Here is a 57,671-nt window from a genome sequence, read left to right as displayed (position 1 = left end):
CTGATTGTATTTTGCCACACGATCCGTTCTGGAAGGGGCACCGGTCTTAATCTGTCCTGCATTAGTTGCTACTGCGATGTCTGCTAAAGTTACATCTTCTGTTTCTCCGGAACGATGGGATACAACCGCCGTCCAACGGTTATTCTTTGCCATTTCAATGGCATCCAAGGTTTCTGTAAGAGAACCGATTTGGTTGAACTTAATTAATACGGAGTTGGATACGCCCTGTTTAATTCCTTCTTTAATTCGGCTGGTATTCGTTACGAATAAGTCATCTCCTACTAATTGTACCTTATGGCCAATCCGTTCGGTTAAAAGCTTCCAGCCTTTCCAATCTTCCTCGTTAAGACCATCCTCAAGGCTGATCACCGGATATTTATTACAAATCTGATCCCAGAAATCTACCATCTCTTCAACGGTTTTATATTCACCGGATTTCCAGAATAGATAATCTCCCTCTCTTCCAGCTTTCTTTGCCTCATCATACATTTCTGTAGCTGCAGCATCGATTGCAATATAGAAATCTTCACCGGGACGGTAACCTGCTGCTTCAATCGCCTTTACAATATAATCAAGAGCCTGCGTATCGCTGTCGAATTTGGGAGCAAAGCCACCCTCGTCACCAACTGCTGTTACATATCCGTCTGTTTTAAGGAGTTTCTTTAAGGTATGGAATACCGTTGCACTATGCTCTAAAGCTTCTGAAAAGCTGGCTGCACCAACAGGCATAATCATGAATTCCTGAATATTTAAACTGGAGTCAGCATGTTTACCGCCGTTAATAATATTCATCATCGGGACCGGCAAGGTTTTTGCGTTAACTCCGCCTAGATAACGATATAACGGTAAGCCCAGAGAAGTCGCTGCTGCTTTCGCTGCTGCCAAAGATACCCCGAGTATTGCATTGGCTCCCAGTTTGCCTTTATTGGCTGTTCCGTCAAGCTGTAACATTTTAGCATCAATTTCAGCCTGTTCCGAAGCATCCATACCCTTAATTTCTGATGCGATTATGGTATTAATATTTTCAACCGCTTTTTTTACTCCATTACCCAAATATCTGCTCTTATCATTATCACGAAGCTCTACCGCTTCAAATGCTCCGGTAGATGCACCGGAGGGTACCGCTGCTCTTCCGACACTTCCATCTGCAAGAATAATCTCTGCTTCCACAGTCGGATTACCTCTGGAGTCTAAAATCTCTCTTCCGATTACCTTTTCAATCGTTAAATTCTTCATTTTTAATCCATCCTTCCTTAACTCTATTTGGTATCATTTATTATTATTATCTACATAAATATGGAAAATATTCGATTCCTACCAGTAACTTATCATTTTCAAACATTATAGGATGTGATTCAAATCACATTTTTAATCAAATAAAAAATTCCTAATCAGTAATTATCTGTAAGCTCATTTCTTATTTTATAAGATATTAAGCCTTCAATCAAGCCTTAATCTAATTTTCTTTCATTCTTAATTGATATAATTCATCATTCTCATCCATTTATTGGATTGATATGTCTATAAAATATTGATATACTATTTTAAGAATGTATTGTGAATCAACTCATTTAAAGACAAACACCAATTCCTACATCATAAATTACATGTTTTTCTGTTTGTATTTGTATATGGTAGTCTATTACACATGAAACAACTGATATCAGGAATAAGACCAAAAGAATATTTGGAAAGGAGAACGGGGCTAATACGATTAGTGTATCTAACTCAACATTTTATATCAGCCCCAGTTAAAAACATGAATAAGTATTTTGAGAAATTACAGCCATATCTAGATAAGGCAATGGCATTACAAACAGCCAGGAATCTCTTCGAGTGGGATGATCAGACTTTGGCCCCCTTCGAAGCGGCCGACTACACCTCCAAAGTTGTCGGTATTTTATCCGATGAATATATGAAAAGTTTAATCAATGACGATGTAAGAAAACTATTAAAAAAACTGCAGGATGAAAAGGAGCAGGAAGATTTAACCGATACACAAAAAGCCATCATTAAAGAACTGGGTAAAACATATGAGCAACTGGAAAGCATTCCTCCTGAGGAATATCGGGCCTTCAATGAATTAGCTTCTGTTTCCAGCAGAAAATGGGCCAAAGCAAAAAAAGATAATAAATTCGATGATTTTGCTCCCTACTTAAAACAGGTGATTGAATATAAAAAGAAATTTGCCGGTTACCGTGTAAAGGGTGATAAAAAACCTTACGAGGTGTTACTCTATGATTATGAAGAATGCTTCGGTATCAAAGAGCTTGATACCTTTTTTGACAAAATCAAAGAAGATATTATACCTTTATTAAAAGAAGTGACAAAGAAGGCTGAGACCATTGATAAGAGTTACAACTATAAAAATTATGATATCCAGAAACAGAAGGAATTCTGTCGTTTCTTAAGTGGTTATGTTGGCTTTGACTTTAACCGTGGTGTGATCGGAGAAAGTGCTCACCCCTTTACCATGCAGTTACACAATCATGATGTCAGAATCTCAGACCGCTATATGGAGGATAATCTTGAAAGTGCCATGTTCTCTATGATACACGAAAGCGGTCATGCAATTTATGAGATGAATATTGACGATTCTCTAACCCAAACCTTGGTTGGCACCGGTGCTTCCATGGGAATGCATGAAGCTCAGTCCCGTTTTTATGAAAACATCATTGGCCGTAGTACTGCTTTCTGGGAACCGATTTATGAAAAGCTGGTAGAAACCTACCCTGAAAACTTAAAGGATATTTCCCTGGATCATTTTATCCGCGGTATTAATAAAGCGGCCCCCAGTCTGATCAGAACAGAAGCTGACGAACTATCCTATCCGATACACATCATTATTCGATATGAAATTGAAAAGATGCTATTCTCGGAAGATGTAGCTGTGGAGGATCTTCCGCAGATCTGGAATAAAAAATATCAGGAATATATGGGCATCACTCCTTCTGATGATACCACCGGAATTTTACAGGATACCCATTGGTCCTGGGGTGAGTTCGGTTATTTCCCTTCCTATGCTGTCGGTACTGCAGTAGCTTCTCAGATCTATGCACAGATGCTAGAGGTTATGCCGATTGACGAATATTTAAAGCAGGGTAATCTAACCCCGATCAAAGAATACCTAAGGGATTATATCCATAAATACGGTGCAACAAAAAATACAAATCAGATATTAAAGGATGTAACCGGTGAAGAGTTTAATGCAGAACATTATATCAAATACTTAAAGGACAAATACAGCAGACTATATGATCTTTAACTATATATGCCACTAATTACCGAATGTAATGGATATGAGTAAAGAGTTTTTCTAAAGATGAATTCTTTACTCGTTTCTATATGTTCAATGACAAACATCGTAAATATATAAATATTTTTGCATAAATATTAATTATGTATTGCTTTTTTATTGAAAAAAGAGTAATATAATACCAACAAAACCACATGATAAGTTAGAATAAGTATATATATTTATAGAAACGGTTAAAATCTATAATATGTATAAAAATACTTGATCATCTGCATGGAATACAAGATAAAACATCGGATGAGAGATCAAAATAAATAACTTGAAAAGAAAAGAGGTTGATTTATATGAAGCTTTGGGGCGGACGTTTTACGAAAGAAACCAATCAACTGGTTCATAATTTTAATGCATCTATTTCCTTTGATCAAAAATTTTACAAGCAGGATATTGAAGGAAGTATTGCTCATGTAACTATGTTAGAAAAGCAGGGAATTATAAATCAAGAAGAAAAGGACCAGATTATAAGCGGCCTGTCAGGCATTCTTGAGGATATTATGAATGGAAGCCTTGTGATTAATGCTGAACACGAAGACATCCATTCTTTTGTTGAGGCACATTTAATTGAACGCATTGGAGAAGCAGGCAAGAAACTTCACACCGGAAGAAGCCGTAACGATCAGGTCGCTACTGACATGAAGCTATATACCCGGGATGAAATTTACGAAATCGATGCTCTGTTAAAAGATCTATTGCAATCTCTTCAGGAAATCATGAGGGACAATACCGATACCTTTATGCCCGGTTTTACCCATCTGCAAAAGGCGCAGCCGGTTACTTTGGCACATCATATCGGTGCTTACTTTGAGATGTTTAAACGAGATCGCCAAAGGCTTACTGATATTATAAAACGTATGAATTTATCACCCCTTGGTAGTGGAGCACTGGCCGGTACTACATATCCATTAGACCGAGAGTACACGGCAACGTTATTAGGCTTTGACGGTCCTACTTTAAATAGTATGGATAGTGTATCCGACCGAGATTATCTGATCGAGCTTCTTAGCGCATTATCAACTATCATGATGCACCTCAGCCGTTTTAGTGAAGAGATTATCATATGGAATAGTAATGAATATCGCTTTATCGAACTGGATGATGCCTATTCCACAGGCTCTTCCATTATGCCCCAGAAAAAAAATCCTGACATTGCAGAACTGGTAAGAGGAAAAACAGGCCGTGTTTATGGAGCATTAATATCCTTACTTACAACTATGAAGGGTCTACCCCTTGCGTATAACAAAGATATGCAGGAGGATAAAGAATTGACCTTTGATGCAATTGATACAGTAAAAGGATGTTTGGCTTTATTTACCGGAATGGTTTCAACCATGCAATTCAATAAAACAATTATGGCCGGCAGTGCGAAAAACGGTTTTACCAACGCAACGGATGCAGCCGATTATCTAGTGAATAAAGGGGTAGCATTTCGGGATGCCCATGGTATTGTAGGACAGCTGGTTCTCACCTGTATTGAAAAGAATATATCTCTTGATGAAATGAGTCTTGAAGACTATAAAAATATCAGTCCTGTATTCGAAGAAGATATCTATGAGGCTATCAGTCTGACCACCTGTGTGAATAAACGAAACACCATCGGAGCTCCGGGACTGGATGCAATGAATAAGATAATCCAATTAAATGACGCGTATTTAGAACAGTAACAAAGACACCGCTTTATCATATTCCTGTTAACAGATAAGACAGGACAAAGAAGGAAGTGCACCCAGGTGCACTTCCTTCTTTGTTCTAAACAGTTCATTTTACAAAGCCTACTCTTTAGTTCTAATTAATTTTCGTTGTAAACAAAAATATATAAATTTATAAACAAAGTAATATTTTCTTTAATTTGACATTGACATTTTTTTAACAATATTATATGCTTAAATCAATTATGAGCTTAAAGCACCATTATATTTCATATCAAAAATTGAAGGAGAGTCTATAATGAATGTTAATATTTGTGTCGGTAGTTCTTGTCACATAAAAGGATCCCATGATATTATCCAACTGGCAAAAGAAGCAATAACTAAGTATAACTTAGAAGATAAAATTAATTTATCTGCCGCCTTCTGTCTTGGAAAATGTACAGATGGAGTCTCTATCAAAGTTAATGATGAGATTATATGCGGTGTTTCAAAAGAAAATTTCCCGGATTTCTTTCAAAGTAATATTCTATCAAAATTACAGTAACAACTCATAATAATAACCTGATTTTTCGAACAAACTCTACCTATTAAATACTTGAGTTTATCCTATAGGAACCTAATGAACATTACATATTAGACTAGAAAAGAGTGTTTATCATGAATCATTACATCCAACTAAAAAAAGCCAACTGTAAAAATTGTTATAAATGTATTCGCCACTGCCCGGTGAAATCCATAAAATTTGCTGATCATCAGGCTCACATCGTTAAGGATCAGTGTATCCTCTGCGGTGAATGTTTTGTTGCCTGCCCACAAAATGCAAAGCAAATCAGAAATGACGTTGATGTTGCAAAGAGTTTAATTGCTTCTGGACATCCTGTGTTCGCCAGTATCGCACCCTCCTTTGTCGCTAATTACAAGGGATCTGACATCCATTCCTTAAGGAATACTTTAATAAAGTTAGGTTTTGCGGGAGCTGAGGAAACTGCTCTGGGTGCAACCGTAGTGAAAAAATTATATGAAGGAATGCTCCAGCAAAACGATGGAAGAGTCATTATCTCATCCTGCTGTCATACGGTTAACACCTTAATTCAAAAATACTATCCAAATGCACTCCCCTATCTTGCAGATGTTATTTCACCCATGCAGGCACACTGTATGAAAATAAAAAAAGAACATCCGGATGCACTTACCGTATTTATCGGTCCATGTATTTCAAAAAAAGAGGAAGCAGAACTTTATCCCGGCATTGTTGATTGCGCTCTTACCTTTGAAGAATTGTCCGGTTGGCTTACGGAAAATAATTTATCAATAGAGGAAAGCCATGAACAACTGATGGAAGTTGAAGGAAAAGCAAGACTTTTTCCGATTTCAGGAGGTATTCTACGGACAATGAATCTAAATGATACAGATTACGACGTTATCTCTGTTGACGGCGTAGATAATTGTATCCGTGCACTAAATGACATCATTCAAGGTAAATCATCCAATCTGTTTATTGAAATGTCAGCATGCACCGGCAGCTGCATTGGTGGTCCTGCTATGGACAAGCAACAGCTTCTGCCGATCACAGATTATATTGCCATACAAAAGTACGCGAAAAAGAATGATTTCCCTATCTCTGTTTCAGAAATGGCTCAATACAAGAAAACCTTTTCCTATATAGGTAACAAGAATCAGATGCCCGGAAGCTCTGCTATAGCAGAGATCCTCAAGAAAATGGGAAAAGCACAAGCTGATCAGGAGCTTAACTGTGGTAGCTGTGGATATAATACCTGTCGTGATAAAGCAATTGCAGTCTATCAAGGTAAGGCAGATTTAACGATGTGCCTACCGTTTTTAAAAGAAAAAGCTGAGAACTTTTCCGATAATATCATATACAATATGCCAAGCGGTGTTCTAGTTCTTAATGAAAACCTTGAGGTACAACAGATTAATAGAGCAGCCAGACAGATCTTTAATATAAAAAACAAACTGGATATCTTGGGCTCCCCTGTCATTCGTATATTAAACCCATCCGCTTATCTTAATGTTATGACCACCGGACGTAACATCCATGATAAGCTGACCTATCTGGCAGAATATCAAAGATACATAGAAGAGACCGTGATATATGATAAAACTTATCACATTATTATTAGTATCATGCGGGATATTACGACGGAAGAAAAATCAAGATTAATGAAGGAAGAAGTCAGTAAAAAAACGATTGAAATAACGGATAAGGTCATAGAAAAACAGATGCGTGTCGTACAAGAAATAGCTTCCTTGCTAGGTGAAACTGCAGCCGAAACAAAAATTGCGCTGACTAATCTAAAGGAGACCTTAAAGGATGAATAATCTATGTACGGATATCGGATACCTTAGCTTAAATAAATACAGTGAGCAATTATGCGGTGATCATGTTGAAATTGTTGAACAGAATGAAGGCTCTTTGGTCATGGTATTGGCAGATGGCCTTGGCAGCGGTGTGAAAGCTAATATCTTATCCACATTAACTGCTAAGATCATATCTACCATGATGGCAAATCACATGAGTTTAGAAAATTGTGTTACAACCGTTGCCTCTACTTTACCAGTATGTGAAAAACGCGGAATTGCATATTCAACCTTTACCATTATTCATGTCATCGATAGTAAAAAGGCCCAAATCATACAGTATGATAATCCATCGGTAATTTTATTAAGAAATGGTAAAAATCTTGAATATGATCAAATAAGTATGCAAATCGGAGACAAAACCATATATAAATCTGAAATAGAATTAATGCAGGATGATGTATTAATTGCCATGAGTGACGGTGCTGTCTATGCTGGTGTAGGAAAAGCCTTGAATTTTGGCTGGCAGAGACATCATATCATTGAATATATAGAGCAGATGTATGAGAAAGATTTTTCTGCAAAGATGGTCTCTACGGTAATACTTGATCAGTGTTCCTATCTTTATGGTGGTGTACCGGGGGATGATACTACAATTGCCTCTGTTAAAATCAGAGCGAGAAATCCCATCAATCTTTTAATTGGTCCACCGGCTAATCCGGAGGAAATAAGCAAAATGCTTACCCTGTTCTTCGCAAAAGAAGGAAAACATATTATATGTGGAGGGACTACTTCTTCTTTGGCGGCTAATTATCTGAAGAGAGAGCTCAAGACAGAACTGGAATATGTTGATCCCGATATCCCTCCCATTTCCTATATCGAGGGGGTTGATCTGGTAACTGAAGGAGTAATTACCATCAACCGGGTATTATATTACGCCAAAAACTATCTCGAAGATAATGTCTGCTATACCGAATGGAGTTTAAGGGACGATGCGGCTTCCTTAATATCTAGGTTATTATTTGAAGAAGCAACGGACATTAACTTTTATGTCGGTAGAGCCATTAATCCGGCTCATCAGAATCCGAGTCTCCCGATACATTTTAGCATCAAAATGAGATTAATTGACGAGCTTTCCGATTGCTTAAAAAAGATGGGAAAACGGGTCGTTGTAAGTTATTTTTAACTATACTATAAATACCGTTTGAAGAAAGGTATGAAGGTAAATTAATCTACGCTTTCTCAAACGGTATTTATTATGTATCATAACGATAATATAATGCTCACATCAAATTTAATAAAGAAACTTAAAATCCGGATATTTTAATATTGCTTTACCATGAATGTTTTCTCTGTTCACGTATTTATTCGTCCAATCTCGTGCATCCAGCGATATGCCTCGATTATCACCCATCATAAAATAAGAATCTTCCGGAATAGTATACGGTCCAAAATCACTATCTAACATTGCCGTTACATAGTTTTCTTCCAGGGGTTCATCATCGATATAAACCAAACCGTCCTTACCTTCTATCTTCTCGCCGGGAAGTCCAATAATTCTTTTAATATACTCAATTTCCTCATCGTCTTCTGCTTCATGACTAAAGACAACGATGTCTCCTCTTTCCGGTTTGTGAAACAGATACGCAAGCCGATAGGTATATACCTTATCCCCAATCATAATGGTGTTTTCCATAGATCCGGTGGGTGGACTTACTTTATACAGGACGAATTTATTAAGAAGGATTGCCAGTCCTAAAGCTACAACCATTACGATTAGCCAGCTTATTATTTCTTTTATCACTTTATTATTCATACACTGTACCTCATCTTCATGTTGCTAGGTTTATACCTATAATTCTGTTTGCCTTTTACTCTTTCATTAACAATATTTTGTCAAAGCCTTCTCAAGCGATAATTAATTACAATATAATTCTGACCCTTTCAGTCATTGGTATGATTACGGTAACCATTTTAAATCAGGATATTTTAAAATTGCTTTTCCTTTAATCTTACTGCGCTTAACAAACTTGTCATCCCAATACCTTGAATCCTCTGATATATTTCTGTTATCACCCATCATAAAATAAGAGTCTTCAGGTACTGTATAGGGTCCGAAGTCGTTATCTAACATTTCCTTTACATAGCTTTCTTTCAAGGGCTCGCCATTAATAAATACGATACCGTCCTTGCCTTCAATAACTTCTCCCGGAAGTCCGATAATTCTTTTAATATAATCATCTTCTTCATTATCCGGAAACGGAAATACTATGATATCGCCCCGCTTAGGTTCGCTAAAAAGATAAGCCAAACGAAAAGTAAATACTTTATCTCCCGTCATTATGGTATTCTCCATGGACCCTGAAGGAATATTCACCCTGAATATTATAACCTTATTTATGAATAATGCTAAGCCTAATGCTACAGCAAAAACGATAACCCAACTTACTATTTCTTTGATAACCCGTTTGCTCATTATCCACTCTCCTCAATCGGTATTATTGACTTTCATTCAATTATAACTTTTGGTAGCTCTTTTGTAAATAGATAGACTCCACTTCACATAGAAACTGTTTCACATAAAGAAAGGATGTTGAAAACCTTGTTATAAATTGATATTACAAGGTTTTGAACACCCAATCATATATCACTCACTATGAATTATTTATTGATCAACTTTTGCTTATTAATACGAATAGTTAGTAATTAGAATAAAATATAATATACATAAAAATTCGTTTTTTGCTTTGTGATTAACTTAGATTATTTAAAGCATTGAATAATCTTGGTTTAATATAACGGAATATCCGGACTTAATACCGCTGCCCAGAATGCCGGTTTTTGCAGAAGATATTTATCAAACAATAATGGATAACTGGGTTGATCCGGTTTATTTAGCCAAGATATATCATCAGAAAGTCCCCAGAAAGTTAAATTCGTTACGTTCACATTTCCGCTTTCCTTTAAATTTTTTAAGATGGCAAAGAACCGTTTATAGCGTTTTGCCTGACGAAGATATGCTTCCTCCGTATTCTCCGTTAAGCCCATATCTAACTCAGTGATTTGTATCTCCAATCCCAGTTCCGCATATTTGCGAATTGAGCTTTCCACATCGATTAACGAGGGATTCTCCATGGAAAAATGGCTCTGCAATCCAATACCGTCGATGAGTCCCTTTTCCTTTAATCCGGCAGCGATATCATAGATCGCAATCATCCTGGCGGAATCCTCTGTATTATAATCATTATAGAATAGTTTCACATTCTCATCGGCATATTTTCTAGCATATTCAAAGGCTTTCTCGACAAATTCCGGTCCAACCACCTGATACCATAAGCTATCTTTTGAACGATATCCATTCGGTGCACCGTCACTGGGATTCACTGCTTCGTTCACAACATCCCAGGCATAAATCAGATCAGGATAATTGGTTTGTGTATATTCTAAAACATTCTTAATATAGTTTTCCATACGCTTAAGCATCAAGTCTTTCGATACCAGAGGTGCGTTAGCATCATCGGAATATCCTTCGGCAAAGAACCATCTGGGTGTCTGGCTGTGCCAAACAAGGGTATGGCCTCTCACAGGAATGCCTGCCTCTTGCGCAAACTCTAAGATGGGTTCTACTCTGCTAAAATCAACTGCAGGATTGTCGTCATATTTTGGATCTGAGATACAGATAGCCCGATCAAGAACGCTATCAGGCTTTAGTTCATTGCCCGGTGTAAGACTGTTAAATTGCTGTTTGATAAGCTCCTGACGGTTTGCCGATATTTCATTTGCTGTTACGGCAACTCCAACACTATATAAATCTTTGTAAACCTCTTTTAGTGACGGAAGTTCTCCTCTATCCACAGTAGCAATCTCTTTCACAATTTTAATACCGTCTATGTAAAAGTCTATCAGTTCTCCCTCGGCATAACCGGTTTCAAAATAAACACTGGCCGTAGTCGTACCCTCAGGAATAATGATACTTCCTGTAATCGGTCCCCACTCCCCTTTTTTTGCTATGGAAGATGCAAAGCTAAGATATTCACTGCTGTTTTTTTCTAACTTACAATCAATCCCAACCGTATCCGGTCCCTCTTCATAGAGTACCATAGCTTCAATCAGGTAAGTTTCCCCTATTTTTAATTCCTCCGTAAGATTAACGGTAGCGCCATTCCAAAGGGAGGTTCTTTCAGTGACATATAAAGATTTTGTTCCTTCGCCTGCTTGATTATCAACAATTTGTACCTTCGCAGGTCCTCTTCCGGTGAACTGGGTTTGTCCATCTTCAAAGTCTTCCGAATAGATAATATCCTGTTGAACTTCCACCGTTCCGTAATGAGCTTTTATGACTTCCGGCTCGGTCTGAGTTCCTCCTTCTTCTGTATCAGTATCTGCATCCTCGTTTGTCTCATCTTCTTCCTGTTCCTGATTTCCGGTATCTGGTACAGGGGTCGGTGTAACAGTTTCCTGATTTGTTGTCTTATTGCATCCGCTAAACACAAAGACAGATACCAGTAAAACAATTAAGATAAGACTTATCTTATATGTATTTTTTTTCATCTCCTCTTTTCAGGCTCATCATCTCCAGTTATCTTATAAGTTATCTTAAATAAGATTATCGGATAAATGGCCCTACCTTCTCCTTTCTGACATAGGTATACGAATTACATTATACTAATATATTTTATCATAAACTTATATACCGCTCAAACCTTTTCCAAAACATGACTATTCGTGAGATAACATTTGCACTAAAATATACAATAAACAGGCTAAATGCATACTGTTCACAAGCAAATATCTTGTATAGTAATATGCAATAAAAACCTTATTATATGCACATTCACATTGCACACCATTGATTCATACAAACAAGATGAACCGGCAAACCGTTTCACATGTCATGAATAAAAAAGAATGCTGCCATATATCCTTGCTTCCTTTGAGATAATAAAGCATGTGAATATTAAAGGATGCAGCATCCTAATAACTATCTATTTTATGATCAAATTTTACTTCTAATAATTCTCTAATTGAATTTATATATTTTTTTCTTTTATTTACCATTATATAATTGTCATTTTCTATTACAATAAAATAATAAAAATTGGATGTGTGTTATGTGACTACATGAAACACATCCAATTTTATTTCACGATTTTATTTTGTCTGTTATTGACATATGCATTTTACCAAGTTTGTTATAAATCCTTTAGTACATCTATCTCATTTATATCTTTCGAACCGTAAACAACTGATTGACTACCAACCAAAGACCGGGGAAGAAGTTCATAATCTGCCATACCCCGGCGCCCTCAAGTCCATATTCCGGGATAAGACGCAATTTCGCGTTCATACTTCTTACATCATCAAACCATACTACATGAGCAATCCCTTGTGCATCGGTATAGTAATAAAAGGGAGCCTGTGCCTCTTCATCGAAGGAAATGCTAACATTATACTGCACTGCCCGCTCAATTGCTTCTTGATTAGAGATAGCTTCTGCCTGTGTTGTTCCACGGGTAAATGGCAGCGGCCAGTCATATGCATAATTGGGTATCCCTAACAGTATATTCTCCGGCGGGATCACTGAAACTCCATAATCAAGTACTCTTCTTACACTGGCTAAGGGAGCTGTTGCCATAGGAGGACCGAACATATAACCCCACTCATAGGTCATCAATAGCACATCATCTGCTACCGCGCCGATCGTCGGATAGTCATGAGCTTCATATAACAGACCGGTCATCTCACCTGATATTTTCGGTGCCAAGGCTACTGTGGTGAAAAATCCGGCCTCATTTAATCTTGATTCTGCCTCTGTGATAAACTGTAAAAACAGTTCTTTATCTTCCGGCAGTATAAATTCAAAATCAATATCTAATCCGACATAACCCTTTTCCTGCATGGTAGCTATAATATTGGTAATTAGCTGGCTCCTTCCTGCTTCATTTACAAACATATCATGAGCAATCTGGGAGTTAAACTCCAATTCTTCCGTCATCGGTGCCAATACCATAACCGGCCCTACCCCGAACTCCTGCGCCAGGGCAAGTAACTCCTCATCTTCCGGTGGAACCAAAGCCCCTTCCGGTGTAAATCCATAAGTAAATATGGAAAGATAGGTTAAAAACGGCAGGGTTTTTCTTAAAACTTCTCTGTCTATGAATGTGTATGCATATCCATTTACAACGATCTCTTCAATCAATCCCTGCTCTTCAAATGTTATTACTAAGGTTTCTCCCGGTATTAATGCTCCTTCGGCGGTTACCCATGGATTATTCTGAAAAATTCGGGTTACAGTCACATCATAAGCCTCTGCGATTGATAATATGGTATCCCCTTCTACGACGGTATGGACAACTTCCGGAAACCGAACCCCAAGACTTTGACCAACGACCAGGTTCTCAGGGTTAGGTAATTCATTATCTATTATCAACCGCTGTGGTGTCACATTGTACTGCGCCGCAATTGATTCTAAGGTATCTCCAGGCTCCACTACATGAATAATCATAGATGTAGTATCCTCCTACTATATAAACTTCATAATATATATATGCTCCTATCATGGTATTGTGAAATATGTGGTTGCGATTGACTTCCTGACATATGATATGATATTATTACTTTGATACAAAGCATTCACATTTCGCAGAAATATATCTGTAAAGTTCACAAAAAGGAGGTTTCGTACATAGAATGATTTGTGATCATATGTAACCGTTCACAAGATCAACCCAAGATCTGACTACAGAAATGTTGATTAGCGCCATGTACCTCTATTGGGTCGGAAATTTAGAGGTTAACGAGGTAGGGAGTTATCGAAGTATTCGGCGGATACTCTCTCATGTACTTGGACGTGTGATATGTCGTTAAAAGGGCAGGTAACTGCAGAACAACAACGATATAACCAAGACCAGTTGAATTAGGTACTATCCTGACTTCGGATTAGGATTGCAGGTAGGAATGTTCAGTTTTTAAAAAATGTCTGACTTTCTTTATTATTGTTATGCCTTCGAAGCTTTATAGTGCTGTGAATTCACTTTATTCGAACATTGAAAATTAAAAAGGAGTGGACATTATGTGTGGAATTATTGGTTTTACAGGGGAGCTTGCTGTAAAAAATGTACTTTTAGAGGGCTTACAAGCCCTAGAATATCGTGGTTATGACAGTGCAGGCATAGCATTTTTTGATAAGGATGGTATTAAGACCATCAAAACAACCGGTAAGGTAATGGATTTAAAGAATATGGTAGATCAGGCTTCTGTTTCAGAAGGTACCTGCGGCATCGGTCACACCCGTTGGGCAACCCATGGCGGTGTAACAAATACCAATTCCCATCCCCATACCTATGGTAAAGTAACGCTAATTCATAATGGAATTATAGAGAATTATCACGAACTGGAGACTGAATTGGCTGCTACCGGAAGATATCCGGTCTCCCAGACAGATACAGAAATCGTCTCCATGTTGCTTGACAGCCTCTATCAGGGCGATGCTTATGAAGCAATTAAAAAGGCAGTGGTACGTTTAGAGGGAGCCTATGCCTTCTGCATCTTATTTGCAGATGATCCTGATGTGATTTACTGCATAAGAAACGGCAGTCCATTGGTTGCCTGTCATTCACCGGAAGGTTCCGTGATAGCTTCCGATATGGTAGCTTTAATAAAGTATTCAAAAGACTATTTTGTACTACCCGAAGAACATATTGCTAAATTAACTAAGAACGGCATCGTGGTAACTAACTTTAATGAAGAAGTTGTTACACCGGATATGCTTCATGTAAACTGGGATGTTACAGCCGCACAAAAAGGCGGATATCCTCATTTTATGCTAAAAGAAATCCACGAGCAGCCGGAATCCATTCGGGCAACCATCCTGCCCCGAATTCGAAAAGGCGTGCCAGATTTTACAGCAGATAATATACCCGGTTCTATCTTTGATGGAGTCAACCGTATTATCATAACTGCCTGCGGTACTGCGATGCATGCCGGTTTAGTTGGTCGAATTATGATAGAACAGCTTCTTCGTATCCCGGTAACGGTTGAAATCGCCTCGGAATTTCGTTATCAAAATCCGATTATGGATAAGAACACTCTGGTTATCACAATCTCACAATCCGGTGAGACTGCGGATACGTTAGCAGCTCTTCGCCTTGCGAAGGAAAAGCATGCCACTACCCTATCCGTGGTAAATGTAAAAGGCTCCTCTATAGCAAGAGAAAGCGATTATGTATTATATACCCATGCCGGTCCTGAAATTGCAGTTGCCAGTACCAAGGCTTATACAGCACAGTTAGCCTGTCTTTATATGATAGCTTTCCAAGTTGCCTTATATAGAGGTACTATCACTGTAGAGCAAGGTGCACAATATATCAAAGAACTGCAGGCTGTCATCCCTGCAATTGAAGAGACTTTAACTTATGCAGATACCATGAATGATATATGTAAAAGTCTTGTGAATACAGAAGATCTGTTTTTTATCGGAAGAGGACTTGATTATGCCCTCTCCTGTGAAGGCTCCATCAAACTTAAGGAGATTAGCTATATCCATTCCGAAGCTTATGCTGCCGGTGAATTAAAACATGGTACTCTTTCACTAATCACAGAAGGTGTTCCTGTTGTAGCTTTGGTAACTCAGGAGAATGTATCCGCTAAAATGATCTCCAATATTCGTGAGGTTCGTGCCAGAGGAGCTATGGTAATTATGATAACGAATGGTATTGCTGATGCAGATGATACCATCTATGATTATAATATCAAATTACCTAAGACTTCGGATAGCTTTGCACCGTTTACAGCGGCTATCATACTACAGATGCTTGCATACTATACCTCCGTTCATCGCGGTCATAATGTTGATCAGCCCCGTAACCTGGCTAAATCTGTTACGGTTGAATAATACCATTCAATAATATAAATTTTGTAATTTCCTAAATTCTAAAACACTCTTAAGATATATAAATAATAAAAATTGTGAATAGAATGTAGTTTTAAGGCTACATCTGTTCACAATTTTTTTATCGGTAAAATCTATGAGTAACTGAAAAAAATAGATAAACGCTCTTATATCACCGTTAAGACAGGTGTACACTACGAATAAAGTTTACCTAGTAATAATTAAGTCCACCTAGAGCAAAAGTTAACCTAAAAATCATAGAATTGGATTTTAAAAACTGAATCTATTATGATTTTTATGGATTAAAAATGGAAAGATTATTGAAAATAATTGCTTTGTTGCAACCTTAAAAGATATAACGTATAATACAAATAATAGCAATCTAGGAAGGATGATGAAAATGAATGATTTTAAAGAGATATCTCCGGAAGCATTAAGAAAAAATCCATTTCAACTGATAGGGAAGGAATGGATGCTTGTAACTGCCGGGAATGAGGAAAAAGTAAATACCATGACTGCTTCCTGGGGCGGCCTTGGCGTGATGTATGGTAAAAATGTAGCCTTTATTGTAATTCGACCACAACGTTATACGAAAGAATTTGTAGACCGGGAGGAGACCTTCTCCCTAAGCTTTTTTGATAAGCAATATAAAAAAGTCTTAAATTATCTGGGTACCGTCTCAGGTAGAAATGAAGATAAAATAGCAAAGTCAGGATTAACCGTGGTAGATGCTCATGAAACTCCGTTTTTTGATGAGGCTAATCTGGTTATGATCTGTAAGAAATTATTTAAACAGCCTCTGATTACCGACGGGCTGTTAGATGAAAAGTTAAAAAATACCTGGTATGCCAACGGGGATAATCATACCCTTTATATTGCGGAAATCACACAGGTATTCAAAAGAAAACAGATATAAAAACATTTTATACTACCCTACTATAAATACAGGAATAAAAAATACATGCATAAATTATTTAAGTTATGCCATTTTTAATAAAGACCTCTGATATGAAGCCCATATAAATGTAAGTCTTAGAAAAGACTACGTTGAATATTCTTCATAAAAGAGGTCTTTTTTCAGCATGATATCCTATTTCACATCTGAATTCTTAAATGCTAAAATCCCAATTGCTAAAGTAACTACCAAGAAACAGATGCCGACCAGGATGGAACGAAGTATGTCCTCCATTGGCGGAGCCATAATTGCATTATATAACATGACATTGTTTCTAAGACTATACTTCGTAAACTCAATTCTATGGTCAAAGAAAAGCTCCAACAGCTGATAGATTACCGGACCGACAGTAACAATTGCGATAATATTAACTGCCATGGTACCTCCGCCGTTACGAATAATCATAGCCACCATTACTAGTATGGATGATAAGGCAGCATGTAACAAAAGCTCAATACCGACCATTCTTAAGGCATGAAGAGCAAAGCTTCCGGTAAAACTGCCTACTTCACCGGTGATTAATGTTCCAGATACCAAACCGGCAACAAACATAACAAGAATTAAAAAATATGAGGCCACACAAGCAGTAATGAATTTAGACAAATATATCATAATCTTAGAAAAACCCTTGGATACCGTATTTTTCATGGTACCATACGTAAATTCCGCAGTGACGAAGATCGATATAAAGATAGCCATAAACAGATGCACATCTCCTCCGTTAAACGCCATCAATCCATAGGAAAGACCATCTTTATATGAAAATACAATTTCTTCACTAACCCTACTTCCCCACTTCACCATATATGCACTTCCTATCATAAGAAGGCCTGCTACAAGAGCACAGATATATAACGATTTGCTTCGAAATAACCGATAAAAATCAGAACGTAATAATCTTAACATAATAATCCTCCGTCTAAATTAATCTTTACATCTATTTATTTATTCTCCATTAATTGCATGAAGTAATCCTCCAAATCCTGCCCAACCACAGAAGAAGACATGATTGTAATCCCATTCTTCGCCAACTCTGTGTTAATCATTCCTGCCTTATCCGGTTCATTCACAAATCGGATTGTATTATCATCAATCACCCTATAGTTGGGTACCTGCGAAAGCTTTGATAAAATCTCAATAGCTTTATTAACCAGATCTACTTTTACCTCTAATTCACCGACGCATCGATGAAGCAACTCTTCCTTGGTGAACTCATCTACCATAACACCATTATTGATAATACCATAACGGGTAGCAATCTTAGAAAGCTCTCCAAGAATATGACTGGAAATTAGTATCGTAATACTTTTCTCCTTGTTAAGCTTTAATACCAATTCTCTGATTTCTTTAATCCCGGTCGGATCAAGTCCGTTAATCGGCTCATCAAGCATTAAGAATTCCGGGTCATCCAGTAGGGCTATGGCTATTGCCAAACGCTGCTTCATGCCAAGAGAGAAGTTTTTCGCCTTTTTTCTTCCCGTATCCTCAAGCCCTACCAAGCGAAGCATCTCATCAATGGTAGTACTGGGATCAAGTCCTAACAATCGGCAATAATAATGAAGGTTTTGTTTCGCAGTAAGTCCGGGGAAAACTGCCGGATTCTCAATCATAGTTCCGGTCTTTCTTCTTTCATTATCAAGATTTTCACTTTCAAACAACTTAATACTACCTTCATTTGGTCTTGCCAGACCGGATACCAGACGTATCAGAGTTGTCTTTCCTGCACCATTCTTACCGATAAAACCATAGATGTCACCTTTTTTTACATTAAGATTGACATTATTAACCGCTGCCTTATTCCCAAATCTTTTCGTTAAACCTTTGGTCTGTAGTACATATTCCATACCCTGTTCCTCCTGTTTTTTAGTTACAACCTGTTTAAAAAACCATCAAACATATTTTACCAGTAATGTCTTAAAATTGCATTAGAAATGTGTTAAATATTTTAAAGAGTTGTTTTATCAAAGATAAATTGGAATTTTCTTGTAAACTATTATGACATATTGTAAACTAGATGTTGTTAATACTAGATCTCATATTAAGGATACTATAAGTCAATTCATTCATAAAGAAACAGTTGAGTAAAATGATCAACAAGTCAAACAAAAGATGGTATCCATTGCTTTAGGTGAAAATGTTAGGTCTAAAAAAATCTTATACATTTCATCTACGAGCTTCCATTCCAACTATAAATGTTAAATCATAAATTAACTTTATGCAGTTATGCAGTATAGTAATCGTAATCAGCTTATGAATAACCGTATATAACATGTGGTTTTTACAAGTAAAAGAAAGTAGTAATATAATCATAAAAGAAAGAGTAGGTAACCCAGACATGATAACATTTAAGGATATTAAACAAAATGAAGCAATCAAAACATACATCAAGAAAGCAGATGAAGCATTGGCTGCTCTTGGTTATACGGATCATAGCCTGGCTCATGTATCAAAGGTAGCTGAGATAGCCGGATATATTCTACAAACACTAAATTATTCTGATAGAGAAATTGAACTGGCTAAAATAGCCGGATATATGCATGATATCGGCAACGTTGTTAACCGTGACGATCATGCGCAAAGTGGGGCGGTTATGGCTTTTCGTCTACTGGATCAATTAGGTGTCTCCCCGGAAGAGATATCCACGATTATCTCCGCTATCGGAAATCATGATGAAGGTACTGCAGTGCCGGTTAATCCAATTGCCGCAGCTCTGATTCTTGCTGATAAAACCGATGTAAGGCGTAGCCGTGTTCGTAACCGTGATCTTGCCACTTTCGATATTCATGACAGAGTAAACTATGCCGTTGAAAAATCAGAGGTTGATATCAGCAGTGATAAAAAAGCCTTTCGATTAATCCTCACCATAGACACCTCTATCAGCCCGGTTATGGATTATTTTGAGATATTCATGGGCAGAATGTTGCTTTGTAAAAAAGCTGCGAATCGACTTGATATGAGATTTGAATTAATTATTAATAACCAAAAGGTATTATAAATTCTATACTTCGTTGGCAGGATTATGCTTCCTGCCAACCTTTGCAGACATCTATCCATCTCGTGCTATTTGAATACTCCTCCAGCTCCTCACAGGTCAGCTTTATCGCAGAATTGCTGCTACCGCATGCCGGGTAGACCGCATCAAATCTTTTTAAAGAGATATCTAAGTATATGGGAAGCTCTTGCTTTAATCCAAAGGGGCAGACACCCCCTATGGCATGTCCGGTATAAGACAATGTTTCCTCCGGCGTCAGCATTTTTGCCTTAGATTTAAATGTTTCCTTGAATTTTCCGTTATCAATCTTGGTATCCCCTGCTGCTACAATCAGCAAAGCTTCTTCTCCGTTTTTAAAGGATAGGGTCTTCGCTATTTTAGCAGGCTCCACGCCTAAAACCTCTGAAGCTTTCTCAACCGTTGCGCTGGAGGTATCAAATTCCATAATATCCTGGTCCCTATTCCATCTTCGCAAATAGTCTCTTACCTTATCAATTGCCATTATCCCGACATCCTCTCATGGTATTTTATTATCGTTATTATCTGTATTTTATTATGTACATTTCCATATTACTTTTTATGTTACTTTTTTAGATTACTTTTTTATGTATTTTTGCTTAATGTTTCTTCTGTAGCTTCTTCTATTTCATCTTATGTTTCAATCTTTTCATACTAAGTAGCTTTCTCATAAAACTATATTTTACTTATGGGAGAGACCTCTATAATATCACAATAACCCGTCTAACCTTTCTCTTCTAACTCATACATGATTGCATCATAGTATTTTTTAGATACCAGATGTGCATTTCCCTCTCTTATCATTGCCTTGCATTTCTCTAAAAGAATTGGATTTAAATCCTGATATCCTTTTACCTTCTCACGGTTTTTCGCTGTCATGTCCCGGTGATATTGTTCCATATCCCTCTCCTGCTTTTTCTGTTCCCGTAGATAGCGCTCTTTCTCTCTTTGAAGATTGTCCTTCTCCTTCTGATATTTTTCCTTTTCCTTTTGTATTAAGAATTCAGCCTTATGACACTCAGCTTCAAAATCACAATTCCAGCTGTAATTTGAATTGAGTGTTAATTCTATTATCGAATAAGTTCTGGTACAATTAATAAACCTTCGCATCTGTCCAAGCCTATAACTATAACTCTTCTTAAGTGTAAGCTTCTCCTTATGAGAGTCAAGAAAAACAAGATATCCCATCGACGTCTGCAGAAGATTCTGGTACCAATCAATCTGTTTTAAGCCCTTATCCTGCTTTATCCCCAGAACATAGACCGGCTTTATATTCATCTCTTTATAACAAGCATCACGAAGTTGGAATTTTGACAGACTGTCATTTAATAACCGATAATCAAATGCCAGCCCTTCATAACCGACCAATTTAACAAAAAGGGTACTATACATTCCGTTAGACATTCGGTATCTGGCGAATACATCTGCTTCCGGAAAACTACGCTTTAACACAGAGTATAAAAGTCGCTTTCCTTTCTTTAATTCCTCTGTTTCATTGCCGCTACTATAGTCACATTCCATCCGGTCATAGTGAGCGAAATAAGGTTCCTTTATAGGTCCGGCTGCCAGATAGACTGGGGCTTGGCATTCCTGGCATTTTAATTGTCGGTCAGCCGCTGCCTGTTTCCAATCAAGAACCAGATCCTCATAATAAAATCCACTCTCATCCTTAAGATCATAAGTGCATATAATTTTCCCTTGATAGATACAGTTTTCCACTACCGGACACCCCCTTACCTTCTTGAAGATTATCAGGCGAATTACATTTTCATAGATTATACCATTTTGCTTAAGATAAGTACAATAGAATTATAAACAATTACACATGTTAAATCCTGTTTTAACATATCTTGTTGCTTGTTAGATTATAAGAAACCCGTAAGAAAACGGGTTTCCTTACGGGTTATAAGCTTACTATTATATATTTTACTCCAATTAGATCTCTTTCCTTTTTGCTTCTAGGTAATCTCTTTGATTTTAACCAACGGCAATCTGCATCTTATTGGTATGACTATTATGAGCTGTTTCAAAAAATTGCAGAACGGCATCTACCACCTTATGGCATAATTCCACTATATAGCGTATATCTTCTTTGACTGCCTTTTTGGCTTTTAGATATTCCGTATGTATTTTTGTAATCATTTGAATGATTTCATCGACCGTAACGAAGACCGTTCCGGTTGTACGGCTTCTCCCTGCACTCGGACTTTTCACATATTCCTTAAGGGAATACTTCAAATCCTTTTCGTAATAGACATGATCCGTCATAGTACCCTGAAATATACTGTTATGAGGAAAGGTACAATAATCCGCCAGATAATGGGTTATTACTCCCAGATGTCTTGCAAAATATCTGTTAATACCTTTATTAACATCATAATCTATTGTGATTTTCTTGATTTCCTCAATCAAAATGTCAAAGGTTTCATCAATAGTATGCTTTTTTGTAAAAAAAGATGGTTTTAAATCCGGAAGTATACTTCCGATGTAAAATGCTTTTTTATGTTCATGTAAATCTCTTACCTTCATGTCATTTACAAGAAACTTAGCAAGTGAAATATGTGACTTCTTTCTCATTAATACCTCCAGCCCGTATGTACAAATATCCATAGGGCACACGCTAATCCACTAGAGTAAACTTGATGTTTTATATACCAATAAGGGATGTAATATCTTCATGTTCTAACAATGTTAATAACTTAAGACTACTTACCATTACCCTATCGCTGATAATACACTAAATTTCTCAGAGAAACAACAGGAAATATCGGTGATGAATCTAGCATATTTTTGTAATTATGTAATGTCTAAATAATATTAGTTCCATTCTAATAACAAAGATCTCCAGTTAAGTAAAAGAATATGCTACCTATGTAATTATATAGAAAATTATGCCTAAAACTTGACATTCGCACATACTTCCTGTAATATGTTAAATTAAGCAATATAGCTTTTTAACAATTAATTTTTTACCATTAGGAGATGATTTATTGGATTCCAGTGATGTCGCGCGACCGATTATATTGGCTTTCTTATTAATATCATCCGCATTTTTCTCAGGTTCCGAAACAGCGCTTACCACGGTGAATAAGCTGCGTATTCGTAGTCTTGCGGATGACGATGTAAAAGGTGCAAGGACAATACTTAAAATGATTGAAGAGCCGGGAAAGATGCTGAGTGCTATCTTAATCGGTAATAATATCGTTAATTTATATGCATCCTCCTTAGCCACGCAGATGGCTTACGATGCATTCGGTAGCAAATGGATTAGCTTGGTAACCGGTCTTCTTACCTTGTTTATCCTTATCTTTGGTGAAATTACACCAAAATCAATGTCTACAATTTATGCAGAAAAAATATCTTTAAAAATTGCCGGTTTTATTTATTTTCTGACTGTATTACTGACACCATTTATTTTTATCATAAATAACATCTGCATCGGAATTATGAAGTTACTTCGCATTGATCCCAAAGCTAAGACCTCTGCTATTACAGAAAATGAATTAAGAACTATACTTGATTACAGTCATGAAGAGGGTGTTATAGAAAGCGAAGAACGCAGAATGATAACTAACGTGGTTGATTTCGGAGATGCCCTAGCAAAAGATGTCATGGTACCCAGAATTGATATGGCATTCGCCAGTGTTGATTTAACCTATGACGAACTGGTACAGGCTTTTGCAGAAGATAAATATACCCGAATGCCCGTATATTCCGATACCAGGGATAATGTCATCGGTATCGTTAATCTAAAAGATGTTTTCTTTTATAGCGGGGAAAAGGAAGATTTTAATATTGTTGACATTCTTAGGGACCCCTACTTTACCTATGAATTCAAGAAAACCTCGGAGCTCCTAATTGAGATGAGACGAAATTCTATATCACTTGCTATCGTGTTGGATGAGTACGGCGCTACTGCGGGACTTATTACCATTGAAGATTTATTAGAAGAAATCGTCGGAGAAATTCGTGATGAATATGACGATGATGAGGAAGACAGTATCCGTGTGGTGAATGAGTATGAGTATATCGTGGATGGAAACACAAAGTTAGATGATATCAATGAAGGTCTTGGCTTAAATCTGGAGTCTGATGATTATGATTCGATCGCCGGACATATTATATATCTCTTAGACCATCTTCCCGAGGAGGGTGAGACGGTTACGGATAATAATGTAGTGTTTACTGTTGCAGCCGTGGATAAGAACCGGATTGATAAGGTCCATATTCTCTTAAAAAAAGAGGATGAGGAGGATGAGGATGAGGATTAAAAAGCATACTGTGTGCTTAAACTTGTCTCTTATTCCAGCTACCAGACTGCTTTTATCGTTTGTTTTTATATGAAAACTAAATACATGATAAGATACGAACACTCTGCTTTATAAGCAGGGTGTTTTTTAATGAAATACCAAAATACCTGTTGACAAAGCATTTTAAATTGTATACAATATAATTGTATAAATACTAATAATATTCATTAATATAAGTTAAATATTCAATTTTTATAACGAAATGAAAGAAATATAATGCTAACATAGACAAGGAGGATTTTTGAATGAATATTTATGATTTTAAAGCGAAAGACCGTAGCGGAAATGAAGTATCCTTATCCGAGTATGAAGGTAATGTTGTGTTAATTGTCAATTCAGCAACGCAGTGTGGTTTTACCCCACAGTACGATGATCTACAGGATTTATATGAAAAGTATGCCAATGACGGCTTTGTAATACTTGATTTTCCCTGTAATCAGTTCGGTAACCAGGCTCCCGGAAGTATTGATGAAATCTATAGCTTCTGTGATTCGAATTATGGGGTAACTTTCCCTATTTTTTCAAAAATTGAGGTTAACGGAGAAAATGCGCATCCTCTTTATAAATATCTTGTGAATGCGAAAGGTTTTTCCGGCTTTCATGAAGAACACCCTCTCACTTCCGTACTTGATAAGATGTTGTCTGAAGCTGATTCAGATTATAAAAGCAAACCGGATATCAAATGGAATTTTACAAAATTCTTGATTGATCGAAACGGTAATCTGGTAGAACGGTTTGAGCCTACGGAAGACATGTATGTGGTAGAAGAAAAAATCAAAGAGTTACTATAATAAAAACATCTTTATTATAAGCTTCCAAATGTGTTGTTGGTTTACACTATTGCTCACATATACCCTTAGACAAATAATAGATAAGTCGATGATTACAATGTATAAAAGTTATATAGATCCACTCCCATCATAGTAACTTAGCTAGTAAGTAAAAATGTATATTATACTTTTCCTGAAAAAGTGCTACTCGGATGTTAATATTTTATCCTAGTAGCACTTTTTATATTAATTCACTTTTTTATTATTTCTTATATTATTTCACTTTTTATTTTATTTCACTCTTTGCATTAAATCAGAATATAATTGATCGGTCTTTTGCTTATCCAGATGATTCAGGATGAGATATCTATTCTCAAATTTAATATATAGATAAGGACCTTCGTTATGGAGAACATGCATCCTGGTTAACCCCAGTTCCTCCATATCAAAATCACCTTTTTTTACTCCTCCCAGGGCAATTCCCAGATGCTTTTTTTCTATCTCAGGGAGCGTATCCTTCATTTCAATCTCTTCAATATCGGCATAATTATAGCTCTCCCCATACAGTCCTTTTATCTCAAAGGAAGTCTCGCTTAATATGATCTCATTCTCAACATCCGCATTATTTTTAAGATGATTTACAAAGAATATCATTCCGGCAATGATCAATCCGCTAATAAGTAAACTAGCGATGGTTACGCCTTTCCTCTTCTTATAGCCAACCCTCATATATTAACCCTCCAATAGATACATTTGTGTTAATAATATTATAGTAATCTATAAAAATCCTAAAAACAAGCCCAGATACTTATAATTTCAAAGCGCTTAAAAGCGCTTTGAATGTCTTTTTCTTCGCTTTAATGGAATTATGATTCAAACACATTTTATTATCCCTATAAAAAACAATCTGCTTCCACCAACTGTAATTTACATTGTGTTAACATCTGATTGTTTCTGCCCAACACCATACATCCTTACCTGTTCAACCATATGTCCGATATTACCTTCACCGGCAAATCGATTGCAATCAAAATAATTTTCCTCTACAGATAACCACTCAAGAGGATGATCTTCTTCATATAATGAGGTTTCTTCACTCAATCTTCCAGCATATACCTCAACATAGCAATTTTGATTATAATATATGAAATCCATCATATGATGAAGTTCTATCTTTTTCGAATCAATCCCCGTCTCTTCTCTAAGTTCTCGATAAGCCGCTTCATATCCATCTTCATCCTTTTCAATCTTTCCACCCACCAGATTATATAATCCCTTGTAAGGATCCTTCGTCCTCTTACAAAACAGTAACTTCTTATCATCAGGGCTAAATACCAAAATGCAGTTATATCCTTGCATAAATCCTCCACATGTATATTTTATTATTTAAATCTATTACGACCCCAAATTCAGGTCACTCATAGCAACGCCCTTACATCTTACTTTATATTTACCTTGTGAGCTGTAATAATAGTAAAGCTATGAGCATTGATCGTTAATACAAAATCATTCCCATGTACATACCAATTCTTTCCTCTTCTGAATATGTTATCTGTAATCTCTACTTTGTGTATGCACCATGAAACAACGTCATCGATATCCAAGTTTAAATTCTTCTTGATTCGCTCAACTCCTAATTTCGTTGTATGAATTTTATCTAGATTACTTAATAAATCCAAATTCATATATAATACTCCTACTCCTTCATTTAATAGCTTGCTTTACTGAAGTCGCTTGGAAGGATAACTTATATCATCACCCCAGCTATCTAATTCTTTCGCAAATTCCTCAATATAAAACAAACCTGCAGCCCACAGATAAGCTCGATCACGCTCGCAAAGTTTATCTAAAGTTCTCCAATCTACCCCTACAAGAATTGGATTATCCATGCATTCCGGATCTTCCCCTAGCATTGGTTCTTGAGCCCCTATATTAGCATGAAAAGTATAATTATAATGGTTGTCATGTATCACAGTACTTATTAATCTTAGATTGGTACCCCTTACAAGACATTCTTCTTGAAGTTCTCTAAAGGCAGTATCTTCGGGTGTTTCTCCATCCTCAATACCACCCCCGGGTAAACAATAATACTCTAATCCATATTGCTTATGCTTTACCATTAGAATCTTATTACCCCTTGTAACAAGACACTGTGCTCTACCTTTATTCATCGTTTACCTCTCCCATTTATAGACACTTTCATACTTAATGGTAGCCCTCATCGAATATTCCTAACATCAAATAAATCTTCTTATCCTTATGGATTCCATGTGATAGTTAATGATATCTACTCATTTTATTTAAGGTATCTTCCAGTTCTTCTAGTATATCTTTCATATCCTTTTTATTCAAAATCCTAAAATACATACTCCTAAGAAAATTCTTTATATTAAGCTTTCTTTTATAATCATCCATATAGGAACCAGTATATTTTATATCATCAAAGCCTTTAATCCATCTACTAACATCATCTGATGAAAGTAGATTTCTATCTAAGACACTTATTACTGCTGTTACCAATCTTTCATCTTCCTCATTGATATACACATAATCTCCTACAGATATTTTAGCTTGTATGATTTCAAGTATGTACAACAATTCCTTATTACCTATTTCACTACACATGGCCAGTTCATCTAATGTGTCTGCAGTATGCGCCACAGAATGAGCCCAACCCCTATCATCTGTATACCCTCTTAGGTCAGCTTCTTCCAGAAAGTACCTTGTAATCCTATCATATATTCTCTTGATTTCATCTTCGTTAAATAATGCTTGTTTTCTGTGACAATACAATATAGGTGCAATCAGTAATACCGAAAAAGAACGGGTAAATACTGAGTCAGTATTCTTTTCACCAATTCTATAAAATAAATGGTTTTCATCTATTACAACATCTAAAACACCTTTCAAGATATCTCCTGCGATATCATTATTTATCATCCAATGTGCCAAAATAGAATAGATTAAATCATCCCTTAATAATGGATCCGGATCTCCTATATGATTTAACATTTCAGTTATTAATTCCGTAATGTCTATATCTGTAGGCACTTTATAATTATTATCTTTTATTTGTTGCAATGTTAGTTTTAAATTCGTTATATTATTCAATATAAATCACCTCGTATTATAATGGAATATCTTTGTTCACATCGACTCTGCTATTATAAATGTTCATTGTGAATTATAAATTAGCTAAATGGAATGAATGCATACGAATATGTAATCGGATTAGATAAAAATTATTGCATGACTAGGGAACACATTTAAACTGACTTTTTAATAAGATTATACCAAATTATAGCATATCGATTAAATAAATAGAATAAATTTGTAAATTTATTTAAAATCTTTGTCCTGAATGCAAATTATGATACAACAAACAAAAATGATATAAGGAGATATTCAAGAAGCATAATTAATAATTATAGATATTAGGAGCGTTCCGAAGTAAGAAATGCTGCATTGCAAAGTGAACATCCAGTATCCCATTCCAGAAAACAAACGAATACAGCTTATAAGGCAAAATTGGAAGCACAGAAAATAAGTGCATAAGAAATGCGACCAACAATGTGGTCGCATCAACTTATACGTTTTTAATTATTAATCTGCCTACTTGACAGGGTCGGTTCATAATGAATGGGTGCTTATATTATTACCTATAAATATAGTTACAAATCTACTAAAGAGACGCGGTTAAACATAGAATCTTAAAACTTAATTTCGTTCTTCCAATTCACATCCGCATTGATCACAGTAGTATATCTCAGGTTTATGCATTAAGAAATCAGAAATTTCATTTATTAGATATGCTCCCAAATTATCAAATTGTATTGTTTCACCAACCGATAAACGCTTAATATTATTTAATTCTAAAATAATATCAGACTCCTTACAGGTACTTCCTACTATCAATTGTTTTGATACTATAATACCGTCTTGCTGCTGCTTAACTTTATAATCAAACTTATTTCGTTCATTCTTTGGTGATAAATGCAACCTAGTCCCATCCACTGTCAAGTACGATATTCCATTCATATTTTTTTCATCAATGATTTTAGTAATGTAAGAACATGATGTTCTTACCAAACTGTTACCCGGCTCGTATATCACAGTTAAATGTTCCATCGCTTGTTTCACAAGTGTTGAGGTAACAGTATGCACGTAATCGTTAAAACTCCAAAATTGTGGAGCAATTTTATATCCACCACCGATGTCTATCATTTTTACGGATGATAATCTATTTTCTCTAATAATACGACACAGTTCTGTAGTTATCGCAGCATATATCAGAGGATCTCTGGAATTACCTGAAAAGTGGCAATGTAAACATGTAATCATGATATTCTTATTTTTTTGTATCAAATCAAAGATTTCATTATCTCTAACATCAATCCCGAAACGAGAAATTTTGCACCCGTATAAACTGTCGTCGTTTTTAATATAGTCAATATTAAGTCTAATTCCTATTTGAATCGGATAGTCGATATTTTGAATCCACCGTAACTGTGAGATGGTATCAAAAATCACCAATGAACCATTATCTATGTAATTCATTATTTCATTTTTGCTTCTAAAGAGACCGTTTATAATAACTTTTTTTAGATCCACTTCATATTCACACAGTTTATTAAATTCAAAGTTTGAACAAATTTCAAAATATGCTCCCATATGTTTCAGTTTATCAATAATGTTTCTATCATAATTTGCTTTTATCGAATAAGCAATTATATCTTTACGATTGTTTCTTTCAATTGCATTATTAAATGTAGTATAATTCTGTTCTACTCTATTAAGATTAATCAAAAAGTATGGGGTTTTCATTTCTTCACAAACGGACATCTGTAATCACCTTTACCTAATTTTCCAAAATAATTATATGACATACCAATACAACCACCGTTACACAATTTCAAATATTTACAATCATAGCAATCGGATGATTCTTCAACCTTATAATTGATAAATTTATAACTTTCCTCCGAATTGAAAATATCTAACAATGTGCTATCTTTCAAGTTGCCCAGTGGGAAATCTGTTAAACAAGTACATGGGTAAACCGTTAAGTCAGGGTATACATACAGTTTATTACTTACATTTCCACAGTTGGTTTTGATATTATAATCTAAATATTTATCACTATCCATGATTTTCTCAAGAAGAGTAAAATCATATAATTTCTTAATCCTTAATAGAATCCTTGAATTATCAAGCAAAGAATCTACTAAACTGTTCCATTCTTCAACACTAATAGTATTCTCAATTGAGCCACAACCAAAAGGCAATTGTGGAGATACCTTCCAATATTTCATCGTTTTGTATGAATAAATCATCTCCAGCAGGTCCATAACATTGTGGTAATTATCTCTACTCACGGTCGTTGAAATGTTATAGGACACTCCCAATACTTCTAATTTTTCAATAGTTTTATTAACCATCGAATACACATCCAGACAATTATTACTTCTTAAGGAGTTATGTACAGCCGGGGTTCCATCAAGAGAAACCTGTACATGAATTTTTTTGTAAGAAAGGCTATCTATCCAACTTGAGTCAAATCCATTCGTATTGACGCAGATATCCTTAAATCTGTCTATGGAACATTCTATTAAGGAATTAATATCCTTGTGCAATGAAGGTTCCCCACCTGTCAGCAATAAGCTATACTTGCTAAAATCATTATTGTCCAATACACGTAGCCAATCATCAATCCTTAGACTATTTCTACTCATTGACCCTCTAATACAAAAGGAACAACTTAGATTACAGTTCTCGTTTAGTAGTAAATATAATTGCATTTTTTCTCCTCTTTTTTATCAAATTCACTCAATTACAATTCGCCAGCCATCCCTATAACTGAGAGTTAAATATGAACTACTCAGCATACTGCATAGTCCAGAACACTCACAATCCTCACAGCTTTCTCCTATTTTTATCTGTTTATAGTAACTTCGATATAACATTTTGTAATGATAATCGTTAAAATAAAACTGTGGAATATTCAGAATTTCAAGACTCTCTATATTCACATCGTTTATATAACAAAATGGTATATCTAAGTATTTTAACACATAGTTTTCTCGTAATATTCGATCATAGAAATTTAAATAATTTATAAATGCTACAGCATCTATACTAGCCACCTGATTTGCTTTCGATTTCTTGGTTTCATTTAACCTAGCGATAACTATTTCATTTGGTGACAAATTATATTTATCCAAAAACATATTTATTTTAAAATTGTCATCAATCATAACGGAGTTAACTATAAATTTAATGGTATAATTTATACCATTTTTTTGCATCTTCTGCAAGTTTTTTATCGTAGAAGAGAATGACTCATTATTTCGTGTAATACAATTATGTAACTCTTGTTCTCCATGGATTGGAACTATAAACATCAGATTATCTTTCTTTTTTATTCTGATCAAATCTAAAAAAACACCATTGGTATACACCACTACATTGGTGTTATAGTTTTCATTCACGTAATTCACCATTAAATAAAATTCAGGGTGAATAGACGGTTCTCCTCCATTGAATACCACTTTATCATCCATAGTTGGTCTGACGAAATTTATTCTCTGCATAAAATCTTCTAAGCTAATCTGATGTGAATTATTTCCTGTCGATGAAGAAAAGCAAAACACGCAATCATTATTACAATAGTAGTTTATATTAAAATAATAAATATTTGGCATACTTCATAATCACTCCGTCATTCATAGTAAAACAAGCCCACTACATAATAGCCGGCTTGTTTTCATTATTTTGTAAAATTGTATTTTCCAGTACGTATTTTCTTCATAATTTTCAATGCTATGGGATTAAATTCTTCCAGATGTTTCCCTTCATCATACAAAGCATAGATTTCATTATTAATTTTCGTTATCTTTGCAAGCAATTTTTTTGCACGTACACAAGTAGTATTGTTAATTTTATCAAAAGAACCTTCTAAAATGGCACTTGATACACAACCACCCTTGCAAACCCCAAAATAATCGCATTTTTCTCTACATTGCTTTGCTCTCTCAGCACTAATATCAACTAAATTTTTATATGCTGGTGTTTTAAAAGCATCTGAAATCAACTCTAGATCTTTAATATTACCCAAGATAAAATCATCCGTATAAGGTCGTCCACATGGATAAATATCACCATTAGGATTTAAGCAAATACGGTTATGTATACATGAACCTCCATATTGGATGCAATACAACTTATCCGAAACCTTTAATAAATCTTCAAACGTTCTCATTGAGATATGACAGTTTTTGTCATATAACCATAACCTATATACTTTGGCCAGATTATCGACATACTCATCAATGTTTATTTCAAACTCTTGATGTTCCAAAGCTGTACCACTCATAAACAAAGCCAGGACTTTAAAACTAAATCCCTCTTTATTAAACCACTCGTAGGTCGCCTCAAGATTATTTATAGACTTAGCACTTTCAACACACAAAACTCCAAAGGATAAGCCCATCTCCTTCATTCGGAGCATATTATCATATACGACTTCCGAATTAGCTCTTAAATCATCATTATGAGGACCATCATATGAAATACCAACAACAATTGAATATTCTTTAAAAACGTTAATCCATTCATCGTTCAACAAAACACCGTTTGTTTGAATAATATTTTTAAATTTAATGTTGGGATTAGTTGCCTCTATAGATCTTTCGTATTCAAGAACATTTACTAAATTATTCAAGCCCCACAATGTAGGTTCTCCACCGTGAAATACAATGTGAATTTCTTCATATTCTTTAACTGCTATATCTATCATTTTTTTTGCATAAGCAGGGTTCAGCATCTCAGAATCGAACCCCTCTTCTGCATGATAGCAATGCTTACATCGCATATTACAGTCATTCGTTGGTTTAATTGTTATTGAGATTCTTTTCACACTTTTCACCAATCCCAACTTTTAGTTATCATCGTCGTCGTCGTCATCGATTCCCCAACCTTCTTCGCCTTCATACCATGCTGCCCATCCTTCAATAGATGCATTTTCACATTCTCTTTTGTTAATTTCCTTAACAGTTTCACATGTGCTGTTCATTATTAAATACCTTCCTTTTATTATTGGTTTTATTTATTTTACCGAACAGATAGTTCACACCAACACAAACTAACGATATTGCTTAATAACTATATCTTGTGTCAGCCTTGCTATCGATTTACTAGCTTTATAATAAATAGTATATTCAATCTTATAAAGTTTGTCAATATATGCACACACTAATATATATGCAATTGGTATCTATTCTAACTCAAATCAAAAAGCTTATCATATCATGTTAACATGTTTTAGTGCTTATTCAATAACATATAGCATGTCAGTAACACTAGGTTTAAAACTATAAAATTTGATATCTTATTAAAGCTAATTAATAGATTACACCCGGTGAATAATCATCCGTCATCTGTTTGTCTGCATAGTACATAATGACATCCCCGGCAAAGAAATTAAAGCTTGTTCCTTCCCAATCTTTCTTTGTAGGTACAGGTCCTTCCATAATCCACATACTGCAATGTCCTTTATCCATATAGTTCAATGCATTCGTGTAGGATAACCTGCAATTTCCGTTCTGATCCAAGGTTTCAATACTGAAGTTTATGATGATATAGCCGTCGGTCAGCCAGAAATCCTCACTATAATCCACTCCGTATTTATCCATGTAATCATATACATCAAAGCCCTTGGCCACTGCATGTACTTCATTAGGTAAGTAGTATTCGCCGTACCACCGTTGCTTACATATCGTGATATCATCCTCTTCTATCCCTCTGTCTAATACGTCTGTAAATGAATCAAATCCTTTTACTGTATTCATATAAGTATCATTGACATAGGTTCGAAAGGCATAATTAAGACGGATATCTGTAAAGGTAAACATCGGAGCTCTTTTTGCGATGTGCTTACCAAAGTTGGTATTTCGAAGCGCTGCGGTCTGTCTTAGTTCATCTTCCGGGATACCAAGGTAGATATCTCCTGTGGAGGTCGTCTTCATATTTATCTTATCTAAGGAGCTTCCCATCTTTACCAGATGCCGGTTCTTACGATTAATCTCTTCCGTGTAATAAAGGTCCACTGCGGTTCGATTCTCACCGTTCTTATCTACAAAGTAGAAACTTGGATTAATTAGTACCATGTTGGCATCGGAAAACAGATTTCCGGTTGTTTCAAGGGAATAACGGAACATATACCCTGACTTTAATACTCCGAGGTTTTTATAATAGGGATGGCTTCCATTTACCAATGGTAGCGTAAACTTCGTTTTCCTTCCCGTATCATTGCCGTACTGGTCATTAGTTCCTATGGTATAGGTATAGGAATAGTTTTTATTGTAGGTTGGCTTATCGGTTCCATTAAGGTATTTATCCGGATAATTCTTTTTAAAATCTTTGGATTTTGGAACTCTGAAGGCTTCCTCCCAAAGTGGATAGTCTGTCAGGTCATAGATGTTTAATCCATACATCCGACCGGATACCTCAACTTTTCTGGTATTGGTTGCCACGTAACGAATTAGTTCCCTGTTAGCGTATTCCTCAGTTCTTTCAATGTACGGTTCTCCGTTTACTGCTACTGTTCGAAAGTTTATGGTATGTACTCCTTCCTCTGTCCACATGGGAAGGTAGAACCGAGGAGAGGACCGTCCAATAACGACCCAGGTACCGGCTGTGACATACGTATCATTTTCCGGATCCTTATCTGCTCCAATATCTAAGTAGACATCGAAGGGAAATTGTACTTCATTCCTTAGGATACCGTTACTGGAAGCTATGTAGGACACATTCGGGTCTCTGAGGGATCTTGAAAAGTCTCTTGTATAATATCCCAACTTTCCGCTATGAGGTCCTGTATTGGATATCGTTACGGTAAAATCAGATAAATTCTGATCCGGATCTAAAACCAGTTGTGTGCATCCATCCATGGGATTAAGAAGCTGAACATACCTGTCATTATCAGCCTCTAGGATGGGCTCACATACAACGGGAGAATGAATTACCACTTGATTTAGGTTATTTATCATATAACTGGGTTTTTGCGCTCTGTTTGTTCCTACCCTGGCTAAAGCGGTGTAAGTAATGGTTCCACTGGAGGGATAGGTTCCGTTTTTCTTCGTTGCATCAATCACCATTCCTGACCGGTACAAGACATTCTTGTTAATATTCGTATAACATTGCGGAAGGGCAGCCGGATTAATATCCGGTGCTTCTGTTTCCCTTATGGCATCCGATATTACAGTCTGATCGTTAAAGATAACAGAATCACTTCTGACTTTAATCTTACCAGTCTGAGTTAATGCCGTATATTCTGCTTGTCTTTCGAATTCCTCTCGCGGAATATTCGGTCTACTGGTAGGATCACCAGGAACGGATATGGTTTCTGAAGGCAGAGTTATTCCGTTAATAGCCTCATTGGGTTTGATTATATGATACTCCTTACTGGAGGAATGATTGTAACTTATGGTTGGTGGGTTGTAATAAGACATATTAGGATATAAAGTAATAGAACCGCCCGGAAGGGCATAGTTTGTTAGATGTGCGTTATCGATTTTATAGACTTCAAGATTTTCAATCTCCCAGTACCCATAAGCTCTTGGTACTGTAACATGATGCGTTACCGTTATCGTCTCTGTAACAGGTTCTCCCCCACCTTCTTCCTCCGGTGTGGCTGTCATATAGCTTAAGATATAATCTTTGGTTACTTTTATGTTGTAATGTTCAATACCAATCTTTTTTACAAAGCGATATCCGACAAGATATTCTTTTGCTATTACCTCTGCAAATAGGCTTTCTGTTGTTGGTACTCCTAAAGGTGCCGTAAACCTTTCTGCTCCTCTTAAGTCTGCCCGAATCATTCCGGTGTTAACCGGCTGTGTAAACTCCATCGATGCAGCACCCAGTAATGGAACCTCAATTATAGGTATGGCAGGTGTTGGAGTTGGTGATGGTACCCCTGGCCTTGGTGTCGGTGTAGGTGGCAAGGTTGGTGTTGCTCCGGTAGAAAATACTACTTTAAAAACAGCAATCGAGTCCTCTTTCGCATCGGGCATAGTTATATCATCAATCGTTGCCCCCGTCCTTGTAATTTTCTTCTCCGTCCCGCTTACCCGGTCAATGTATACCATCTCCCATTTATTCTGATAATTATATTCCTTTTTATTAACAGTAATGGGTGAAAGAGGACGGTAAAAAACCGATGTGTCACCAAAATGTGTTAGTGTCTTACTTCGATTTGTCCTCAGGTATTTACCCGTTTCGTCCACCGCATCAATCTGATAATAATATGGTTTCGTTGACTTCTTATAGACGAAATATATCGTTAATTCATCTGCATCCGGCATACTAGCAATAGATATTTGGTTATTGCTAACCGGCGAAACTGGCATAGTTACCTTTTCACCAGTACCCCGACGGGTATATTCGTAGTACCATTCTTTCTTGAATTGATGATTGACATTATTCTTAACGATAGTTTCTTCTGCTTGTGGAAGTTCATAGCTTGTCGCTGGTTTACTGGGCCATTTCTGACTATAGATGGCTTTGCTGTATTTCGTATCGTTCGGAGTTAAATCCTTCAGTTCATTGCGCGCTTCATCGACCGCTTTGATCTTTACATCATAGATACTTCCAGCTGTAATCTTATAAGGAAAGTTATAATATCCCTTCAGATACTCATCCGTGGCTGAGCTCCAGTCAATCGCATTCATCATTTCTGTATAACCGAATACATTCCTTCTTAATACCCTATCATCTTCGCCCTGAACGATATCAAAGATGTTATTCATATATACGGTCTGTGAACCACCGTTTCGGATAATGGAATCTGCGGTTACACCCAGTTTAGCAGCCGCATTCGTAAACTCCTTTCGGTCTATGATATATTCGACTGATTTGAGATTATCAACAGTGTGTGTTCTTCCATATCGAAAATTAACCAACTTCGTTTCTATACCGGAATTTCTTGTACTGGACATTCTTTGATAGATGTCAAAGGTTTCTATTGCCATATAATAGTACTTCGTCTTGTATCGTATTAGATCCTTATCTGCTGCATTATGAATACCTGTTTGAACTATTTGCTCATCTTTTATTTCTGCTTTCTGTATTCCATTAGGAAGGCCATCAAGTTCCATCCAAGTATCGGCAGCCCTGGCTCGTTCTAGAAACGGGTTATCATAGCTGCCGATTAAAATACATAGGATGACAAGAACAGAGACCCCTCGGCAGAAATTCTTCTGCTTTTGAATAAATATCATTATTTCTCTATTCTCCTTTCATAGTACAACTGTTCAACCAAATATGCATAAAAAATTCCTAAATCTGCTCCTGCTCTCTCAGAATATCGTGCTAGTCTCACATCGAACTGGCATTCCCTCCATTCTCCCAGTTTATAATCAGTAAAATGTACAAGAGGATAGTTCGAATAAAGAATATTGCTATATGGTCTTTCTCTTATAATAGTATTATTATCAACACCAAATTTAACCTCTGAAGATACTATCCGGTATTTGACGTAAACTCTTAAATAATAATCTCCACTAAAATAGTAAAGTGAGGAACCGTCCACAGCTATCTTCGAGCTTTCCACTATAGTCTTATTCTTCTTCATGTTAGTGACATACTGCTCAATCTCTTTTCTAGTTCGTTCTCTTCTGGTTTCTGAACCATAAGCATAATCCGTTGACAAGACTGCATCCACCCATTTATCATTAATAGTACGATAGTCTGCGTTAAAGACATGTTCCATATAGGTTTTTACTTTTCCTAACCAGTTATTAAGATACTCATCTTTCATGGTAGGAAAGTCTTCAAATTTCGTCGTCTTATCTACATCTACCGGAGCTGCATAATCCTTGATGTTTTCATAGGGAGTTTCAGTATCGGTCATAGGATCATATAGAACCTGTCCTTCAAAGTCAAACTGCCAATCATAATATTCATTAGGATAACTCGCCAATACATAAGGATAATACTTCGCATAAACCGGTAATTTCGTTGTCCTAATCAGCTGTCCATCCGGACTAATCTGAGCTCTGCCGTCCTTATCCTTTAATAATTTAATACAGCTTAAGGCACCTTTTTCCGTAATCTTCTTACTACCTTTAAATTCCCGGTCGGAAGAATATTCTCCGTTGGAGTAACCCTTGATAAAGCCTTTTAAGTAACACTTTACCACATCAGTACGTTTTGAAGATTTAATACTCTCGATATCAGAGATACGTTTTTCCAGTGCCAATTCTACCAGCTTGGGATCTATATTGTCACCATAGAGGTATTCATCTGCTCTATTAAGTAAGACAGCTGCATCGGTTCTGGTTAAGTTGCCGGTATAGGAAGAAAAGTCTCCCTCTTTAATAATATCTTTCTCCAGTAATGCATTTACATATCCATCATGGGTTCCTGATACGGAACTGAGTCCGATTTCCTTAGCCAGAGCCTGTGCAAATGCTTCTACCGTTATGTAAGTTGTCGCAGCACTTACATTTTTTGTGTCTGTAATCATTACAGATGTTATTAGCATAATTACTGTTAATAATACTGATACCATAGTTTTCATTGTTCTTTTTAACATACTATCAACTCCCCCGGTTAATGATTTATATATGTTTAGATTAACCATTCTTTAATGATCAGGAACTCCATCTCCATTATGATCGTGTAACATCTCTTCTGCAGTATATTGTGTTGTTGCCGGAGTATGGCTTTTACCCGAAAAATAAATAATACTACCTACCAAAACAAATAAACTTATTAAGAAAATCGCTATGCTCTTAACCCTTCTTCTAAACTTTCTTTCCCTTTTACTGTAATACATAAATAACCCCTTTCGTATGTGATTTTACTTTATATCATAGTAAAAGAATATATTCTCCTCTAAATACGAATACCCTATGATATTGTTTTTAAGCTTCTAAATAGTTACTATTACACTTCTGCCGATATATGTATGTGTAAATTTCTGTAATTGATTTTATTATATCAATAAGTATTGCACATTTCAATAATTTTCCATATTATTGTCGTTTTATGAAGATTAATTCTTGCTATCATCAAATGAATATGACATACAGTAGTCATGTTCCATCTGATAAAATTTAACCCAAAATATATTACGAAAGGATGTATCCCTATGAAGTTCATATCTCCCTTAATTGTTGTATCCGATCTTCAGATTTCCAGAAATTTTTATGAGAAGGTACTTATGCAAAAAGTTATGCTAGACTTAGGAGAAAATTTATGTTTTGAGTCTGGTTTTTCTCTTCAAGTAAACTACACCGGTTTAGTAGGAATTGATAATCTAAAAATAACCTATAAATCGAATGACCATGAGTTGTATTTTGAAGAGGCTGATTTTGATCAATTAGAAAAACACTTAGAGCAATTTAAAGATATTGAATATCTTCATAAAACGAAAGAATATCCTTGGGGGCAAAGAGTTATTCGCTTCTATGATCCGGATTATCATATTATTGAAATGGGTGAGAGTATGGAAAGTGTATTTAAGCGCTTCCATGATAATGGAATGAGTGTTGAAGAGGTTGCCAAAAGGACGATGCATCCTGTAGAGTATGTTAAAAATTATATATCAGATTGAATACAAAATTTATCTTTTCACTTTACTTACTAGACATTCGAGAGTTAATCTAGCTTATATCCGGTGCATATACATGTTTACGGTTTTTACAACAGTGTTCACATGCATATGCACCTTTTTCCACACAATCTTTAATGGTATAATAGGGGGTGTCATCAAATATTATGCCTTCCTGCCTAAGCTCAGGGCAGTCACTTCTATGATAAATATAATACCAGTCTTTTTGTTCAATATAATATACCTTATTCTTGGATACTTTTGCACCGGCAGATAAAAACCGATTGTAGGTTTCACTTGCTTCATTTCCATACGGGTATCCTTGAAATACCACGAACATACTGATATCATCCAAGAAGGGGGCCCACTCATCATCACGAATTACCGGTAGCGAAAAATTATAAGTAATACCGTATCTTTGCGCTATCTTGTTATGATGACTGGTATAATAAGCCATTGAAACTTCTATGCAGCTAATGATGGTTCCTTTTCTCACCAGTTCAAACGATTCATCATTTAACAGAATACTCTCCGGCCTTAGGTTACGAAAAGATGCATATTCTGATTTTGTCTGTATATCATGATAATCCAATTTAAATACGGATCGCTCTGCTCCACTTAATAAACCGTTCTTATCATAAAGACTGATTACATTTCCCAAAGAAAACCCATATATAAAATCCTCATCTTCATAATAATAAGGAAATTTTTCTGACCAAGTTTTTGCCACATAGGTATATCCGTCTACTCCGGTGAAGTCTTCACTATAAAAAATATAAAACCCATCTTCCATTGTAAATGTGATTACCGGTATGTATGCATTTAATTTTTCCTGGTTCTCCTTGTCTGAAATCACACCAAAGGATGAGTAAAGGGATAAAAAGAAACTTTTAACTGCTGCATCCATACTGATTTTCAAACAATTGTTGCTATCCAATTGCGATAGGCTTGTAACTCCGTCATCAATGGCTGTAGCAAGATTTCGATTTAGTTGCTCCATATTTTCTACCACTGATTTAAGTTCATTCGTTTTAATATCAATTATTACCACGGTAGTGATAAGAATTATTACGAATACAAATGCATAATGATAAAGCTTCAGTTCTATTCGCTCCTTTCCATACCTAATTACCTACCATTCTCTCGAACATATCCTCCATAGCTAAAATCTATATACTTCTCATCAAGACCTCTAAATATATTCGTTAATAATCGTCTACCCCAGCTTGCACTTTTATTCTCTAAGGATAAAAGGAGATAATCCCGGTCCGTAAAATAATAAGTTCCACTCCCTTCATACAATTCTTTCAGTATTTCATACGTATATCTTTTATCTATGTATTCCATAACGTTTCCTGTAAATATAGGTATTTTTGACTGACAAAATGGACAACCGGGATTCGAGTCATCCGGATGTAGCTCATAGTAACGACCACATTCAGAGCAGAAAACGATATTTCTTTTTGTTGTTACATACAAATGCGTATAATGGCCTTTATAACTAAGCGTAACATTCTGTGAACCCACATAATATTCATCTAAATTGTCTACATAGTCCGAATAAACATATTCCGTTCGTCCATCTAAGTAGGTTGCTAATAAAGTAACACCATTATCCGGGAGGGTTGTCCCTCGATAAATAGTAATTCTGCCTGTATCAGGAATTACTACGGTCAGATTCGATAACCATGCCCGACAATATGGACATCCGGGGTCCCTCTCATCTGTATTTAAGTTATATAAATGTCCATGATCACATTCTTTATTTCTTGGTATAACATTTACAGTTATAGTAGCTTCTTTTGAATATGTTGTTCCATCAATTGAATAGGAATAGGTTATTGTAACCGGTCTATTCTCTACTACCGATGATGTTACATAGGTAGTATTGCAAAGAACTGTTTTGGTAGAACCATCCATATAAGTTGCCTTTGCAGTTGTAATTAATGGGTCATTTGTATATACGGTTTGTGTAGGATGTGTTGGTGTTAGCTCTGTTACTTTTTCATTACAATTCGGGGATACTTCCGTATCTCCATTATAATATTTTCCCTCTTCTTTACCACAGGAATATACATAATATCCTGAACAAGTGCAATTCCCTGAATACCCAGAGGAGTATTCGAACGTCCCACAACTGCCACTACACGAAGTTTGTGAATACTGAAAATATACTCCACATTCGGCACACACATCAACGGATGAATAATAGGAGATATATCCGTTACATCCGCTATGACGTTCGGAAGAAGACTGACTTTCTACATGCTTCCAGGTAGAATAATATGTGCTATCACAGCTTGAATTATGTGTATGTTTCGTTCCGTTATAACAATCATCCGCATGAATATGTCCCGGGAGTGCCGGTGTATCTTCAGCATCCTCCATTACACTTTCATTGGTTTCGGTGTTAAGATTGCCATTAAAAACTGGATCCTCTACATGTGGTACGTTGGTTGTAACAGAACGATAATGATATGTATTTGTGCCGGTATAGGCTGCATCCTGTTCATCTATAACCTCTTCCGGTGTTCGAAAGCGGTATTCCGGTTCATAAATTAACTGTCTGTGCTCCAAGGAAACATCATATAATAACCCTGTTTTTGATAGCTGGTTAACGTATTCATCATACATTTCCTTGGTAACATAGCCTTTACTCCTTATCTCATCAACGAACTGGGATGCCTCCTTTTCTACTACTGTTTGAACAATTGCGTCCTGTTTTTGTCCAAAAAAGAGTAACGGAAATAAAAAGATAAGTATAATTACTATGGCTAGATCAACAATATGTTCAAAATCATCCACTATATTACCTCCCCTCCAAAGGTATATTTTTTCTCAGGGGTTCCCACTCCGCCTTTAAAAAACATCTGACTGATTCTATGTCGAAGCGATGTTTTACGTGGTGTTACCGTAACGGTTAGCAGATCTCCTTCTTTCATATAATAAATACCTTCTTCGTATAAGGTTGCAATAATATCCGATGTATATGTTACATCAATCAACAGAATAGCATTGTTCATAGTTGTAGATATGTCGCAGTGGGGACATCCCTGATCCGTTCCATCATGATTAAGATAGTATACATGTCCATTGGAGCAGGTTACGCGAAGCGGGTTGTCAAGGACTTCGATGTCAAGTGTCGTTGTATGTTCTTTATAACGGACTGTGATTTTTTGCATTCCTATCCTTTCCGAATCATAGCCCCCAGCCGTCCATCCAGTATAGGTAATCTCTCTATGTGTATCCTGATAGATGAGTACTATTTGTAAAGCAAGGGTTGATCTGTATGGAATGCTAATACCACCATTTCGAAGTGATGCTTCTATTCCTACTATGGTATGGTAACATACCGGGCATCCTTCGGGGTGTTCTCTATAGCTATACTCCAAACCGCAATACGAGCACAATAACCTTCCTTCTTCTAAAACAGTGACATAGATATGGTCCATCGTATTCTTATAATAGATAGCGACATGAAATGTTCCTGTACGATCTGCTAAAAAGTTTGTGCTCCAATCTGTTACCTGCTCTGTATGTCCATCTCGGAATGTAGCCGTCACCATTATGTTCAATGGTTGATGTTTATCAATTGTTATATATTCCGGTATTGCTTCTATGCTGATTACTTCTGTTTTACAATATGAACATCCGGGATCTGTTCCGTCATCATTAAGAGCATACACTTTACTACAGATAGGACAGGTTAGCACATTATCTTTAACATCCACCATGATATATGCTTTATGTCCTAAATAGGTAATGGTTACTTCCTGAGGCTCTGCTATTTCCGGACGGAAATTACTTGTCCATCCGGAAACTATAGAGGTGTTTCCGGATTTATAAACAGCCTCCACCGTTATAGGTAAGCTATCGCCTTTATTCAAAGTAACGTAGTCCGGTTTTACAGTAATGCCGATAATTGTGGAACTACATACAGAGCATCCGAGATCTCTGTCTTGATTGTCTAAATAATAAACCGTTCCACAGGTAGAACATGTCTTTTTCAAATTCGTTACCGTTACAGTAGCTGTAGCTGTTTTCGTTATATTACCTTCACTGTATGAAACAGTTATCGACTGTTGCCCTATCGTATTCTTATTAAATCCCGTGACCGTATAGCCAGTTACCAATTTACTCGTGTTATTACTATAATAAGCTCTTACCGTAAATGATGGATTAGAGTATCTAGTAATGCTCTGAGTAGGCGGTGTAATAGTTATACTTGTTAGAGATGCATTCGAATTAACTGTTACTTGTACGTTGCAGGTTCTGGTTCCAGTTGTTCTTGCATTACCAACCAAGCCGGAATAAGTTAGAGTTACATTTTGTAATCCTAATTTGTTCGGATTATAATTACTTGTACAATTAATAACCTCGGTATGTCCATCCAAATATGTAGCCGTCGCTGTTGTAACAATACTTTCCCCTTGTTTTACTGTCTGATTACGATTTGTTGCTGTTATCCCAGTGACTACTAAATGGCACTTAGGATCTTCATCATTGATATTTAATAAATAATGAACTGAGTTTGATGGGTTAATGGTTTTTCTTCTATAAAACTGAACAAATGTAGAACCCATATCTTTAATATAAGAAGTCTCGTATAATTTAGCTACTTTTAAACTTGCTATCTCTGTTTTATCCTTGATGTGATTAAGTAACACTCGATCATCTACAACACTATTAGGGATCATACCTGAACTTTTCATCTCATTAATTATTTGTTGAACTATATTAGATGCATTTATTCCTTCTACTATAATGTCATTATTACAACTATTTGAAGTAGAATTTCGTACATAATACAAATGTAAAACCTCTTTATTACAGGTACTACATTTATATGAATTTACTTCTATAAAAGGGAATGCCTCACTTGTCACCAGTGAATGGGTTATTGTATTCACATATCTTAAAGTTTTACCGTTACAGGCTTGGGGAAAACAATTATATAAGGCATTTGGCATATAATCACTCGGTGTTCCTTGGTATACAACCCCTCCATAAATATATAGAGCATTTGCCGGCTCATTAAAAATAGGATAATTTGTATATATCTCATCATAGCTTGTTGTATTAAAAAATTTTTGATTATTTGAGGCTATAGCTAGATATGTGTCCTGTGCTCTTCTATCCCCGGAATTCGTATTAGGTATATATGCCCTTATAAGCTCTAATCCGATAGATGTACTACGAAGTGCAATACGTGGAGCTTGTATGGAATAGCTTACACTACTACTATAACTATATTCTGCACGAAAGACCTCTTTTCCACAGCTAGAACATGTCCAAATATACTTTGTTCCATACCATTGTTCTGTACTTGGTACTAAAGGGGCTCCATTACAGCATCGATACCCCAATTGGCATCTACTGGCTATGTGATTATGTCCTTCATAACAGTCTGCTGTATGAACATGTCCATATTGGTTACAGATAGGATTTGTGTCATTTGGTAATTGGCATTGTGGAGGTTGTACAATATTGATCCAATTCCTATCAGACCAATAACTACCTACAAAATTAAGTTGAGGATAATTTTTATAAAGCGTCTTTGCATTCCGTGGCAAATTAGGAATATTCTGAAACAAAGTATATACATTACTATATCCACTATCTTCCCCTTGGAAATCATGATCAATATAGTAGTTAGTCTTTTGTAGCACGTAATCATTTGCGTATGTACTCCAACGAACAGTATATAAAAAATAATTCGTATTATTATCAAAATAATCTACAGTAAACATAAATATTTTTTTACCACAAGTAGCACAATTAAATGAATATTCCATATCATGTACAGGGCCATGATTTGTAGAAAACACCAGAGCTCCATCATGACAAACATAACCAATGGTACATCCACTTGCTTCATGATTGTGTCCAACATAACAATTTTCTGTATGTGTGTGCGTGGAAAAAGAAGTAATTTCATTATCCTTAGTTCCATTATTATGGATGCAATCTTCCGTATGTATATGAATGTTATTAATTGTTTTATCTATGAACGATGTTTTTTGTGGTTCTACTTCTGGTATATTATCTTCTAATGTTTTAACTGCTATTTCTTTCCCTGATACAGGATGACCTATTTCTATTGATACATCATAGAGATCACCTATCTTATCCAGCTTATAGGTAAATTCCTCATACATTTTTTTTGTAATATATCCTTGATGCCTGGCGGTTTCGGTAAAATCTGTTGCACTGGCTTTCATAATGCTGTCCATATTTTCTAACTGCGACCTAGCAATGTACTGTAAGGGAAACAATAGGATTAAAATGACTGCCAGTATGATAGCTACATATCTTCCTACCACATCCATCTTTTACTACCTTCCTTTATCCTGGGATAATTATATCTTTAATTAATCTGTAACAAAAATCTGCTTCCCCAATGTTAGAATAATTTTGGGTTATCCTATCTAATTCAAACCGGACTTTTTCTATGTTAATATCCGATTTGTCTTTATAAAGTTCATATGCCATACGTACTCTAGTAATATGAAAGTCTGCTTTTTTATTACTTAATACTGGTTTTAATATATGATATAAATCCTCGATTACTGAGGATCTCTTTCCTATTTTAATATTAATAAACAACGTTTCTAATAAAACCGTTTCTTTCAGCATTCTGCTTAACCTGTCCAAATATGGATCAAATTCTTTTAAACAATCCTCTGCGTTCTCCCACTGTCTCAGGTCCATAAGGTAATAGCACTCATTTAGTTTATGCCACCCAATAATAGCATTTGAAAGATCTGCTCCTTTCGGTACTTTCATCATATCGTTTGGGAAATTTTTATAGGTATACCCTGTTATCATGTAAGGCAGAATTGACATTTGAATGAAACCACATATTTTAGCTAACGGATCTTTTCTAAGGTAGAAAAAATTGGTTGCATCATTGTTTATTTTCCCTTTCGTATTAGGTATTCCATTGATTAATGCATATCCTAATCCATAAAAAGTCCCTAACAATAAACTAAACCTGATTGAAATACTTATATCAAATGAACTAAATGCCAGTATTAGCATCATGGCAGACATTATGATATTAAGAATAATCCCACCCATCATATAGAAGCCGTATCGATAGTTAATATTTATGAAACCATCTAGGCAATCCGACGCTTCCTGTAACACTGGAAAAGACGCTCCGGCTGGTCTCATAAGACATTGACCTGCGGATCCGGGTAGGCTATGTCTTTTTATGATGATTTTCCCTTCTCTCTTAATTAAGGTTATACTTCCTATGCGAATAAATATAAACTGAAAGCCGGTCAGCAAACCAAAGATACAGTGACCGACTTCATGTATAACAAGTTGAACAGATGCCATGATAGGTATAGAAATTATACATATGAGAGAAAAAACCATATAATTATGCAATGCATTTGGCTCGCCAAAACTATTGAGAAATAATTCATAGAAATGAATCATATGATACATTTATCAACTCCTTCCTAGTTACCCGTGTACTCCATACATATAATATTTCCAATCGCATCCCGTTGATATGATTTTATATAGTTTACTTCTCTGATGTTATAATCAATGATTTTCTCTTCATTATGTTCTACCAACAGTATTAGCACACCATCAATGCTAAGATTATAATCTAGGGGCTGTAATAAGGTTGCAATCAATTCTCCATGAGTGACAAATTCCTTCTCTTTCGTAAAGTATTGCTGATATAAATTATCATTCTTTATTATTTCTCTTGTTGTAGCAAGAGTTTTATGATAGTTCATTGCCATTACAAACATTAAAAATATACCTATGCAAAAAATCAGAGTTCCTAATGCCACGTAGAGTAACTTATTGATATTCTCCATGCGATACCTTTCGTTTTATATAACCGCTTCAATATATGACGATTATGTTTTTATTATATTTGTATAAAATTGATTCCCACTATAACATCATTGGCATTCTTGATAACTTCACCTGTAAAAACTGCTGTCGGTTTTATATACATTGCGTTAGAAAAGTTTCTAATATCTGAGATATAAACTCCGTTTGTATATGTATTTTCTGCTAAGGATGTCTTTACTAATACATATACCGGTGCAGTTTCTGTTACAGAGTAATCTCCCAGATATTTTTTGATAAAATTAACAACATCACTTCCATAAACTTCAGTTTTATCATATTTTTTTATATCACTATCCTTTAGATCACTATTTATCTCAGCCATACTAGAAATCGCACTACCACTAATCTCCTTCGCAGTTTCTGCTGCCTGAAAACCTAAAGTCACAAGTATACAGGTAATGAATACCGTAGCTGCAAAGATTAATATTTTTACCGCTTCCGTTATATGATTTATTTTCATCTGCTTACCCTTCTTTACCTATTATTATTATAAATATTTCAAATACAATGTTTATGGTTTTTGCTCAAACCAGATACAAATGATATTATTGTTTTCATCACGTTTTATTGACCCTTGAAATTCGGCAGATTTATTAATATAAGAACCAAGGGCCTTGTTAGTCGTTATTGTCTTCGTCCCTTCCCCTGATAACTCACTTGTTGTAAAATCAAAGCTATAATTATAGTCTGTCCTAGATCCATCCAAGGTTCTAACTACAATCGATAGATATTCTTGCTTGTCAACTATCTTGTTAATTAGATTGACTAATTCACTGCCCAAGATTGTACAGTTATCATATACTGTTATGTCAATACTGCTATACTCTGCACTCATGGTATTGATTTGGCTTGTACCTGCATTAACTGATGATTTCCCTTCCTTAGCTAGCTTAAATCCGACTGCAACCAGAACACATACAACGATTATTGACGCAGCAAAAATGAGTATCTTACCAATGTCTGATATGTTATTAAATTTCATACGACCACCTTGTATTCATCTAAAGATTAATCCTGTTGTACAAACTCGATACAAATAACATTATTATTATTGTCTTTGTATACGGTTCCTAAGAACTGTGCGCTAGGATTGATGTAATTAGCGTTTCCTTTGTCATTTTGTACTAAGTTGTTCTTCGTAGACTGCTCTGTAAGTGTACTGGAATTCGTAGTAGCTGAAGGATAATTAAATGTGTAATTATAATGTACTCCGGATGTAGCGTTGCTTTTTGTCTTAACGATTATTGCCAGGTACTCCTTTTTCTCCATTGTCTTGCTAATCATACTAACCAACTCACTACCCAAGATTGTACTTCCGTTATAGATGGATTTGTTTACATCCTGATATTCGGAGGACATTTCATTAAGCTGACTGGTTCCTGAACTTACAATGGATTTTCCTTCATTGGCCGTTTTGAATCCGATTGCGACTAATACACAAACCACAATAATTGTTGCTGCAAAGATTAAAATCTTAGCTGCATCTGATAAAAAGTTAATTTTCATTGTTCTAATTCCTTTCATAATATATTTTTTTAATAGAATCAATTTATCGTTTGATTAAAATGCCTTTGAAAAATCCAATTCATTTTTATTTTTTTCTTCATTTGATACGGCCGGATATAAGAAATATGCCATATAGCAATATAACCCTTCCGATTAGATTAAAACCCTACCGTTGACAGACTTTCTTTAAAGCCCTGCAATTCATTTAAGCTGGCTATCAGTAGTGGCATCAGTAGATATATGGTAACCAAGACTGCCGGAACAAAGGAAAGCGGTTTCGCAATATCTGCTCTTTTTTGAACAGATATCTCATTCTCCTGTTTTCTCTTGTCATGAAGATTTTCCCTGTCAGAAGCAATTTCACTAAATGCCTTATCGATTGCTATAGTATCACAGCGTATCAGGTTGTCCACCAACCTACGAAACGGCCCATAGCTTTCTTTCTCCCTCATTCTTATCAAGGCCTCGATATCTCCGCTGTTATAATCATTAATGCATTCCTGCAAAGACGATTTAAAGACAAAGGCAAATAACTCCATCTGCTCTAACAGATCTTTTACGGTTAGATGCTCAATATACATCATCATATAAATAATCGAATTAAATTGATTTACCTCATCCTCCATAGCAATTCTAAGTATCTTTTTCTTATATAAAACCATCCAAAATGGAATATAATAAGCAATAACAGAAAGACCAATACATACAGCAAATTCATACCACTGAAGATTTTCTCTTTGATATCTTTCAATCCTATCCACAATCTCCTTTGCTATTTTCTCGTGGTATAAGGTGTTATAATGAGGTTTCTCCTTTATCAGCTCATCCTTTATGTAACTCTCTGTTACGTTCTCATTCTTATATATATTTACATACAAAAGAATCGTATCTGAAATCTGATCTGTTTGGTTATGATAGGTAGAGGAAGCAAACATTTCAATATTATTCACAGCCTCGGTTATATTCTGACGATTTCGATGATGCATATAAAAAACCATCCCTAAGGCTAATACAAAGGTCATAACAAATATAACCATTCTTTTTAGTAACAGTTGTCTGGGGGATATCGTATCACCTACTCTCTTTAAAGTATCCCTAAGAAGAAGCATTTTGCCATAATTTTTATCTGTATAATTCGTCAAAGCTTTTCTAATAATCTGTAATTGTTCTAATTTCTTTAGATACCTATACATCTTAGGAATTGGATATCTTATATTTTTTAGGTGATTCACCAGTAGATAAACTGTCATAGACGATAAGATAATGACCCCAATGAAAATAATTCCGCCTCGTCCATGATAAAAATCCTTCAACTCCGGAACCAAAGATATCCCAAACCTTTGGATAGCATCAATCGGTAAACACACTGCGACCGTCACAAATACGGTACCAGTAAAAACATACTTAAGTTTCTTAAGCTTAAGTATTTCAATGTTTATTTCCCTTAACAGATGCCTAAGATTAGCTGTAAATAATAATTGTCCGTTAACCTTTTTATCGTTATATTCAATCACACTGATACACAGAGATAAAAACATCTTTAGATATCTGTTATGTGTCGTTGTATTATACTGGATTACATCCTCTCTTAGGTTGTTTGACGTTACAATTTTGTATAAATAGTTTGCGTGAACCTTCATTTCATGGCCAAGTCCATCTATGGAGGATAAGATAGCATCATCTACCAGCCTGTTAATATGATAATTATGACTGACATCAGATATAAACATCGTCATCTGCTCCAATAGCCTTATTTCTGTATTGCCAACTATAAGGTTTATGATTTCATTATGAATTACATAAGATAGATACACTGCGATAATACTATTGTGTAGACTTGGTTTTAGAAAATACAAAAGAATGATTTCAGCTATACATACTGTCCACGTTATACAGACTGCTTTCATTGTCCTAATTGCAATTGCTCTAGGATCCCCGGGATAAAGTACCTCATATCTTTGATCTATTCTATCTAAGTATCTGCCCGTTAGGGGGAATTTGTGAATCATGCTATAAAGACGATACCATGGACTACCTTTGGAAGATTTCATAAATATAACTGCACCAATATTTACTTTTCTTTTATCTTTGCGGTCTATCGATTGAACAAGAAACCAGACAATCGGAAGTACCATACTAAGACTGATAATCATAACCAGTAGTAACTGTATATTCATAATATTAATAAATGATGCCGTCAATCGTTACATCATTTTACTATCCTCCTATGTTATTAAAGTTATGAAAAGCTTCTTTTTCATATTGATTTAAATTCTTTGCTATCTTGTTCGCCAATCTATCACTAAATGAGTTCATCCTTATGTATCTACCATCTTTATAAACAATAATATCCCTGGAATAAAACGTTCTCTTTCTTGACATTCGTTTTAATCCTTCTGCAATACAATCCATAGTATTCTCAGGCCACTTTTCGTCCCTTGGGTAAGGAATGATTTCTCTGATATAACTGATATATCGATGACCATCACCGGACTTTTCCCAGTGGATATCGATGTTGATTGCATTCGCCACCTGCTCTTCAGCAATGAGCTCGTTGCTAAAGGTACCTTCACTTAAAATAGCGTTTCGAAAATAATCTACTAAGTCTTCTGTTGAAACACAATGGCAGGTACACATGGTTGCTTTTGTTCCGGCCTGAGTCAGAGTTATAAATGCAGCGGCAAGATCGTTACTGGCTACTTCTCCTAATATCATAATACTGGCATCGGTTTTCTTCTGAATGTTAATTGCGTTTATAATACTTACTTCTTCAGATGCTCTAAAACTAATGACATTTATTTTGGGATATGCATGATTTAACCATAATTCAAACTCCTGTTCCGTTGTTCGTATCGGGTATTTCTGGTCTATATAGCGTATCATAGCTTTCAATGCTGTGGTTTTACCGGAGTTTTGATCCCCTGATAAAATGATATTTAAACATCCTCTTACAGCCCATTTAATCACCTCAACTACATTTTCCTTACCCTCATCACGAATTAATTCCATTAAACCCATATTTTTTGCACTGTCGAACTTACGTACGAAAAAAGCCCAGTGTGTCGATAACTTTGGACGGACGACTACTACACGACTCCCATCCTGCAAATAAGTAAGTTTGTATCCATTCGTGGAGGTAAGGTGCCCTACATTATCATAGCTATATAGATTTTTACACACTCTTATTAATTCACTCAGACTTCCAAATCTAAGAAATGACATACGTATTGCTTTACCGTGAAGAAAAATCCATAGACTGTCATAAGCATGATGTTGACCTGTAACCTCATGCAAAAACACTTCTTCTAGGTAGTTATATTGTTCTGTAGTAATTCCTGAAACACCACCGGATATTCCATCTATATTCATATCTCTTAACTCATCGGCAATCGAAAAGCCATATGATCCCTGATATACTCTTTGAGTGACAATATTCAATTTGTCTAAATAGCATAAAGGTTTAGCATACAATTCATAAGCGAGATGAACATCCTGATCGGTAATTTCATAATACGTACCATATGCATTCTTCTTTGGTTTTTCAAAACCGCACAGAGCACTCAATTGATGAAATGCTTGGAGACTATATTCTTTTTTCATGATATAAAGTAATATCTCAAATTTATCTTGTGCTGTCATAAACGAAGGTGCATGAAAAGGTATGATCCTGTCGATGGTATTTTCGTTTATATTAAGATTACTTTGCAGTAGGTCTTTCATATAATCCTTAACATATTCTTTTTCTCCGATTTTCCCCTGAGCACAGCAACGAAGTGCAGTAATCAGTCTTGCTTTTTGTTGTTCCCGCTTTTTCGTCTCCTTTCGATTGAGATATAGTTGTGCAATATTCTGATTTATTATTTCATTGAAAAGATTACGCACCCCCTGTATTAAATATGAAATCGAATAGATATCCTCCTGTTTCGTATCCTCCTCCGGTTCAGGATCTTTCTTAAAGATAAAGTAAATTATTATGATACCAACCAAAATCATCACTGTTATGATAATTATATTTCCATATGAAAAAGCCATCTTCCTTACACCCTCTCATGTTCCTTTCACTGTATTCCTGCCTGCTTAAGTATCTTATCAGCAGCATTTATCGACTTAACCATGAAAAATCCATTATGGTCAGATCTTCGAATTTGATGATTCTCTTTTATAAATTCAATTATCTTTCCATCACACTGGGCATCATGATACATAGTATTATAAGGAATAGCTCCTGAATTTTGGGGAGTAATGTACTTACGATATCGTCTTCGAATATTGTAGATATTGTATTTAGAATTGCAGTCATAATTTCCGAATAAATAGAATGTTTTACTAGAGATTAAATGATAATAGGTATCAAAAAAATAATCGATAAAGCCCATGTTCTGACTTAGGTTAACTACTGTCAAATCAGAATCTGCTATCACCTTCAATGAAAGAGGATGATTACCTGAATTAAGATCAATAAATACAATGCCCATATGTTTTTCTATTGTTCTTATTAAATTTATAAATATTGTTTCCATTTCATCTTCAAAGGTATCTCTATTACTCTTACAAGTCCCCGGTAATAAGTGAATGCCGGTACCCGGAAGGGATATACAGCAATCTTCAATTGATTCTTGTTTTAGTTTAGAAGCTTTATAATTACGGATTAAGGAATCTAATCCTATGTCACGAAAATAATCGGTGGTTTTGGCATTCTTTGAGTTGCTCCCTATTAACGGTGCCTCCATATTATTAAAATTGAAGTGTGTTTGTGTCAAAAGGCATTCTTTGTTATAAACCATACCGGCAATTAAAGCAGTAACTAATATGTTACTTGTAGTTCCTGCCTGTCCATGGACCGGTGACCAATAGGATATTTTCAATCCTTCACACTCCTTTCCTTGCCTTATGTAAGGCACATTTAATGTGTTTATATTCTAACTGAGGATGCATATTTTTTACTTCATTCATCAGATATTTCTTCATCTGTCCTGTTATCTTCTTTAAACAAGGTAGATAGCTATGATGACATAACAGACTGCTTATTTCATCCCTTTCATCCATAAACAGATAGTCAATCTGGTTATTATGGATCAACGGATCAATTTTCTCAGATATTATTTCAAGATCAATAAATGAAGATATAATATCTTTCACAAGCAATGACCTTACCACACTCTTACCAATATAATCCTTATGTCTGAGTTTTAGTAATCTCTCATGATTATACCTATATAGATTCGTTACATAAATGATACGGTTGCAGTAATGGATATCTTGGAATTGCCTGGTATAACCATAGGCTATTAAAACATCGTCATATTCTTTAATCACCTCATCTGCTACTACCATTGTAGTAAATTCGATTCCTCTGTAATGTATGATATCTGATTTACAACTAACCCCTTCCGGTTGAGGAATAGAATATGTGAGCGACAAGGTTTCTGAATGATCAATTAGTAAAACTTTCTTTCCTAACACCGATAATAGTCTGGATAAATACAGCATGACATCAAAACTATCCATACCGACATAAGCAATTATATTACTCGCCATATTCGGTATCACCATCCTTCGCAGCCGCTTCCTCTGCATAATATAAAAAATCATTACTATTCCCCAAGTCAGCTCCATGGTCATCTTTTTCATAAAGATTAGAATTATTCGCTGAAGGCTTATATATATTTGATAGAGACTCGTTATCATCTCCACCGGACGAGTTCTGCTCCTCTTCTGATGCTAGATCGGATTTATGTTTTGTGCTTGAAGAAGCACTATCTGTTTTTAAACCCTGCGTAGATGACATCTCATTGTTTGAACTATTATCATCGTCATCAGTTTCTAAATCTGGTATAGGAAGAACAGGTACATATCCTACATCCGGCATAACCTCCCATTCTACCGCAGACACATCGTTCTCCATATTCGTTGCCAATCGGTTCTCCAAAGCCTTCCTTACCTGCTTATTTAATTCCTGTGAATAACGTACGACTATATTCGGATTTTGTTCTATCAAAGATAATATTGATAGACTTGGAGTATAGGTTATAATCGATGCTTCCTGTATTCTGGGTTCAATGTATTTTGTAACATATAATCTGGAACCCGGATATAATCCGGCATCTACGATAGCAGCTGACATTCTTAGATGTTCCTCTTCATCAAGCCATAGATAACAGGTAGAGCTTTCGGGTATCAATCCTTTAACTATCTTTTTTGATAAAACCACATAGGATTCACCATTCGGATAGAATATCCTGACATCCACCGTATCATCACTGATAATATTGGAACTGATATGTATCACATTATACTCTAGTTCTCGAAATTCAGAGGATATTGTATTGGATGTAAGCATACCTTTTTGTATGTGGGTTCCGGCAGGAATATCCAAGATAGCAACTTTTCCTATTCCCTCTGAACCGATGTATGTCTCTTTCGGTTGTGATGCATAAACTGTCCTAAAATCTACATTATCCTTTGTAATGAAGTCACCAGACTTTATATCAGTTGTGGCAATAAAAACTCCTCTTTGGTTCAATTTCATATCCATATATGCTTTGTCTAACTTTGTCTGATACTCATCTCTAATCTGCCCTGTTATAACAACTGAGGTAAAAGATGCGGCACCTCCAATCACAACAATGCAGATAAGAGCAACCATAATATATTGCCTTGTTGTTCGTTTAAATCTTCTTCTTATTCTCATACCACACCTCTGATAAAGTATTTTAGTATAATAAATGTAAGCATAACCAGACAAGCCAAGATACATAGATAAGTTATAATAATCCAGAACTTAATATCATTCCTGCCCTTATACTCTCTATTCTTATACTCACTTCTTCGTTTTCTTAACCCTATATTGTTTTTATAACCAACGATATAAATCAGAACACCAAAAAGAAATGCTCCTGTTATATAAATTAGAACGCCTCTAAATAATTGTATCTGAGACACTTGCGGTTTTCATCTCCTTATGATTTGTGTGTATCAACTCTACACTGTTGATAATCAAACCTGTAGCTTTTTTTATAGACTGAATAAATCTATAATTCGTGCTTTCTTTTGAACAAGAATAATTTCTGGAAATAAACTCTACTACACTCCCATTCATCATGGAATTATAAAAATGTTCATTGTAAGGTATTTCTACGATTAATTCTGTGGGAATATTATATAACTTTGATATTCTTTTGCTGTTAAAGATGGATTGATGCGTACATTTTCCAACAATAAATACTGCTTTGGATATAAGGGATGAGTGATTATCGAAAAATTCTTCAAGATAAATTTGATTTTGACATAGATTAACAACAATAAGATCTGCTGCCTCAAGAATTGTCCTTGTACTAAGATTATTAAAGCCTGCCGTATCAATAAAACTGTGATCAGCATATTCCTCTAAGAGATGAAAAAGATGATTGGCGCTATGATTGAACTCATAATTGAATAATTCATTATGTATTACTCTGCTTTGCGGAATATAATACAGATGTTCCTGTATAATATCTCTGATATAAGATTTTAGAATACCGGATTTATTCTCTCCATGGTAGATTCTTCGAAGTAAACTTTCAATACCTCCACCTTCGTAGTAGTGAATTCCTGCCTCTCCAGTGATACCTGCCCGTGATATTCCCATGTATGCCTTGCCGAGATTATCTTGGCATAGATGATTTTCCAATGCGATAATCCTATATGGATAACGAATAACAGTAGCAACACTGACTGCTGCCAGATTCGCAGTAACTCCACACGGGTCTACACCGTTGCTCCAGAACGCAATTTTCAAATAGAATACCCCCTTATTAACTTATAGAAATCAGATTTATTATGAAGAATTATGAAATGAATAATAGAAATATAGAGACTTGATATGATTAGAATTAGATTTTTGATATTACATTTTTGATATTACTTAGATAGTTTAACCTACATTTATACTATACTTATCATAAATCAAAATACATATTTTGTAAATACTTGTCGGTAAAATAAAAGTAACAGACTTTTTATAAATTTTTGTATAGGTTACACAAAATACAGTGATTGCATACACACAGTTATCTCCATGATAAAAAAATAAAACCGTATCCATGTGTTGCTACACATAGATACAGTACGATCCATATAGATCTAAAAATATGACGGTATATCCATAAAAGACGCTAATACCATATCTGCTCCTGCCTCTAAAAGCTCCTCTTTAAGGTAACGACCCGTACATACTCCGACAGCGGTAACATTCGCAGCTTTTGCTGCCACCATATCTACCTTATCGTCCCCAACATACCAAAACGATGCTTGATCTGCGTTCATGGCTGCCAGTGCTTTGTTAAGCGGATAGGGATTGGGTTTTATAAGTTCTGGATGAAACGGATAAGGCCTGCCATCTACATAGGTAAACTCTGTTAGAATGTTAACTTCTAAAAGGGCGTATTGTACGACTGAGGTTGCATTGCTTGATACAAG

At 35.6% G+C, this 57,671-nt stretch carries 50 protein-coding genes (2 of these 50 running past the window's edge); 11 read left to right on the top strand and 39 right to left on the bottom strand.

Annotated elements, in window-relative coordinates; translation table 11 throughout:
• Positions 1–1,236, bottom strand: the 5' portion of a protein-coding gene (eno, locus tag I5677_RS07200) for a phosphopyruvate hydratase (protein ID WP_197660891.1). 72 nt of this gene lie to the left of the window's left edge; only the first 1,236 of its 1,308 coding nucleotides appear in the window; it begins with the start codon at positions 1,234–1,236; its stop codon lies off the left edge, out of view.
• Between the two features lie 523 nt (positions 1,237–1,759).
• Between eno and I5677_RS07195 the strand changes: the two genes are divergently transcribed.
• The 5 genes from I5677_RS07195 (at position 1,760) to I5677_RS07175 (ending at position 8,464) form a co-directional block, all read left to right on the top strand.
• Positions 1,760–3,265: a carboxypeptidase M32 gene (locus I5677_RS07195; RefSeq protein ID WP_197660890.1), complete on the top strand. Its 1,506-nt coding sequence runs from the start codon at positions 1,760–1,762 to the stop codon at positions 3,263–3,265.
• Between the two features lie 335 nt (positions 3,266–3,600).
• Complete coding sequence (gene argH / locus I5677_RS07190) at positions 3,601–4,974, top strand: argininosuccinate lyase (RefSeq protein WP_197660889.1); 1,374 nt, start codon at positions 3,601–3,603, stop codon at positions 4,972–4,974.
• Positions 4,975–5,257: 283 nt separating this feature from the next.
• Entirely contained in the window at positions 5,258–5,503 is a 246-nt protein-coding gene (locus I5677_RS07185) for an NAD(P)H-dependent oxidoreductase subunit E (protein ID WP_206762680.1), read from the top strand.
• A 113-nt stretch (positions 5,504–5,616) separates the two neighbouring features.
• The gene (locus I5677_RS07180; RefSeq protein ID WP_197660888.1) at positions 5,617–7,299 is read left to right on the top strand and encodes a [Fe-Fe] hydrogenase large subunit C-terminal domain-containing protein; all 1,683 of its coding nucleotides are present in this window, start codon (positions 5,617–5,619) and stop codon (positions 7,297–7,299) included.
• Positions 7,292–8,464: a SpoIIE family protein phosphatase gene (locus I5677_RS07175; protein ID WP_197660887.1), complete on the top strand. Its 1,173-nt coding sequence runs from the start codon at positions 7,292–7,294 to the stop codon at positions 8,462–8,464. The genes I5677_RS07180 and I5677_RS07175 overlap by 8 nt, the downstream gene beginning before the upstream one ends.
• 108 nt (positions 8,465–8,572) lie before the next feature.
• Here the strand turns inward: I5677_RS07175 and lepB (I5677_RS07170) are convergent, their stop codons facing one another.
• The 4 genes from lepB (I5677_RS07170) to I5677_RS07155 all read right to left on the bottom strand — a co-directional run bounded on the left by lepB (I5677_RS07170) (position 8,573) and on the right by I5677_RS07155 (position 13,783).
• Positions 8,573–9,094: a signal peptidase I gene (lepB, locus tag I5677_RS07170; protein ID WP_197660886.1), complete on the bottom strand. Its 522-nt coding sequence runs from the start codon at positions 9,092–9,094 to the stop codon at positions 8,573–8,575.
• 144 nt (positions 9,095–9,238) lie between these two features.
• Positions 9,239–9,754 carry a signal peptidase I gene (lepB, locus tag I5677_RS07165; protein WP_197660885.1) on the bottom strand — a complete coding sequence of 172 codons (516 nt, stop codon included), beginning with the start codon at positions 9,752–9,754 and terminating at the stop codon, positions 9,239–9,241.
• 314 nt (positions 9,755–10,068) lie between these two features.
• The gene (locus tag I5677_RS07160; RefSeq protein ID WP_197660884.1) at positions 10,069–11,829 is read right to left on the bottom strand and encodes an endo-1,4-beta-xylanase; all 1,761 of its coding nucleotides are present in this window, start codon (positions 11,827–11,829) and stop codon (positions 10,069–10,071) included.
• A gap of 670 nt (positions 11,830–12,499) precedes the next feature.
• Complete coding sequence (locus I5677_RS07155) at positions 12,500–13,783, bottom strand: glycosyl hydrolase family 18 protein (RefSeq protein ID WP_197660883.1); 1,284 nt, start codon at positions 13,781–13,783, stop codon at positions 12,500–12,502.
• Positions 13,784–14,350: 567 nt separating this feature from the next.
• On the opposite strand from I5677_RS07155, the gene glmS reads away from it, so the two are divergent.
• Complete coding sequence (gene glmS / locus I5677_RS07150) at positions 14,351–16,171, top strand: glutamine--fructose-6-phosphate transaminase (isomerizing) (protein WP_197660882.1); 1,821 nt, start codon at positions 14,351–14,353, stop codon at positions 16,169–16,171.
• 397 nt (positions 16,172–16,568) lie between these two features.
• The gene (locus tag I5677_RS07145) at positions 16,569–17,084 is read left to right on the top strand and encodes a flavin reductase (protein ID WP_197660881.1); all 516 of its coding nucleotides are present in this window, start codon (positions 16,569–16,571) and stop codon (positions 17,082–17,084) included.
• 174 nt (positions 17,085–17,258) lie between these two features.
• Here the strand turns inward: I5677_RS07145 and I5677_RS07140 are convergent, their stop codons facing one another.
• Both I5677_RS07140 and I5677_RS07135 read right to left on the bottom strand, forming a co-directional pair.
• Positions 17,259–18,029: an ABC transporter permease gene (locus I5677_RS07140; protein WP_197660880.1), complete on the bottom strand. Its 771-nt coding sequence runs from the start codon at positions 18,027–18,029 to the stop codon at positions 17,259–17,261.
• A 35-nt stretch (positions 18,030–18,064) separates the two neighbouring features.
• Complete coding sequence (locus I5677_RS07135; protein ID WP_197660879.1) at positions 18,065–18,967, bottom strand: ATP-binding cassette domain-containing protein; 903 nt, start codon at positions 18,965–18,967, stop codon at positions 18,065–18,067.
• A gap of 491 nt (positions 18,968–19,458) precedes the next feature.
• Between I5677_RS07135 and I5677_RS07130 the strand changes: the two genes are divergently transcribed.
• Positions 19,459–20,118 (top strand): HD domain-containing protein, encoded by a 660-nt coding sequence (locus I5677_RS07130; protein ID WP_197660878.1) that lies wholly within the window; start codon positions 19,459–19,461, stop codon positions 20,116–20,118.
• Between the two features lie 22 nt (positions 20,119–20,140).
• Here the strand turns inward: I5677_RS07130 and I5677_RS07125 are convergent, their stop codons facing one another.
• The 3 genes from I5677_RS07125 to I5677_RS07115 all read right to left on the bottom strand — a co-directional run bounded on the left by I5677_RS07125 (position 20,141) and on the right by I5677_RS07115 (position 22,710).
• A complete protein-coding gene (locus I5677_RS07125) occupies positions 20,141–20,617 on the bottom strand; it encodes a YbaK/EbsC family protein (protein ID WP_197660877.1) in 477 nt (158 codons plus the stop codon).
• A gap of 239 nt (positions 20,618–20,856) precedes the next feature.
• The gene (locus tag I5677_RS07120) at positions 20,857–21,852 is read right to left on the bottom strand and encodes a competence protein CoiA family protein (RefSeq protein WP_197660876.1); all 996 of its coding nucleotides are present in this window, start codon (positions 21,850–21,852) and stop codon (positions 20,857–20,859) included.
• Between the two features lie 258 nt (positions 21,853–22,110).
• Positions 22,111–22,710 (bottom strand): zinc dependent phospholipase C family protein, encoded by a 600-nt coding sequence (locus tag I5677_RS07115; protein ID WP_197660875.1) that lies wholly within the window; start codon positions 22,708–22,710, stop codon positions 22,111–22,113.
• Between the two features lie 413 nt (positions 22,711–23,123).
• Between I5677_RS07115 and I5677_RS07110 the strand changes: the two genes are divergently transcribed.
• Together I5677_RS07110 and I5677_RS07105 are read left to right on the top strand one after the other, a co-directional pair.
• The gene (locus tag I5677_RS07110; RefSeq protein WP_197660874.1) at positions 23,124–24,404 is read left to right on the top strand and encodes an HlyC/CorC family transporter; all 1,281 of its coding nucleotides are present in this window, start codon (positions 23,124–23,126) and stop codon (positions 24,402–24,404) included.
• A gap of 284 nt (positions 24,405–24,688) precedes the next feature.
• Entirely contained in the window at positions 24,689–25,234 is a 546-nt protein-coding gene (locus tag I5677_RS07105; RefSeq protein WP_197660873.1) for a glutathione peroxidase, read from the top strand.
• Between the two features lie 270 nt (positions 25,235–25,504).
• Here the strand turns inward: I5677_RS07105 and I5677_RS07100 are convergent, their stop codons facing one another.
• From I5677_RS07100 to I5677_RS07045, 13 genes are all read right to left on the bottom strand, one after another.
• Positions 25,505–25,942 carry a hypothetical protein gene (locus I5677_RS07100; protein WP_197660872.1) on the bottom strand — a complete coding sequence of 146 codons (438 nt, stop codon included), beginning with the start codon at positions 25,940–25,942 and terminating at the stop codon, positions 25,505–25,507.
• 198 nt (positions 25,943–26,140) lie between these two features.
• Positions 26,141–26,572 (bottom strand): NUDIX hydrolase, encoded by a 432-nt coding sequence (locus I5677_RS07095; protein ID WP_197660871.1) that lies wholly within the window; start codon positions 26,570–26,572, stop codon positions 26,141–26,143.
• An 80-nt stretch (positions 26,573–26,652) separates the two neighbouring features.
• Entirely contained in the window at positions 26,653–26,898 is a 246-nt protein-coding gene (locus I5677_RS07090) for a DUF3781 domain-containing protein (protein WP_197660870.1), read from the bottom strand.
• Positions 26,899–26,934: 36 nt separating this feature from the next.
• On the bottom strand, positions 26,935–27,384 hold the full coding sequence (locus I5677_RS07085) for an NUDIX hydrolase (protein WP_197660869.1): 450 nt from the start codon (positions 27,382–27,384) through the stop codon (positions 26,935–26,937).
• Between the two features lie 106 nt (positions 27,385–27,490).
• Positions 27,491–28,324 carry a DUF2785 domain-containing protein gene (locus I5677_RS07080; protein ID WP_197660868.1) on the bottom strand — a complete coding sequence of 278 codons (834 nt, stop codon included), beginning with the start codon at positions 28,322–28,324 and terminating at the stop codon, positions 27,491–27,493.
• Positions 28,325–28,930: 606 nt separating this feature from the next.
• Positions 28,931–30,055 carry a type III PLP-dependent enzyme domain-containing protein gene (locus tag I5677_RS07075; RefSeq protein ID WP_197660867.1) on the bottom strand — a complete coding sequence of 375 codons (1,125 nt, stop codon included), beginning with the start codon at positions 30,053–30,055 and terminating at the stop codon, positions 28,931–28,933.
• On the bottom strand, positions 30,034–31,011 hold the full coding sequence (locus I5677_RS07070; RefSeq protein WP_279380749.1) for a radical SAM/SPASM domain-containing protein: 978 nt from the start codon (positions 31,009–31,011) through the stop codon (positions 30,034–30,036). Before I5677_RS07070 ends, I5677_RS07075 begins: the two co-directional genes overlap by 22 nt.
• A gap of 24 nt (positions 31,012–31,035) precedes the next feature.
• A complete protein-coding gene (locus I5677_RS07065; RefSeq protein WP_197660865.1) occupies positions 31,036–31,914 on the bottom strand; it encodes a radical SAM protein in 879 nt (292 codons plus the stop codon).
• Positions 31,915–31,979: 65 nt separating this feature from the next.
• Positions 31,980–33,137 carry a radical SAM/SPASM domain-containing protein gene (locus I5677_RS07060; RefSeq protein ID WP_330617870.1) on the bottom strand — a complete coding sequence of 386 codons (1,158 nt, stop codon included), beginning with the start codon at positions 33,135–33,137 and terminating at the stop codon, positions 31,980–31,982.
• A 12-nt stretch (positions 33,138–33,149) separates the two neighbouring features.
• On the bottom strand, positions 33,150–33,284 hold the full coding sequence (locus I5677_RS17330; protein WP_279380748.1) for a hypothetical protein: 135 nt from the start codon (positions 33,282–33,284) through the stop codon (positions 33,150–33,152).
• Positions 33,285–33,612: 328 nt separating this feature from the next.
• Positions 33,613–37,491 carry a DUF5704 domain-containing protein gene (locus I5677_RS07055; RefSeq protein WP_197660863.1) on the bottom strand — a complete coding sequence of 1,293 codons (3,879 nt, stop codon included), beginning with the start codon at positions 37,489–37,491 and terminating at the stop codon, positions 33,613–33,615.
• Complete coding sequence (locus tag I5677_RS07050; RefSeq protein WP_197660862.1) at positions 37,491–38,807, bottom strand: hypothetical protein; 1,317 nt, start codon at positions 38,805–38,807, stop codon at positions 37,491–37,493. Before I5677_RS07050 ends, I5677_RS07055 begins: the two co-directional genes overlap by 1 nt.
• Positions 38,808–38,858: 51 nt before the next feature.
• Positions 38,859–39,050, bottom strand: coding sequence for a hypothetical protein (locus I5677_RS07045; protein ID WP_197660861.1), 192 nt, complete (start codon positions 39,048–39,050; stop codon positions 38,859–38,861).
• 315 nt (positions 39,051–39,365) lie between these two features.
• Between I5677_RS07045 and I5677_RS07040 the strand changes: the two genes are divergently transcribed.
• Entirely contained in the window at positions 39,366–39,830 is a 465-nt protein-coding gene (locus I5677_RS07040) for a VOC family protein (protein WP_197660860.1), read from the top strand.
• 49 nt (positions 39,831–39,879) lie between these two features.
• On the opposite strand, the gene I5677_RS07035 is transcribed toward I5677_RS07040, so the two are convergent.
• The 16 genes from I5677_RS07035 to I5677_RS06960 form a co-directional block, all read right to left on the bottom strand.
• The gene (locus tag I5677_RS07035; RefSeq protein WP_197660859.1) at positions 39,880–40,827 is read right to left on the bottom strand and encodes a hypothetical protein; all 948 of its coding nucleotides are present in this window, start codon (positions 40,825–40,827) and stop codon (positions 39,880–39,882) included.
• 128 nt (positions 40,828–40,955) lie between these two features.
• Positions 40,956–42,632, bottom strand: a complete 1,677-nt coding sequence (locus I5677_RS07030; RefSeq protein ID WP_197660858.1) for a hypothetical protein — start codon at positions 42,630–42,632, stop codon at positions 40,956–40,958.
• Positions 42,632–46,156, bottom strand: coding sequence for a bacterial Ig-like domain-containing protein (locus I5677_RS07025; protein ID WP_197660857.1), 3,525 nt, complete (start codon positions 46,154–46,156; stop codon positions 42,632–42,634). The genes I5677_RS07030 and I5677_RS07025 overlap by 1 nt, the downstream gene beginning before the upstream one ends.
• Before the next feature lie 16 nt (positions 46,157–46,172).
• The gene (locus I5677_RS07020) at positions 46,173–47,282 is read right to left on the bottom strand and encodes a hypothetical protein (protein ID WP_197660856.1); all 1,110 of its coding nucleotides are present in this window, start codon (positions 47,280–47,282) and stop codon (positions 46,173–46,175) included.
• 14 nt (positions 47,283–47,296) lie between these two features.
• Positions 47,297–47,668 (bottom strand): hypothetical protein, encoded by a 372-nt coding sequence (locus I5677_RS07015; RefSeq protein ID WP_197660855.1) that lies wholly within the window; start codon positions 47,666–47,668, stop codon positions 47,297–47,299.
• A 53-nt stretch (positions 47,669–47,721) separates the two neighbouring features.
• Positions 47,722–48,168: a hypothetical protein gene (locus I5677_RS07010; protein WP_197660854.1), complete on the bottom strand. Its 447-nt coding sequence runs from the start codon at positions 48,166–48,168 to the stop codon at positions 47,722–47,724.
• A 51-nt stretch (positions 48,169–48,219) separates the two neighbouring features.
• Entirely contained in the window at positions 48,220–48,690 is a 471-nt protein-coding gene (locus tag I5677_RS07005; protein ID WP_197660853.1) for a hypothetical protein, read from the bottom strand.
• 26 nt (positions 48,691–48,716) lie between these two features.
• Positions 48,717–49,232: a hypothetical protein gene (locus I5677_RS07000; RefSeq protein WP_197660852.1), complete on the bottom strand. Its 516-nt coding sequence runs from the start codon at positions 49,230–49,232 to the stop codon at positions 48,717–48,719.
• A gap of 140 nt (positions 49,233–49,372) precedes the next feature.
• The gene (locus I5677_RS06995) at positions 49,373–51,391 is read right to left on the bottom strand and encodes a hypothetical protein (protein WP_197660851.1); all 2,019 of its coding nucleotides are present in this window, start codon (positions 51,389–51,391) and stop codon (positions 49,373–49,375) included.
• A 40-nt stretch (positions 51,392–51,431) separates the two neighbouring features.
• A complete protein-coding gene (locus I5677_RS06990) occupies positions 51,432–53,246 on the bottom strand; it encodes an ATPase, T2SS/T4P/T4SS family (RefSeq protein WP_197660850.1) in 1,815 nt (604 codons plus the stop codon).
• 26 nt (positions 53,247–53,272) lie between these two features.
• The gene (locus I5677_RS06985; protein ID WP_197660849.1) at positions 53,273–54,079 is read right to left on the bottom strand and encodes a hypothetical protein; all 807 of its coding nucleotides are present in this window, start codon (positions 54,077–54,079) and stop codon (positions 53,273–53,275) included.
• A gap of 4 nt (positions 54,080–54,083) precedes the next feature.
• Positions 54,084–54,752 carry a hypothetical protein gene (locus I5677_RS06980; RefSeq protein ID WP_197660848.1) on the bottom strand — a complete coding sequence of 223 codons (669 nt, stop codon included), beginning with the start codon at positions 54,750–54,752 and terminating at the stop codon, positions 54,084–54,086.
• Positions 54,742–55,905: an SAF domain-containing protein gene (locus I5677_RS06975; protein WP_197660847.1), complete on the bottom strand. Its 1,164-nt coding sequence runs from the start codon at positions 55,903–55,905 to the stop codon at positions 54,742–54,744. The genes I5677_RS06980 and I5677_RS06975 overlap by 11 nt, the downstream gene beginning before the upstream one ends.
• Positions 55,902–56,156 (bottom strand): hypothetical protein, encoded by a 255-nt coding sequence (locus tag I5677_RS06970; RefSeq protein ID WP_197660846.1) that lies wholly within the window; start codon positions 56,154–56,156, stop codon positions 55,902–55,904. The genes I5677_RS06975 and I5677_RS06970 overlap by 4 nt, the downstream gene beginning before the upstream one ends.
• Entirely contained in the window at positions 56,134–56,991 is an 858-nt protein-coding gene (locus I5677_RS06965; protein ID WP_197660845.1) for a hypothetical protein, read from the bottom strand. Before I5677_RS06965 ends, I5677_RS06970 begins: the two co-directional genes overlap by 23 nt.
• A gap of 344 nt (positions 56,992–57,335) precedes the next feature.
• On the bottom strand, positions 57,336–57,671 hold the 3' portion of the coding sequence (locus tag I5677_RS06960) for an HAD family hydrolase (protein ID WP_197660844.1). Its footprint extends 366 nt past the window's final position; 336 of the gene's 702 nt are visible here — the last part of the coding sequence; its start codon lies beyond the right edge, outside the window — the gene reads right to left on this strand; the stop codon is at positions 57,336–57,338.

Origin of the sequence: Mobilitalea sibirica, assembly GCF_015999265.1 — a bacterium.
In the GTDB taxonomy this organism is placed as follows: domain Bacteria; phylum Bacillota; class Clostridia; order Lachnospirales; family Lachnospiraceae; genus Mobilitalea; species Mobilitalea sibirica.
This window is presented reverse-complemented; position numbering and strand designations above follow the sequence as displayed.

Bases quoted from the DNA above. Each gene is read 5' to 3' on its own strand.
- lepB (WP_197660885.1), bottom strand. From the start codon at position 9,754: ATGAGCAAACGGGTTATCAAAGAAATAGTAAGTTGGGTTATCGTTTTT.
- I5677_RS07025 (WP_197660857.1), bottom strand. From the start codon at position 46,156: ATGGATGTGGTAGGAAGATATGTAGCTATCATACTGGCAGTCATTTTA.
- I5677_RS07100 (WP_197660872.1), bottom strand. From the start codon at position 25,942: ATGAGGGTTGGCTATAAGAAGAGGAAAGGCGTAACCATCGCTAGTTTA.
- I5677_RS06975 (WP_197660847.1), bottom strand. From the start codon at position 55,905: ATGAGAATAAGAAGAAGATTTAAACGAACAACAAGGCAATATATTATG.
- I5677_RS07095 (WP_197660871.1), bottom strand. From the start codon at position 26,572: ATGCAAGGATATAACTGCATTTTGGTATTTAGCCCTGATGATAAGAAG.
- I5677_RS07185 (WP_206762680.1), top strand. From the start codon at position 5,258: ATGAATGTTAATATTTGTGTCGGTAGTTCTTGTCACATAAAAGGATCC.
- I5677_RS07105 (WP_197660873.1), top strand. From the start codon at position 24,689: ATGAATATTTATGATTTTAAAGCGAAAGACCGTAGCGGAAATGAAGTA.
- I5677_RS07015 (WP_197660855.1), bottom strand. From the start codon at position 47,668: ATGGAGAATATCAATAAGTTACTCTACGTGGCATTAGGAACTCTGATT.
- I5677_RS07140 (WP_197660880.1), bottom strand. From the start codon at position 18,029: ATGTTAAGATTATTACGTTCTGATTTTTATCGGTTATTTCGAAGCAAA.
- I5677_RS07020 (WP_197660856.1), bottom strand. From the start codon at position 47,282: ATGTATCATATGATTCATTTCTATGAATTATTTCTCAATAGTTTTGGC.
- I5677_RS17330 (WP_279380748.1), bottom strand. From the start codon at position 33,284: ATGAACAGCACATGTGAAACTGTTAAGGAAATTAACAAAAGAGAATGT.
- I5677_RS07005 (WP_197660853.1), bottom strand. From the start codon at position 48,690: ATGAAATTTAATAACATATCAGACATTGGTAAGATACTCATTTTTGCT.
- I5677_RS07160 (WP_197660884.1), bottom strand. From the start codon at position 11,829: ATGAAAAAAAATACATATAAGATAAGTCTTATCTTAATTGTTTTACTG.
- glmS (WP_197660882.1), top strand. From the start codon at position 14,351: ATGTGTGGAATTATTGGTTTTACAGGGGAGCTTGCTGTAAAAAATGTA.
- I5677_RS07155 (WP_197660883.1), bottom strand. From the start codon at position 13,783: ATGATTATTCATGTAGTGGAGCCTGGAGATACCTTAGAATCAATTGCG.
- I5677_RS06990 (WP_197660850.1), bottom strand. From the start codon at position 53,246: ATGGCTTTTTCATATGGAAATATAATTATCATAACAGTGATGATTTTG.
- I5677_RS07195 (WP_197660890.1), top strand. From the start codon at position 1,760: ATGAATAAGTATTTTGAGAAATTACAGCCATATCTAGATAAGGCAATG.
- I5677_RS07075 (WP_197660867.1), bottom strand. From the start codon at position 30,055: ATGTCCGTTTGTGAAGAAATGAAAACCCCATACTTTTTGATTAATCTT.
- I5677_RS07000 (WP_197660852.1), bottom strand. From the start codon at position 49,232: ATGAAAGGAATTAGAACAATGAAAATTAACTTTTTATCAGATGCAGCT.
- I5677_RS07085 (WP_197660869.1), bottom strand. From the start codon at position 27,384: ATGAATAAAGGTAGAGCACAGTGTCTTGTTACAAGGGGTAATAAGATT.
- I5677_RS06980 (WP_197660848.1), bottom strand. From the start codon at position 54,752: ATGGCGAGTAATATAATTGCTTATGTCGGTATGGATAGTTTTGATGTC.
- I5677_RS07090 (WP_197660870.1), bottom strand. From the start codon at position 26,898: ATGAATTTGGATTTATTAAGTAATCTAGATAAAATTCATACAACGAAA.
- I5677_RS07175 (WP_197660887.1), top strand. From the start codon at position 7,292: ATGAATAATCTATGTACGGATATCGGATACCTTAGCTTAAATAAATAC.
- I5677_RS07135 (WP_197660879.1), bottom strand. From the start codon at position 18,967: ATGGAATATGTACTACAGACCAAAGGTTTAACGAAAAGATTTGGGAAT.
- I5677_RS07045 (WP_197660861.1), bottom strand. From the start codon at position 39,050: ATGTATTACAGTAAAAGGGAAAGAAAGTTTAGAAGAAGGGTTAAGAGC.
- I5677_RS07070 (WP_279380749.1), bottom strand. From the start codon at position 31,011: ATGCAATTATATTTACTACTAAACGAGAACTGTAATCTAAGTTGTTCC.
- I5677_RS07050 (WP_197660862.1), bottom strand. From the start codon at position 38,807: ATGTTAAAAAGAACAATGAAAACTATGGTATCAGTATTATTAACAGTA.
- I5677_RS07115 (WP_197660875.1), bottom strand. From the start codon at position 22,710: ATGAGAAAGAAGTCACATATTTCACTTGCTAAGTTTCTTGTAAATGAC.
- I5677_RS07035 (WP_197660859.1), bottom strand. From the start codon at position 40,827: ATGGAGCAACTAAATCGAAATCTTGCTACAGCCATTGATGACGGAGTT.
- I5677_RS07010 (WP_197660854.1), bottom strand. From the start codon at position 48,168: ATGAAAATAAATCATATAACGGAAGCGGTAAAAATATTAATCTTTGCA.
- I5677_RS07180 (WP_197660888.1), top strand. From the start codon at position 5,617: ATGAATCATTACATCCAACTAAAAAAAGCCAACTGTAAAAATTGTTAT.
- argH (WP_197660889.1), top strand. From the start codon at position 3,601: ATGAAGCTTTGGGGCGGACGTTTTACGAAAGAAACCAATCAACTGGTT.
- lepB (WP_197660886.1), bottom strand. From the start codon at position 9,094: ATGAATAATAAAGTGATAAAAGAAATAATAAGCTGGCTAATCGTAATG.
- I5677_RS07065 (WP_197660865.1), bottom strand. From the start codon at position 31,914: ATGCCAAATATTTATTATTTTAATATAAACTACTATTGTAATAATGAT.
- I5677_RS07130 (WP_197660878.1), top strand. From the start codon at position 19,459: ATGATAACATTTAAGGATATTAAACAAAATGAAGCAATCAAAACATAC.
- I5677_RS06995 (WP_197660851.1), bottom strand. From the start codon at position 51,391: ATGAATATACAGTTACTACTGGTTATGATTATCAGTCTTAGTATGGTA.
- I5677_RS07055 (WP_197660863.1), bottom strand. From the start codon at position 37,491: ATGATATTTATTCAAAAGCAGAAGAATTTCTGCCGAGGGGTCTCTGTT.
- I5677_RS07145 (WP_197660881.1), top strand. From the start codon at position 16,569: ATGAATGATTTTAAAGAGATATCTCCGGAAGCATTAAGAAAAAATCCA.
- I5677_RS07040 (WP_197660860.1), top strand. From the start codon at position 39,366: ATGAAGTTCATATCTCCCTTAATTGTTGTATCCGATCTTCAGATTTCC.
- I5677_RS07125 (WP_197660877.1), bottom strand. From the start codon at position 20,617: ATGGCAATTGATAAGGTAAGAGACTATTTGCGAAGATGGAATAGGGAC.